This is a genomic window from Pseudomonas sp. REST10 (assembly GCF_029542605.1).
Taxonomy (GTDB): domain Bacteria; phylum Pseudomonadota; class Gammaproteobacteria; order Pseudomonadales; family Pseudomonadaceae; genus Aquipseudomonas; species Aquipseudomonas khazarica.
In genome coordinates this window covers 556,518-609,186 of sequence record NZ_CP035677.1, presented here as the reverse complement: position 1 = coordinate 609,186, position 52,669 = coordinate 556,518, and the positions used below count along the sequence as shown (strand labels likewise).

The 52,669-nt window shown below is 61.5% G+C and carries 59 protein-coding genes, 1 other RNA gene and 3 pseudogenes (1 of these 63 running past the window's edge); 25 read left to right on the top strand and 38 right to left on the bottom strand.

Annotated features, from left to right (window positions below; translation table 11 throughout):
• Nucleotides 1-277: 277 nt before the first annotated feature.
• On the bottom strand, nt 278-1,636 hold the full coding sequence (locus EWH21_RS02925; protein ID WP_037056753.1) for a glutamine synthetase family protein: 1,359 nt from the start codon (nt 1,634-1,636) through the stop codon (nt 278-280).
• Nucleotides 1,637-2,430: 794 nt separating this feature from the next.
• On the opposite strand from EWH21_RS02925, the gene EWH21_RS02920 reads away from it, so the two are divergent.
• The 5 genes from EWH21_RS02920 (at nt 2,431) to aguA (ending at nt 8,038) form a co-directional block, all read left to right on the top strand.
• On the top strand, nt 2,431-3,810 hold the full coding sequence (locus EWH21_RS02920) for a glutamine synthetase family protein (RefSeq protein ID WP_047591612.1): 1,380 nt from the start codon (nt 2,431-2,433) through the stop codon (nt 3,808-3,810).
• A 174-nt stretch (nt 3,811-3,984) separates the two neighbouring features.
• Nucleotides 3,985-5,043: a polyamine ABC transporter substrate-binding protein gene (locus tag EWH21_RS02915; protein ID WP_277699751.1), complete on the top strand. Its 1,059-nt coding sequence runs from the start codon at nt 3,985-3,987 to the stop codon at nt 5,041-5,043.
• 63 nt (nt 5,044-5,106) lie between these two features.
• Nucleotides 5,107-5,748, top strand: a complete 642-nt coding sequence (locus tag EWH21_RS02910; protein WP_277699750.1) for a TetR/AcrR family transcriptional regulator — start codon at nt 5,107-5,109, stop codon at nt 5,746-5,748.
• Between the two features lie 221 nt (nt 5,749-5,969).
• Nucleotides 5,970-6,851 carry an N-carbamoylputrescine amidase gene (gene aguB, locus EWH21_RS02905; RefSeq protein WP_037056744.1) on the top strand — a complete coding sequence of 294 codons (882 nt, stop codon included), beginning with the start codon at nt 5,970-5,972 and terminating at the stop codon, nt 6,849-6,851.
• 80 nt (nt 6,852-6,931) lie between these two features.
• Nucleotides 6,932-8,038, top strand: a complete 1,107-nt coding sequence (aguA, locus tag EWH21_RS02900; RefSeq protein WP_277699749.1) for an agmatine deiminase — start codon at nt 6,932-6,934, stop codon at nt 8,036-8,038.
• Between the two features lie 137 nt (nt 8,039-8,175).
• Here the strand turns inward: aguA and EWH21_RS02895 are convergent, their stop codons facing one another.
• The 13 genes from EWH21_RS02895 to EWH21_RS02835 all read right to left on the bottom strand — a co-directional run bounded on the left by EWH21_RS02895 (nt 8,176) and on the right by EWH21_RS02835 (nt 19,123).
• Entirely contained in the window at nt 8,176-8,364 is a 189-nt protein-coding gene (locus tag EWH21_RS02895; RefSeq protein ID WP_277699748.1) for a DUF2892 domain-containing protein, read from the bottom strand.
• A gap of 14 nt (nt 8,365-8,378) precedes the next feature.
• Nucleotides 8,379-8,798, bottom strand: coding sequence for a DUF6691 family protein (locus EWH21_RS02890; RefSeq protein WP_277699747.1), 420 nt, complete (start codon nt 8,796-8,798; stop codon nt 8,379-8,381).
• Nucleotides 8,799-8,800: 2 nt separating this feature from the next.
• On the bottom strand, nt 8,801-9,235 hold the full coding sequence (locus EWH21_RS02885) for a YeeE/YedE family protein (RefSeq protein WP_152487620.1): 435 nt from the start codon (nt 9,233-9,235) through the stop codon (nt 8,801-8,803).
• The gene (locus tag EWH21_RS02880) at nt 9,232-9,546 is read right to left on the bottom strand and encodes a metalloregulator ArsR/SmtB family transcription factor (protein WP_037056733.1); all 315 of its coding nucleotides are present in this window, start codon (nt 9,544-9,546) and stop codon (nt 9,232-9,234) included. Before EWH21_RS02880 ends, EWH21_RS02885 begins: the two co-directional genes overlap by 4 nt.
• A 140-nt stretch (nt 9,547-9,686) precedes the next feature.
• Entirely contained in the window at nt 9,687-10,076 is a 390-nt protein-coding gene (gcvH, locus tag EWH21_RS02875) for a glycine cleavage system protein GcvH (RefSeq protein WP_047588890.1), read from the bottom strand.
• Between the two features lie 94 nt (nt 10,077-10,170).
• Nucleotides 10,171-11,253, bottom strand: coding sequence for a glycine cleavage system aminomethyltransferase GcvT (gene gcvT / locus EWH21_RS02870; protein ID WP_047588888.1), 1,083 nt, complete (start codon nt 11,251-11,253; stop codon nt 10,171-10,173).
• A gap of 229 nt (nt 11,254-11,482) precedes the next feature.
• Nucleotides 11,483-13,099, bottom strand: a complete 1,617-nt coding sequence (locus EWH21_RS02865; protein ID WP_037056729.1) for an iron ABC transporter permease — start codon at nt 13,097-13,099, stop codon at nt 11,483-11,485.
• Between the two features lie 173 nt (nt 13,100-13,272).
• Complete coding sequence (locus EWH21_RS02860; protein ID WP_037056727.1) at nt 13,273-14,274, bottom strand: extracellular solute-binding protein; 1,002 nt, start codon at nt 14,272-14,274, stop codon at nt 13,273-13,275.
• Nucleotides 14,275-14,369: 95 nt separating this feature from the next.
• Nucleotides 14,370-14,681, bottom strand: a complete 312-nt coding sequence (locus EWH21_RS02855; RefSeq protein ID WP_277699744.1) for a YceK/YidQ family lipoprotein — start codon at nt 14,679-14,681, stop codon at nt 14,370-14,372.
• 34 nt (nt 14,682-14,715) lie between these two features.
• On the bottom strand, nt 14,716-15,933 hold the full coding sequence (locus EWH21_RS02850) for a 2-octaprenyl-3-methyl-6-methoxy-1,4-benzoquinol hydroxylase (protein WP_277699743.1): 1,218 nt from the start codon (nt 15,931-15,933) through the stop codon (nt 14,716-14,718).
• A 93-nt stretch (nt 15,934-16,026) separates the two neighbouring features.
• Complete coding sequence (ubiH, locus tag EWH21_RS02845; protein WP_037056721.1) at nt 16,027-17,211, bottom strand: 2-octaprenyl-6-methoxyphenyl hydroxylase; 1,185 nt, start codon at nt 17,209-17,211, stop codon at nt 16,027-16,029.
• A 4-nt stretch (nt 17,212-17,215) separates the two neighbouring features.
• On the bottom strand, nt 17,216-18,550 hold the full coding sequence (pepP, locus tag EWH21_RS02840) for a Xaa-Pro aminopeptidase (protein WP_037056719.1): 1,335 nt from the start codon (nt 18,548-18,550) through the stop codon (nt 17,216-17,218).
• A gap of 18 nt (nt 18,551-18,568) precedes the next feature.
• Nucleotides 18,569-19,123 carry a YecA family protein gene (locus tag EWH21_RS02835; RefSeq protein ID WP_277699742.1) on the bottom strand — a complete coding sequence of 185 codons (555 nt, stop codon included), beginning with the start codon at nt 19,121-19,123 and terminating at the stop codon, nt 18,569-18,571.
• A 194-nt stretch (nt 19,124-19,317) separates the two neighbouring features.
• Between EWH21_RS02835 and EWH21_RS02830 the strand changes: the two genes are divergently transcribed.
• The 9 genes from EWH21_RS02830 (at nt 19,318) to EWH21_RS02790 (ending at nt 28,422) form a co-directional block, all read left to right on the top strand.
• Nucleotides 19,318-19,527, top strand: coding sequence for a TIGR02449 family protein (locus EWH21_RS02830; RefSeq protein ID WP_003458652.1), 210 nt, complete (start codon nt 19,318-19,320; stop codon nt 19,525-19,527).
• The gene (locus EWH21_RS02825; protein ID WP_037056715.1) at nt 19,524-19,829 is read left to right on the top strand and encodes a cell division protein ZapA; all 306 of its coding nucleotides are present in this window, start codon (nt 19,524-19,526) and stop codon (nt 19,827-19,829) included. Before EWH21_RS02830 ends, EWH21_RS02825 begins: the two co-directional genes overlap by 4 nt.
• A 66-nt stretch (nt 19,830-19,895) precedes the next feature.
• Nucleotides 19,896-20,074, top strand: a non-coding RNA gene (ssrS, locus tag EWH21_RS02820) — 6S RNA.
• Between the two features lie 49 nt (nt 20,075-20,123).
• The gene (locus tag EWH21_RS02815; RefSeq protein ID WP_277699740.1) at nt 20,124-20,720 is read left to right on the top strand and encodes a 5-formyltetrahydrofolate cyclo-ligase; all 597 of its coding nucleotides are present in this window, start codon (nt 20,124-20,126) and stop codon (nt 20,718-20,720) included.
• 379 nt (nt 20,721-21,099) lie between these two features.
• Nucleotides 21,100-21,549 carry an EVE domain-containing protein gene (locus tag EWH21_RS02810; RefSeq protein ID WP_277699739.1) on the top strand — a complete coding sequence of 150 codons (450 nt, stop codon included), beginning with the start codon at nt 21,100-21,102 and terminating at the stop codon, nt 21,547-21,549.
• Nucleotides 21,550-21,599: 50 nt separating this feature from the next.
• On the top strand, nt 21,600-23,438 hold the full coding sequence (locus EWH21_RS02805) for a diguanylate cyclase (protein WP_277699738.1): 1,839 nt from the start codon (nt 21,600-21,602) through the stop codon (nt 23,436-23,438).
• Nucleotides 23,439-23,528: 90 nt separating this feature from the next.
• Nucleotides 23,529-24,596, top strand: a complete 1,068-nt coding sequence (locus EWH21_RS02800) for an HlyD family efflux transporter periplasmic adaptor subunit (protein WP_134677844.1) — start codon at nt 23,529-23,531, stop codon at nt 24,594-24,596.
• On the top strand, nt 24,593-27,298 hold the full coding sequence (rbbA, locus tag EWH21_RS02795) for a ribosome-associated ATPase/putative transporter RbbA (protein ID WP_277699737.1): 2,706 nt from the start codon (nt 24,593-24,595) through the stop codon (nt 27,296-27,298). The genes EWH21_RS02800 and rbbA overlap by 4 nt, the downstream gene beginning before the upstream one ends.
• The gene (locus EWH21_RS02790) at nt 27,298-28,422 is read left to right on the top strand and encodes an ABC transporter permease (protein WP_277699736.1); all 1,125 of its coding nucleotides are present in this window, start codon (nt 27,298-27,300) and stop codon (nt 28,420-28,422) included. Before rbbA ends, EWH21_RS02790 begins: the two co-directional genes overlap by 1 nt.
• Before the next feature lie 89 nt (nt 28,423-28,511).
• Here EWH21_RS02790 and EWH21_RS02785 read toward each other — a convergent pair whose 3' ends face one another.
• Nucleotides 28,512-28,916, bottom strand: coding sequence for a flagellar basal body-associated protein FliL (locus tag EWH21_RS02785; protein ID WP_047588861.1), 405 nt, complete (start codon nt 28,914-28,916; stop codon nt 28,512-28,514).
• A 155-nt stretch (nt 28,917-29,071) separates the two neighbouring features.
• On the opposite strand from EWH21_RS02785, the gene EWH21_RS02780 reads away from it, so the two are divergent.
• Together EWH21_RS02780 and EWH21_RS02775 are read left to right on the top strand one after the other, a co-directional pair.
• Nucleotides 29,072-30,052 (top strand): NADPH:quinone oxidoreductase family protein, encoded by a 981-nt coding sequence (locus EWH21_RS02780; RefSeq protein WP_037056704.1) that lies wholly within the window; start codon nt 29,072-29,074, stop codon nt 30,050-30,052.
• A gap of 35 nt (nt 30,053-30,087) precedes the next feature.
• Complete coding sequence (locus EWH21_RS02775; RefSeq protein ID WP_277699735.1) at nt 30,088-30,318, top strand: hypothetical protein; 231 nt, start codon at nt 30,088-30,090, stop codon at nt 30,316-30,318.
• 59 nt (nt 30,319-30,377) lie between these two features.
• Here EWH21_RS02775 and EWH21_RS02770 read toward each other — a convergent pair whose 3' ends face one another.
• The 14 genes and pseudogenes from EWH21_RS02770 to EWH21_RS02705 form a co-directional block, all read right to left on the bottom strand.
• Nucleotides 30,378-30,818, bottom strand: coding sequence for a hypothetical protein (locus EWH21_RS02770; protein WP_277699734.1), 441 nt, complete (start codon nt 30,816-30,818; stop codon nt 30,378-30,380).
• 191 nt (nt 30,819-31,009) lie between these two features.
• Nucleotides 31,010-31,465: a hypothetical protein gene (locus EWH21_RS02765; protein WP_277699733.1), complete on the bottom strand. Its 456-nt coding sequence runs from the start codon at nt 31,463-31,465 to the stop codon at nt 31,010-31,012.
• Nucleotides 31,466-31,731: 266 nt separating this feature from the next.
• Nucleotides 31,732-31,854: pseudogene (locus EWH21_RS02760) on the bottom strand (transposase); the annotation flags it as partial.
• 84 nt (nt 31,855-31,938) lie between these two features.
• Nucleotides 31,939-32,493 (bottom strand): hypothetical protein, encoded by a 555-nt coding sequence (locus tag EWH21_RS02755; protein WP_277699732.1) that lies wholly within the window; start codon nt 32,491-32,493, stop codon nt 31,939-31,941.
• Between the two features lie 62 nt (nt 32,494-32,555).
• Nucleotides 32,556-33,257, bottom strand: a complete 702-nt coding sequence (locus EWH21_RS02750; RefSeq protein ID WP_277699731.1) for a transposase — start codon at nt 33,255-33,257, stop codon at nt 32,556-32,558.
• A gap of 283 nt (nt 33,258-33,540) precedes the next feature.
• Nucleotides 33,541-33,894: a hypothetical protein gene (locus EWH21_RS02745; protein WP_134677850.1), complete on the bottom strand. Its 354-nt coding sequence runs from the start codon at nt 33,892-33,894 to the stop codon at nt 33,541-33,543.
• Between the two features lie 383 nt (nt 33,895-34,277).
• Nucleotides 34,278-34,613 (bottom strand): annotated as a pseudogene (locus EWH21_RS02740) (transposase); the annotation flags it as partial.
• A 200-nt stretch (nt 34,614-34,813) separates the two neighbouring features.
• Entirely contained in the window at nt 34,814-35,191 is a 378-nt protein-coding gene (locus EWH21_RS02735; protein WP_277699730.1) for a hypothetical protein, read from the bottom strand.
• Between the two features lie 302 nt (nt 35,192-35,493).
• Nucleotides 35,494-35,949: a hypothetical protein gene (locus EWH21_RS02730; RefSeq protein WP_277699729.1), complete on the bottom strand. Its 456-nt coding sequence runs from the start codon at nt 35,947-35,949 to the stop codon at nt 35,494-35,496.
• Between the two features lie 51 nt (nt 35,950-36,000).
• Nucleotides 36,001-36,702 carry a transposase gene (locus EWH21_RS02725; RefSeq protein ID WP_277699728.1) on the bottom strand — a complete coding sequence of 234 codons (702 nt, stop codon included), beginning with the start codon at nt 36,700-36,702 and terminating at the stop codon, nt 36,001-36,003.
• A 126-nt stretch (nt 36,703-36,828) separates the two neighbouring features.
• The gene (locus tag EWH21_RS02720) at nt 36,829-37,224 is read right to left on the bottom strand and encodes a hypothetical protein (protein ID WP_277699727.1); all 396 of its coding nucleotides are present in this window, start codon (nt 37,222-37,224) and stop codon (nt 36,829-36,831) included.
• Nucleotides 37,225-37,558: 334 nt separating this feature from the next.
• Nucleotides 37,559-37,912, bottom strand: a complete 354-nt coding sequence (gene imm2 / locus EWH21_RS02715) for an Imm2 family immunity protein (protein ID WP_277699726.1) — start codon at nt 37,910-37,912, stop codon at nt 37,559-37,561.
• A gap of 190 nt (nt 37,913-38,102) precedes the next feature.
• A complete protein-coding gene (locus EWH21_RS02710; protein WP_277699725.1) occupies nt 38,103-38,537 on the bottom strand; it encodes a hypothetical protein in 435 nt (144 codons plus the stop codon).
• Nucleotides 38,537-38,869 carry a hypothetical protein gene (locus EWH21_RS02705; protein WP_277699724.1) on the bottom strand — a complete coding sequence of 111 codons (333 nt, stop codon included), beginning with the start codon at nt 38,867-38,869 and terminating at the stop codon, nt 38,537-38,539. Before EWH21_RS02705 ends, EWH21_RS02710 begins: the two co-directional genes overlap by 1 nt.
• Nucleotides 38,870-39,136: 267 nt before the next feature.
• Here EWH21_RS02705 and EWH21_RS02700 point away from each other — a divergent pair, with 267 nt between their 5' ends.
• The gene (locus EWH21_RS02700) at nt 39,137-39,310 is read left to right on the top strand and encodes a hypothetical protein (protein ID WP_206596464.1); all 174 of its coding nucleotides are present in this window, start codon (nt 39,137-39,139) and stop codon (nt 39,308-39,310) included.
• Here the strand turns inward: EWH21_RS02700 and EWH21_RS02695 are convergent.
• From EWH21_RS02695 to EWH21_RS02680, 4 genes are all read right to left on the bottom strand, one after another.
• Nucleotides 39,307-40,020 (bottom strand): hypothetical protein, encoded by a 714-nt coding sequence (locus EWH21_RS02695; RefSeq protein ID WP_277699723.1) that lies wholly within the window; start codon nt 40,018-40,020, stop codon nt 39,307-39,309. The genes EWH21_RS02700 and EWH21_RS02695 overlap by 4 nt on opposite strands.
• 268 nt (nt 40,021-40,288) lie before the next feature.
• Nucleotides 40,289-40,720: a hypothetical protein gene (locus tag EWH21_RS02690; protein ID WP_277699722.1), complete on the bottom strand. Its 432-nt coding sequence runs from the start codon at nt 40,718-40,720 to the stop codon at nt 40,289-40,291.
• A 170-nt stretch (nt 40,721-40,890) separates the two neighbouring features.
• On the bottom strand, nt 40,891-41,706 hold the full coding sequence (locus EWH21_RS02685) for an Imm49 family immunity protein (RefSeq protein WP_152487605.1): 816 nt from the start codon (nt 41,704-41,706) through the stop codon (nt 40,891-40,893).
• Nucleotides 41,707-41,860: 154 nt separating this feature from the next.
• The gene (locus EWH21_RS02680) at nt 41,861-42,217 is read right to left on the bottom strand and encodes a hypothetical protein (protein ID WP_277699721.1); all 357 of its coding nucleotides are present in this window, start codon (nt 42,215-42,217) and stop codon (nt 41,861-41,863) included.
• A gap of 96 nt (nt 42,218-42,313) precedes the next feature.
• Here EWH21_RS02680 and EWH21_RS02675 point away from each other — a divergent pair.
• Nucleotides 42,314-42,499 (top strand): annotated as a pseudogene (locus tag EWH21_RS02675) (zinc-binding dehydrogenase); the annotation flags it as partial.
• A 47-nt stretch (nt 42,500-42,546) separates the two neighbouring features.
• Here EWH21_RS02675 and EWH21_RS02670 read toward each other — a convergent pair.
• The 5 genes from EWH21_RS02670 to EWH21_RS02650 all read right to left on the bottom strand — a co-directional run bounded on the left by EWH21_RS02670 (nt 42,547) and on the right by EWH21_RS02650 (nt 47,779).
• The gene (locus EWH21_RS02670) at nt 42,547-43,515 is read right to left on the bottom strand and encodes a CDP-6-deoxy-delta-3,4-glucoseen reductase (RefSeq protein ID WP_175254494.1); all 969 of its coding nucleotides are present in this window, start codon (nt 43,513-43,515) and stop codon (nt 42,547-42,549) included.
• Nucleotides 43,515-44,981 carry a 4-hydroxy-3-polyprenylbenzoate decarboxylase gene (gene ubiD / locus EWH21_RS02665; RefSeq protein ID WP_277699720.1) on the bottom strand — a complete coding sequence of 489 codons (1,467 nt, stop codon included), beginning with the start codon at nt 44,979-44,981 and terminating at the stop codon, nt 43,515-43,517. Before ubiD ends, EWH21_RS02670 begins: the two co-directional genes overlap by 1 nt.
• A gap of 132 nt (nt 44,982-45,113) precedes the next feature.
• On the bottom strand, nt 45,114-46,373 hold the full coding sequence (gene rho / locus EWH21_RS02660; RefSeq protein ID WP_037052884.1) for a transcription termination factor Rho: 1,260 nt from the start codon (nt 46,371-46,373) through the stop codon (nt 45,114-45,116).
• Nucleotides 46,374-46,638: 265 nt separating this feature from the next.
• On the bottom strand, nt 46,639-46,965 hold the full coding sequence (gene trxA / locus EWH21_RS02655; protein ID WP_047588854.1) for a thioredoxin TrxA: 327 nt from the start codon (nt 46,963-46,965) through the stop codon (nt 46,639-46,641).
• A gap of 109 nt (nt 46,966-47,074) precedes the next feature.
• Nucleotides 47,075-47,779 carry a FadR/GntR family transcriptional regulator gene (locus EWH21_RS02650; RefSeq protein ID WP_037052880.1) on the bottom strand — a complete coding sequence of 235 codons (705 nt, stop codon included), beginning with the start codon at nt 47,777-47,779 and terminating at the stop codon, nt 47,075-47,077.
• A gap of 287 nt (nt 47,780-48,066) precedes the next feature.
• On the opposite strand from EWH21_RS02650, the gene EWH21_RS02645 reads away from it, so the two are divergent.
• From EWH21_RS02645 to ppx, 7 genes are all read left to right on the top strand, one after another.
• The gene (locus EWH21_RS02645) at nt 48,067-48,852 is read left to right on the top strand and encodes a transporter substrate-binding domain-containing protein (protein WP_037052876.1); all 786 of its coding nucleotides are present in this window, start codon (nt 48,067-48,069) and stop codon (nt 48,850-48,852) included.
• A 19-nt stretch (nt 48,853-48,871) separates the two neighbouring features.
• Complete coding sequence (locus tag EWH21_RS02640) at nt 48,872-49,537, top strand: amino acid ABC transporter permease (protein ID WP_175254497.1); 666 nt, start codon at nt 48,872-48,874, stop codon at nt 49,535-49,537.
• Nucleotides 49,534-50,184, top strand: a complete 651-nt coding sequence (locus EWH21_RS02635) for an amino acid ABC transporter permease (RefSeq protein WP_277700589.1) — start codon at nt 49,534-49,536, stop codon at nt 50,182-50,184. The genes EWH21_RS02640 and EWH21_RS02635 overlap by 4 nt, the downstream gene beginning before the upstream one ends.
• Nucleotides 50,171-50,902, top strand: coding sequence for an amino acid ABC transporter ATP-binding protein (locus EWH21_RS02630; RefSeq protein WP_037052868.1), 732 nt, complete (start codon nt 50,171-50,173; stop codon nt 50,900-50,902). Before EWH21_RS02635 ends, EWH21_RS02630 begins: the two co-directional genes overlap by 14 nt.
• Nucleotides 50,899-51,402 carry an ureidoglycolate lyase gene (locus EWH21_RS02625; RefSeq protein ID WP_277699719.1) on the top strand — a complete coding sequence of 168 codons (504 nt, stop codon included), beginning with the start codon at nt 50,899-50,901 and terminating at the stop codon, nt 51,400-51,402. Before EWH21_RS02630 ends, EWH21_RS02625 begins: the two co-directional genes overlap by 4 nt.
• A gap of 348 nt (nt 51,403-51,750) precedes the next feature.
• Nucleotides 51,751-52,251 (top strand): hypothetical protein, encoded by a 501-nt coding sequence (locus tag EWH21_RS02620; protein WP_134677875.1) that lies wholly within the window; start codon nt 51,751-51,753, stop codon nt 52,249-52,251.
• 111 nt (nt 52,252-52,362) lie between these two features.
• Nucleotides 52,363-52,669, top strand: partial view of an exopolyphosphatase gene (gene ppx / locus EWH21_RS02615; protein ID WP_037052866.1) — the 5' end (the start) only. It continues 1,196 nt past the right edge of the window; only the first 307 of its 1,503 coding nucleotides appear in the window; the start codon lies at nt 52,363-52,365; its stop codon lies beyond the right edge, outside the window.

The following is a 52,669-nucleotide window of genomic DNA, read 5'->3' as shown; positions in this document are numbered from 1 at the left end:
TCTTGTGCCCCTCGCTGTCCCACAGGTGCACGCCACGGGCCTCGGTGATGATGCGCGGGCCGTTCTCGGCCAGCTGCTTGTAGTCACTGAACGGCGCCAGATGGTGGGCCTGGCTCAGGGCCTGCCACTGAGCGGTCTTGGGGTTCTTGGCTTGCTGGTTCATCACAACACCTTCTTTGTGCGGGCCGCTCGGGCGGCCCGCGGAAATCCGTTGAATCGTGGCAGGCGCCGTCGCGAACGGGACGCCTGCCACCGAGCCATCAGCGGCTCTGCATCGTCACACCGACAGCAACAGGAACTCGCGCTCCCAGGAACTGATCACGCGCTTGAAGTTCTCGTGCTCGGCACGCTTGACCGCGACGTAGCCACGGATGAACTTCTCGCCGAGGAACTTCTCGGCGTCCTTGCACGATTCCATACGCTCCAGCGCGCTCTCGATGGTCACCGGCAGGCGCAGGTTGCGACGCTCGTAACCACGGCCCTTGACCGGCGCCCCGGGCTTCACGCCGCCGACCATGCCCATGTAGCCGCACAGCAGGGTCGCCGCCAGCACCAGGTAGGGGTTGGCATCGGCGCCGGCCAGGCGGTTTTCCACGCGACGGTTCTGCGGACTGGCTTCCGGTACGCGCAGGCCCACGGTGCGGTTCTCCTCGCCCCACTCCACGTTCACCGGCGCCGAGGTATCGGGCAGGAAGCGGCGGAACGAGTTGACGTTCGGCGCGAACAGCGGCAGCAGCTCCGGGATGTACTTCTGCAGGCCACCGATGTGGTGCAGGAACAGCTCGCTCATCGTCCCGTCTTCATTGGAGAAGATGTTCTTGCCGGTCTTGATGTCGACCACGCTCTGGTGGATGTGCATGGCGCTGCCCGGCTCGTCGGTGATCGGCTTGGCCATGAAGGTCGCCGCCACGTCGTGCTTGAGCGCGGCCTCGCGCATGGTGCGCTTGAACACCAGGATCTGGTCGGCCAGGTGCAGGGCGTCGCCGTGACGGAAGTTGATCTCCATCTGCGCCGGCCCTTCCTCGTGGATCAGGGTGTCCAGATCCAGGCCCTGCAGCTCGCACCAGTCGTACATGTCTTCGAACAGCGGATCGAACTCGTTCGCCGCGTCGATGGAGAAGCTCTGACGGCCGGTTTCCGGGCGGCCGGAACGGCCGACAGGGGCCTCCAGCGGGAAGTCCGGGTCACTGCTGCGCTTGGTCAGGTAGAACTCCATCTCCGGTGCGACGATGGGCTTCCAGCCTTTGCCTTCGTACATCTGCAACACCTTCTTGAGGATGTTGCGCGGCGACAGCTCGATGGGGTTGCCCTGCTTGTCGAAGGTGTCGTGGATCACCATGGCGGTGGGCTCGATGGCCCAGGGCACGACGAACACGGCGTTCGGGTCGGGACGGCAGAACATGTCGATGTCCGCCTCGTCCAGCAGGTCGTAGTAGATGTCGTCCTCGACGTAGTCGCCGGTCACGGTCTGCAGCAGCACGCTCTCGGGGAGGCGCATGCCCTTCTCGTCGAGGAACTTGTTGGTCGGCGAGATCTTGCCGCGGGCAATGCCGGTCAGGTCACTGATCAGGCATTCGACTTCGGTGATTTTGCGTTCTTTCAGCCAGCTCGTGAGCTGGTCTAGCTTGGTACTCATAGAGACCTCAGGGTTGTAGAACCAACTAGGGTTATAGTCGGTTCAGCGTTGCCCCGCCCTCCCCCTGCAAGCCTCACCAAAGGCCTGGAGGAGCGCGAGATATTCGTGTGGATGCTACTAGGGGTGCAGCACCTCCGGCACCTGACTTTTAGCTCCATCGAAAGAAAATGGCGCGCTTCTGCGTTGCTGCAGCGAGGCGTCTATCTCGCGGCAAAGCGCGGGACGCCTCGAACCCGGGACGCCCTCGTGCGTTGCAGGACGCGGGCCAAGGCGCAGGCACTGCAGCGATACGGCGCTGCGTGCGCTATCGTGCTGGGTAATGAGCGAGCGGAAAGCCTGACGAGACAGGCCGAGCGGCGCGAAAGCCGCCGAAGAGAACGTACGCTGCCGCGCTGCCGCAGCAAGCGCGCCACCCTGCGTGGGGCGAAGACGTCCCCTGGCGTGAAGGGGAGTGCTGGTAGCGTGACCGATGCCGGTCCTGACACAAGCGCTGACGCCGATAGTCGGCAGGCGAAACATGAGACACCCGTATTATTGCTGTTATGGGTTTGAACCGAGCTTAGCCTTGTTCATTTTTTTACACAATAGCTCTGTAAAAAATTGAACACACCCCACTGAGCACCTTGGTAGATCAGCGTTTGGACCACCCATAACGGCCCTGAAACGCCCCAAAAATGGCCGTCACGCCCCACAAGAGGGCATGAATGGCCCTGCTTGACAGTAATGTGCGTTTCGGATTGACTCACACCCATGCAGTTGCATGATTGATATTTTTAACAAAAAGGTGTTGCATCATGTCGGTACCCCCGCGTGCCGTTCAGCTTAACGAAGCGAACGCGTTCCTTAAGGAACATCCTGAGGTCCAGTTCGTCGACCTTCTTATTGCAGATATGAACGGTGTGGTGCGTGGCAAGCGCATCGACCGTAACGCCCTTCACAAGGTGTACGAGAAAGGCATCAACCTGCCCGCCTCGCTCTTCGCGCTCGACATCAATGGCTCCACCGTCGAAAGCACCGGCCTCGGCCTGGATATCGGCGACGCCGACCGTATCTGCTTCCCCATCCCCAATACCCTGTGCAACGAACCCTGGCAGAAGCGCCCCACCGCGCAGCTGCTGATGACCATGCACGAGCTGGACGGCACGCCTTTCTTCGCCGATCCACGCGAGGTATTGCGCCAGGTGGTACAGAAGTTCGACGAACTGGGCCTGCGTATCTGCGCAGCCTTCGAACTGGAGTTCTACCTGATCGACCAGGAGAACGTGAACGGCCGCCCGCAGCCACCGCGCTCACCGATCTCCGGCAAGCGCCCGCACTCCACCCAGGTCTACCTGATCGACGACCTCGACGAATACGTCGACTGCCTGCAGGACATGCTCGAAGCCGCCAAGGAACAGGACATCCCGGCCGACGCAATCGTCAAGGAGAGCGCGCCCGCGCAGTTCGAGGTCAACCTGCATCACGTCGAAGACGCCATCAAGGCGTGCGACTACGCGCTGCTGCTCAAGCGCCTGATCAAGAACATCGCCTACGACCATGAGATGGACTCCACCTTCATGGCCAAGCCCTATCCGGGCCAGGCGGGCAACGGCCTGCATGTGCACATCTCGCTGCTGGACAAGAAGACCGGCAAGAACATCTTCGCGGCCGACGATCCCCTGCAGAACACCTCGCTGCGCCATGCCGTCGGCGGCATCCTCGACACCATGGCCGCGTCGATGGCCTTCCTCTGCCCCAACGTCAACTCCTACCGCCGCTTCGGGGCGCAGTTCTACGTGCCCAACGCACCGAGCTGGGCGCTGGACAACCGCACCGTGGCGGTACGCGTACCGACCGGCAGCGCGGACGCCGTGCGCATCGAGCACCGTGTCGCGGGCGCCGACGCCAACCCCTACCTGATGCTGGCCTCGATCCTCGCCGGTATTCACCACGGCCTGACCAACCAGATCGAGCCGGGCGAACCGATCGAGGGCAACTCCTACGAACAGCTCGAGCCCAGCCTGCCGAACAACCTGCGCGATGCCCTGCGCGAGCTGGACGACAGCGAGGTACTGAACAAGTACATCGATCCCAAGTACATCGACATCTTCGTCGCGTGCAAGGAAGCCGAGCTGCAAGAGTTCGAAACCACCATTTCCGACCTCGAGTACAACTGGTATCTGCACACCGTGTAACACCCCGGAAAGCCGGCCGTAGAGCCGGCTTCTTTTTGCCTGCACACTGCCTGCTCCGGTGCGCTGCGCCGGAGCCAGCAGCGGTTCGCCGCACGGCGACTCCGCTGACATGAATCAACCTCCGACGGCCACGGCCGCCGGATACTGTTGCCTTCATCCATCAGGGAGCTTCTCATGCAACGCGCTTTTGCCGCCGTCCTGCTAGGCCTGATCTCCGGCCTGAGCCAGGCCGCCGACAGCATCCGTGTCTACAACTGGAACGATTACATCGCGCCGCAGGTGCTGGAAAACTTCACCCGCGACACCGGTATCGAGGTGGAGTACCACACCTTCGCCAGCGCCGAGGAACTGAACGCCGCGCTGGAAAGCGGCCAGGCCATCGACATCGCCGTGCCCTCGCACAACGAACTGCCGACGCTGATCGCCAACGGCCGCATTCGCCCGCTGGACTTCAACCTGCTCCCTAACCGCTCGCACCTGGACAAGCAGCTGCTCAGCAAGCTGGCCGCGGTCGACCCGCAGAATCAGCACGCCGTGCCCTACCTGTGGGGCGCCGTGGGCCTGGCGATCAACACACCGCAGGCCGAGGCCGCCTACGGCAGACCGCTGCCGGAGAGCTGGAGCCTGCTGTTCGACCCCGAGAAGAGCGCGCGCCTGGCCAGCTGTGGCATCAGCGTGCTGGACGCGGCGGACGAGACCCTGTCGCTGCTGCTCAACTACCAGGGCCGCAGCCTGGCCCGTAGCGCACCGAGCCGCATCGAGCGCGCCGGCGACCTGCTCCAGTCACTGCGCCCGAACCTGCGCTACGTCGACAGCGAGCGCTACATCGACGACCTCAGCAACGGCAGGCTGTGCCTGGCCGTGGCCTGGGTCGGCGATGCGCTCGCTGCGGCGCAGGCCGGCCAGCCGGTGCGCTTCCTGGTACCGCAGGAGGGCTCGGTGCTGTTCGTCGACAACCTGGTCATCCCCAGCAGCGCCAGCCGTCCGGAGCTGGCCCATCGCTTCATCGACTACCTGATGCAGCCGCAGGTCATCGCCCAGGTCACCGCCGAAACGCTCTACCCCAACGGCAACGCCGACTCGGCGCAGTTCATCGATGCCGCCCTGCTCGCCCAGCCCGGCCTCTACCCGGACCAGGACACCAAACGGCGCCTGTATCCGCTGGAAGTCCTCTCGGACAAGCATGCCCAGGTGCGCGACCAGATCTGGCAGCGCTTCCGCGACGGTACCTGAATACGCTTGCCTCGCTGGCGCCGGCTGACGTCCAATAGCACCTCGCCCACCGAGGAGCCCGTCATGTCGCGCCCCGCCAGCACCCGCAAGCCACGCGCCAGCAGCCAGGCCCGCATCGCCGGCATCCTCGCCTCGGCCCGCGAGCTGCTGGCCGCACACGGCATGGCCAACCTGTCGATCTACACGGTGGCCGAGCACGCCGGGATCCCGCCGTCCTCGGTCTACCACTTCTTCGCCAGCGTGCCGGCGCTGCTCGAGGGCCTGACCGCCGACGTGCACGCCGCCTTCCGCGCCTGCCTGCAGGAGCCGGTCGAGCACGCCAGCCTGCGCAGCTGGCATGACCTGTCGCACATCATCGAGCGACGCATGCTGGCCATCTATGCCCGCGATGCAGCGGCCCGCCAGCTGATCCTGGCCCAGCACGGCCTGGCGGAGGTGACCCAGGCGGATCACCAGCACGACATCGAGCTGGGGCGCCTGATGCAGGCTCTGTTCGAGCGCCACTTCCCCCTGCCGCAATTGCCGACGGATATCGATGTGTTCGCCCTGGCCATGGAGCTTGGCGACCGTGTCTACGCCCGCTCGGTACAGCTGCACGGCGAAATCACGCCGCGCCTGGCCGCGGAAGGCATGCGCGTGTTCGATGCCTACCTGGGCCTCTATCTGCCGGCCGCCCTGCCGAAACGCACGACCCCGCTCGCCTGACCCGAAGCCTTGCCGCTGCTGCCTGCCCAAGCGGCGGCCCGCTGCTGCACGCCCAACAAAAATCGATATGAATCGAGAAATATTGACCAGCGGGCACTCAACTCTCTTCTAATGCCGATATTTATCGGATATAAATCGACCATCACGCCATGGTCGATCTCCTCCAGCCATGGCACTCCGCAGAAGACTGACCGGCCATGCCGGCTCACAAGAGGTGCTTCATGTCCCGTATCGTCACCGTTGCCGCGACCCAGATGGCCTGCTCCTGGGATACCCGCGCGAACATCGCCAACGCCGAGAAGCTGGTGCGCCAGGCAGCGGCCCAGGGTGCGCAGATCATCCTGATCCAGGAGCTTTTCGAGACCCCCTACTTCTGCCAGAAGCCCAACGCCGACTACACCCAGCTGGCCACCACGGTCGAGGAGAACCCGGCCATCGCGCACTTTCGCAAGGTCGCCGCCGAGCTGAAGGTGGTCCTGCCGATCAGCTTCTTCGAGCGCGCCGGGCGGGCCCGCTTCAACAGCATCGCGATCATCGATGCCGATGGCAGCAACCTCGGGATTTATCGGAAAAGCCATATCCCGGACGGCCCCGGCTATCACGAGAAGTACTACTTCAACCCCGGCGACAGCGGCTTCAAGGTCTGGGACACCGCCTACGCCCGGATTGGGGTTGGCATCTGCTGGGACCAGTGGTTCCCCGAATGCGCACGCAGCATGGCGCTGATGGGCGCGGAGATTCTCTTCTACCCCACCGCCATCGGCAGCGAGCCGCATGACCCGAACATCAGCTCGCGCGACCACTGGCAGCGCGTTCAGCAGGGCCATGCCGGCGCCAACCTGATGCCGCTGGTCGCCAGCAACCGCATCGGCCGCGAGGAGCAGGACGGCTACGACATCACCTTCTACGGCAGCTCGTTCATCGCCAACCCGTACGGCGAGAAGGTCGAGGAACTGGACCGCAGCGAAGAAGGCGTCCTGGTGCACAGCTTCGATCTGGACGAACTGGAGAAGATACGCACGGCCTGGGGTGTGTTCCGCGACCGCCGGCCGAACCTATACTGGCCACTTTCCACGCTCGACGGCGCAAGCCTCTGCGAATAAGCCCAACGATGTCGTGCCCCGTTCGCAACCCGGGGCGCGACGACAGATACCCCGGATCGCCTCCGGGCTACAGGTGAAATATGACGACCCTGAGCAGCACTCCTCGCGCCGATGGCTTCCGCATGCCGGCGGAATGGGAACCCCACAGCCAGACCTGGATGGTCTGGCCCGAGCGCCCGGACAACTGGCGCAACGGCGGCAAGCCGGCGCAGGCCGCCTTCAGCGCCGTGGCCAAGGCCATCGCCCAGTTCGAGCCGGTGACCGTCTGCGTCAGCGCGGCGCAGTACGAAAATGCCCGTGCGCGCCTGGACGACGAGCGTATCCGCCTGGTGGAGATCACCACCGACGACGCCTGGGTGCGCGACACCGGGCCGACCTTCGTGACCAATACCAGCGGCGAAGTACGCGGCGTGGACTGGACCTTCAACGCCTGGGGTGGCTTCGATGGCGGCCTGTACTGGCCATGGCAGCGTGACGACCAGGTGGCGCGCAAGATCCTCGAGATCGAGGGCAGCAAGCGCTACCGCACCGAGGGCTTCGTGCTCGAAGGCGGCTCCATCCATGTCGATGGCGAAGGCACCCTGATCACCACCGAAGAATGCCTGCTGAACAGGAACCGCAACCCTCACCTGTCACGCGAGGAGATCGAGCGCGTGCTCCACGAGCACCTGGCCATCGATACGGTGATCTGGTTGCCGGACGGACTGTACAACGACGAGACCGATGGCCACGTCGACAACTTCTGCTGCTATGTGCGCCCCGGCGAGGTGCTGCTGGCCTGGACCGACGACGCCAACGACCCCAACTACCCGCGCTGCCAGGCCGCCATGCGCGTGCTTGAAAGCGCCCGCGACGCCAAGGGCCGCCAGCTGACCGTGCACAAGATGCCCATTCCCGGCCCGATCCACGCCACTGCCGAAGAGTGCGCAGGCGTCGACATGGCCGACGGCAGCCAGGAGCGCGATCCATCGATCCGCCTGGCCGGCTCCTACGTCAACTTCCTCATCGTCAACGGCGGCATCGTCGCGCCGAGCTTCGCTGACGCCAAGGACGAGGAAGCCCGCGCCATCCTCCAGCGTGTATTCCCCGAGCATCGCGTGGTCATGGTGCCAGGCCGCGAAATCCTGCTCGGTGGCGGCAACATTCACTGCATCACGCAGCAGCAGCCGGCGCCGCAAGGGCGCTGAGTCGTGCGGGGTGGGTGCAACCCGCCCCTGTGCCGACCGCTTTCTCTCGCGCCCAACCTGTCAACGCCCGGCACATGCCGGGCGTTTTCGCGTTCCCGCACGCGCAAGGAAGCGTGGCTGCGCCCGTGCCATGCACTTCATTCGATCTTGCAGGTGTTGATACCCAGCAGCGGATAGACCGGGCAGAACCGCAGGACGCCGGTCGCCAGCGGCACCACGCCGATCCAGCCCCACAGGCCGACGACGCCGGTCAGGCTGAGTGCGATGAGCATCAGGCCTACGGCGATGCGCAGGCTACGGTCGAGCGTTCCAACATTGGCTTTCATCGGGGTTCTCCAGGTCAGCGCCCGCGCCGGCCCTCCAGCGCGGAAAAGATCAGCATGCCGGCGAGCATCGCGACGACGAACAACGGCGCCTGCCAGTGCCCGCTCAGCAGGATGGCCATAGCGGGCCCGGGGCAGATGCCGGCGATGCCCCAGCCGATACCGAACAGCAGGCTGCCGCCGATCAGGCGGGCGTCCAGATCGCGCCGGGTCGGCAGTTGCATCGCGCCGCCGAGCAACGCCCGCGTGCGCCGCCGCGCCAGGTTCAGCGGCAGCGCGGCGACACCGATGGCGCCTGCCATCACCAGCGCCAGCGAGGGGTCCCAGTGACCGCCAAGATCGAGAAAGGCCAGCACCTTGGCCGGATCGGCCATGCCGGCCAGCAGCAGCCCGATGCCGAACAGCAGACCACAGACGAACGCAATCACACGGCGCATGCTCAGCCCCCCAGCAGATGACGCAGAACGAACACGGTGGCGAACCCGCTGGCCATGAAGCACAGCGTCGCCACCAGCGAGCGCGGTGACAGCCGGGAGATGCCGCAGACGCCGTGGCCGCTGGTGCAGCCCGAGCCATAGCGCGTGCCGATGCCGACCAGCAGCCCGGCAACGATCAGGCCCAGGCTGCCCACCTCGAAGTGGACCGCCGGCAGTGCGCGGAACAGCCCCCAGAGCAAGGGCGCCAGCAGCAGGCCGACGACAAAGGCGGCCTTCTCGCCACGGCCTTCCGCGTTGCGCTGCAGCAGGCTGCCGAGCAGACCGCTGATGCCGGCGACGCGACCGTTGGCCAGGGCGAAGATCGCCGCCGCCAGGCCGATCAACGCGCCACCGGCCAGGGCGCTCCATGGCGTGAAACTGACCCAGTCGATGCTCATGACGGCCCCTCGCAGAACAGGCGGTACAGCGTTTCGATCACCGCCAGCGCCGCCGGGCTGCTGATGCGGTAGAAGATCTGCTTGCCGTCGCGCCGGGTCTCCACCAGCCCCTCGCGACGCAGTACGGCGAGCTGCTGCGACAGGGTGGGCTGCTGGATGCCGAGCAGCGCCTCCAGCTCGCTGACATGGCGCTCGCCCTGCGACAGCTGGCACAGCAGCAGCAGGCGGTCGGGGTTGGCCAGCGCCTTGAGTAGCTGTCCGGCGGCATCGGCATTGGCCCGCAGCTGCTGGATATCGATGGGTTCGTTCACGGCCTATACTCAAGCAAAATACAATATGTATTTTTATATATTGTATTTTGCAAAAGTGTAAGCCCGGACGACCAACGGTCATCGCTTGCCGCAGGCAACAAAAAACCCGCCGAAGCGGGTTTTCTGTCTAGGGACGCGAATCAGGCATCGGCGTCGGCGGCCGCCTGATAGGCCGACGCATCGAGCAGCTTGTCCAGCTCGCTGGCATCGCTCGGCTTGAGCTTGAAGAACCAGCTGCCGTACGGGTCGCTGTTGACGCTTTCCGGGCTGTCGGCCAGGGCATCGTTGATGGCGATCACTTCGCCGCCAACCGGAGCGTAGATGTCGGAGGCGGCCTTGACCGACTCCACCACACCCGCTTCCTGGCCGGCGTTCAGTTGCTTGCCCACTTCCGGCAGCTCGATGAACACCACGTCGCCGAGGGCTTCCTGGGCGTGGTCGGAAATGCCCACGGTCACACTGCCGTCAGCCTCCAGGCGCGCCCACTCGTGGCTGGCGGCATAACGCAGATCGGCGGGGATATTGCTCATGTTCGATTCCTCGTAGACGGTGACGGCAAGTGGGCCGTCAGGACAATTTAGCAGGCCGTGGCGAGAGGGACAGCCAACGCCGCGACCTGATGATTCAGATAAGGGTTTTGCCGTTGCGCACGAAGCCGGGGCGGACCACTCGCACCGGGTACCACTTGCCACGGATTTCCACCTCGGCACGATCCCCCGTGGCCGCCGGCACCCGCGCCAGGGCGATGGACTTGTTCAGCGTAGGCGAGAAGCTGCCGCTGGTGATCTCGCCCTCGCCCAGCCCTTCGACGCGCACCACCTGGTGGGCACGCAGCACGCCACGCTCTTCCAGCACCAGGCCGACCAGCTTGCTCGGGCAGCCAGCAGCCTGCTGCGCCTCGAGCGCGGCGCGGCCAATGAAGTCGCGCCCGGCAGGCTCCCAGGCAATGGTCCAGGCCATGTTCGCGGCCAGTGGCGAGACGTCTTCGTCCATGTCCTGGCCGTAGAGGTTCATGCCCGCCTCGAGACGCAGGGTATCGCGGGCACCGAGGCCGATGGGCGAGATACCGGCACCGACCAGCTCGTTGAGGAAGGACACCACCTCAGTCACCGGCAGGACGATCTCCAGCCCGTCCTCGCCGGTATAGCCGGTGCGGGCGATGAACCAGTCGCCCTCAGGAAGGCCCTGGAAGGGCTTGAGCTCATGGATCAGCGCGGCCCGCGCCTGGGTCACCAGATCGGCAACGCGCGCACGCGCCTTGGGGCCCTGGATCGCGAGCATGGCCAGGTCGCGTCGCTCGCGCAGCTCGACGGCGAAATCAGCTGCCTGGGCATGCATCCAGGCCAGATCCTTGTCGCGGGTTCCGGCGTTGACCACCAGCCGGTAGCCGTCAGCGGTGAGATAGACGATCAGGTCGTCGATCACCCCGCCGCGCTCGTTGAGCATGGCGCTGTACAGCGCCTTGCCGGTGCTCTGCAGGCGGGCGACATCGTTGGCCAGCAGGCGCTGCAGATAGGCCTGGGCCTGAGCACCGGAGACATCCACGACACACATGTGCGAGACGTCGAACACGCCGCAGTCGCGACGCACCTGATGATGTTCCTCCACCTGCGACCCGTAGTGCAGCGGCATGTCCCAGCCGCCGAAATCCACCATCTTGGCACCCAGTGCCAGGTGCAGGTCATAGAGAGGGGTACGCTGTCCCATGGGTGTCTCCTTCCGGGCTTGGCGAAGCGATCCAGACGCCGAGACGCTGCTGGCGTTGCCAATGCTGCATTGCACCGGCCGCCGCGCGTGCGCTTTTCGACACGTCTGCCGGGTTACCCGGTTCGCGAATGGCGCGCATTGTAGCCGCAAGGTGCGCGGGGGTCATCTGACCAAAGGTCGCGCAGGTGCCCCACCGCCGTGCAACGCCCCGGCAGAGCCCTCGGCAGGCTCAGCCGAAGCTGCGCGCCGAGCGGCGAATCAGCAGGATGACCGGCAACAGGCCGACCAGCACCAGGGTCAGCGCCGGCAGCGCGGCACGCGCCCACTCCCCCTCGCTGGTCATCTCGAACACCCGCACGGCGAGCGTGTCCCAGCCAAAGGGACGCATCAGCAGGGTCGCCGGCATCTCCTTGAGCACGTCGACGAACACCAGCAGCGCGGCGGACAGGGTGCCCGGCAGCAACAGCGGCAGATAGACCTTGAAGAACAGGCCCAGGCCGCCGACGCCGAGGCTACGCGACGCCTCCGGCAACGACGGGCGGATACGCGCCAGGCTGGTCTCCAGCGGGCCGAACGCCACCGCCAGGAAGCGGATCAGGTAGGCCACCAGCAGGGCCGCCAGACTGCCCAGCAGCAAGGGCTTGCCGGCACCACCTAGGGCCGTCGACAAGGGGATCACCATCTCGCGGTCGAGGAAGCTGAACGCCAGCATGATCGCCACCGCCAGCACCGAGCCCGGCAGGGCATAACCCAGGTTGCCCAGCGCGACGCCGACGCGCACCGCGCGGTTGGGTGCCTGGCGCCGGGCGAAGGCCAGCAGCATGGCCACGCTGACCGTGATCAGCGCTGCCAGGCCGCCCAGGTAGAGGGTGTGCAGGATCAGCCCGGCATAGCGCTCGTCCAGGTCGAAACGCCCGCGCTGCCAGAACCAGGTCAGCAGCTGCAGCAGCGGAATGACGAAGGCACAGGCGAACACCAGGCCGCACCAGGCGCTGGCCGCGAAGGCTTTCCAGCCATGCAGCTGGTACAGGGCCTTGCCCCTTGGCCGCTCGTTGGCCGGGCGCGCCGCACCGCGAGCACGACGTTCGCCATAGAGCACCAGGGCGACCGCGAGCAGCAGCAGACTGGCCAGCTGGGTCGCGCTGGTCAGGCTGTAGAAGCTGTACCAGGTCTTGTAGATCGCCGTGGTGAAGGTGTCGAAGTTGAACACCGACACGGCGCCGAAATCGGCCAGGGTCTCCATGATCGCCAGGGCCAGGCCGGCCCCGATGGCCGGTCGCGCCATGGGCAGGGCCACGCGCCAGAAGGCCTGCCAGGGGCTCTGCCCGAGCACGCGCGCCGCTTCCATCAGGCCCTTGCCCTGGGCCAGGAAGGCCCCGCGGGCGAGCAGGTAGACGTAGGGATAGAACACCAGCACCAAGACGATGATCACGCCACCGGTGGAGCGCACGCGCGGCAGGCGCAAGCCGCTGCCGAACCACTCGCGCAACAGCGTCTGCACCGGGCCGGCGAAGTCCAGCAGGCCGACGAAGACGAACGCCAGGACATAGGCAGGGATGGCGAAGGGCAACATCAGCGCCCAGTCCAGCCAGCGCCGCCCGGGGAACTCGCAGAGGCTGGTGAGCCAGGCGAGGCTGACCCCCAGCAGCGTCACGCCCACAGCCACGCCGATCACCAGGGTCAGCGTGTTGCCGATCAGCCGAGCCATCTGCGTCTGCCACAGGTGTGCCCAGATCTGCGGGTCCACCTCGTGCCAGCTCAACAGCAGCACCGACAAAGGCATCAGCACCAGAGCGGCTACGGCAAGGACGATGGGGTACCAGCGACGCTGGACAGGATGCGGCACGCGGATTCCTCGGCGACGGAAAGGACGACGCCCCGGCAAGGCGGGGCGTCGCAGTATAACGGCAGCGGTCAGATCGTCGAACGTCTGCCTCGACGATCAAGGCGCAGGGTGGCTCAGGCTCTGGCGCTCCACCACGGTGGATGAAGAGGCGTCATCCCCCTGCGCAATCCCCCTTACTGCCAGCCGGCGCGGTCCATCAGCATGGTCGCTTCGGCCTGGCGCTTGCCGGCAACTTCGGTGGCAACGCTGTCGGCCTTGAACGTGCCCCAGGACGCCACCTCGGCAGACGGCTCGACCGCCGGGTTGGCCGGATACTCCTGGTTGACGCCGGCGAAGATGCCCTGCGCTTCCGGGGTGGTCATCCACTCCAGCAGCTTCCTGGCCTGCTCGGCATGCGGGGCATGCTGGGTGACGCCGGCACCGGCCAGGTTGACGTGCACGCCACGGTCATCCTGGTTCGGCCAGAAGGGTTTGACCTTGAGGTCCGGCTGCTGCTTGTGCAGGCGGCCGTAGTAGTAGGTGTTGGTGATGCCCACGTCGCACTGGCCGGCGTCGATGGCCTGCAGCAGCGCGGTGTCATCCGGGAACACGTCCGTGGCCAGGTTGTTGACCCAGCCCTTGATGATCTCCTCGGTCTTCTCGGCGCCATGGGCCTCGATCAGCGTGGCGGTCAGCGACTGGTTGTAGACCTTCTTGCTGGTACGCAGGCACAGGCGGCCTTCCCAGTTCTTCTCCGCCAGCGCTTCGTAGGTGGACAGTTCCTCCGGCTTGACCCGCTCGGTGGAGTAGAAGATGGTCCGCGCGCGCAGCGACAGGCCGGTCCAGCTGTCGGTGCTGGAGCGATACTGGGCCGGGATGTTGGCGTCGATCACGGCGGACTTGGTCGGCTGCAGCACGCCTTCCTGCTCGGCCTGCCAGAGGTTGCCGGCATCGACGGTGATCAGCATGTCGGCCGGGGTATTGGCCCCTTCGGCCTTGAGGCGGGCGATCAGCGGCGCTTCCTTGTCGGTGATGAACTTCACCTGCACACCCGTCTTGGCGGTGTAGGCGTCGAATACCGGCTTGATCAGTTCGTCGATGCGCGACGAATAGACCACGACTTCATCGGCGGCCTGGACGGCAGTAGCCAGGGTGCTGAGGGTGAATGCGGCGAGAAGCGCGTTGCGAGCCTTCATGGGACCAGCCTCTTATGGGTAAGCAAAAGTGGCTGAATAGTAGTGAATGTTATTTGCCTTCTCAACGAAACCTTCCCTTACGCAAGGGTCAGTTGTTACAAAGCATTTTCAGGCTCGCGGGCGGCCCGCAGATCGGCAGGCAGGAGCAAGGTATCGATCAGCGCATCGAGCGGTAGCGAGACGACCGCCAGCACGGGACAGACGACGCTGAACCAGCAAACCACCGTCCCGGGATTACCGCTGCCGCTGGGGCCAGGGCGCATCCCCAGCAGGTAGAGATCGCCGTTGACGCTCTTGTAGGTCTCCACCGGCAGGGCGCCGTTCTCGCCCTCGCGGCCCGTCAGGGTGCCGCAGCCGCCTGCGACAGCGAGCAACGATATCCACACGCCACGCAGCAGGTGCTTCATGCACGTTCCTCGTTCATCCATGAAAGGGGTGGGCTCAGGCCCTGGCCAGCTCCGGCAGGTCACCGGAAAGCCCCAGCGCCTGGCGCACGAACAGCGCCTTGGCCTCGGCCTGGCCGTCGACCAGGTCGAGGCCCATGTTGCGCAGCAGACGCAGCGGCAGGGGGTCAGCCTGGAACAGGCGCTGGAAGCCTTCCATCGCGGCCATCATCGCCAGGTTGTGCGGCATGCGGCGGCGTTCGAAACGGCTCAGCACGCGCTCCTCGCTCAGGTTCTCGCCACGTGCGGCGGCATGCTGCAGCACTTCGGCGAGCACGGCGGCATCGAGAAAACCCAGGTTGACGCCCTGCCCCGCCAGCGGATGGATGGTGTGCGCGGCGTCGCCGATCAGCGCCAGCCCCGGCTCCACATAGCGCTTGGCGTGACGCTGACGCAGCGGGATGCACAGACGGCGGTCGGCATGCAGCAGCGTGCCGAGACGCGACTCGAACGCCTTGCCCAGCTCACGGCAGAAAGCCTCGTCGTCCAGCGCCATCAGGCGCTCGGCCTCGGCCGGCACGGTGGACCAGACGATCGAGCACCAGTGCTCGCCAGCCGGCCCGGCCAACGGCAGGAAGGCCAGCGGCCCATCGTCGGTGAAGCGCTGCCAGGCCGTGGCCTGGTGCGGGCGCTCGCAACGCACGCTGGTGACGATCGCGTGGTGCAGGTAATCCCATTCGCGCGTGGCACAGCCGGCCAGGCGGCGCACGGCGGAATTGGCGCCATCGGCCGCGACGAGCAACGGCGCACGCAGCTGGCGGCCATCGGTGAGGGTCAGCAGCCAGTCGTCACCACTGCGACGCAGCTGTTCCAGGCGCGCGCCGGGCAACAGGCCGATCTGGCTGTCGTGCAGGCGCTCGAGCAGGGCGTCCTGCACCACGCGGTTCTCGACGATATGCCCCAGGGTCTCGGCATGCACGCTGGCCGCAGCGAAATGGATGCTGCCGGTGCCCGAGCCATCCCATACGCGCATCTCGCCGTAGGGGCAGGCCCGTCGGGCGGCGATGCTGTCCCAGGCGCCCAGGCGCTGCAGGATGCGCTGGCTGGCCATGGACAGGGCACTGACCCGTGGCTCGAACGGCGCCTGTGCGACGAAGGGCGGCACGCTGAGCGGGCTGCCATCGACGATCAGGATGTCCAGCCCACTGTGCTCCAGCGCCAGGGCCAGCGTACTGCCCACCATGCCGGCGCCGACGATGATCAAATCCGCGCGCATATCATTCCTTAAACCCAGGGGTGCGTGCTGCGCACCGCTCGGAATCCATGGTGCGCACGGCCTGGGCGGCCCCGCGACACCCTACGAATCGACTCACAGACTGCGGGTTCCCAGACCCATGGCCTGCCGCGCGAACCAGCGCTTGGCCGGCGGCAGCAGGTCGAGGCCGAGCAGCCCCAGGTTGCGCCCGGCGCTGAGCAGCGGCTGGGCATTGCTGAACAGGCGCGTCACCTGGTCGGAGAAACCGACAGTCAGTTGCTGGTCGAGCTGCTGCCGTTGCTGGTAGCGCTGCAGCGTGGCGAAGTCGCCCAGCGGCCCCTCGCTGCCGATCAGCACCTCGGCCAGCGCCAGGGTATCGCGCAGCGACAGGTTGTAGCCCTGGCCCGCGATGGGGTGCAGGCTGTGCGCCGCATTGCCCAGCACCACCAGGTGCGGCCGCACCTGCTCCTGCGCCTCGACCAGGCTCAATGGATAGAGATGCCGGGCGCCGACCTGTTGCAGGGCGCCCAGGCGATAGCCGAAGGCCTGCTGCAACTCGCCGAGGAAGCTCGCCGCGCTGATCGCCAGCAGGCGTTCGGCATCTGCGCTCGCACGCGTCCAGACCAGCGCGCAGCGGTTGTCGCTCAGCGGCAGCAGGGCCATCGGGCCGTCATCGGTGAAGCGTTCGAAGGCCTGCCCGCGATGCGCCTCCAGCGGGCTGACATTGGCGATCAGCGCACTCTGCCCATAGGGTTTGACGTTGACGCCGATGCCGAGCTGCTCACGCAGGGCGGAGCGACCGCCATCGGCGAGAATGGCCAGGTCGCACTCGAGGCTGGCGCCGTCACTCAGCGTCAGACGATAGCCATCGTCCAGGCGCTGCATCGCGCTGACCTCCGCCGGGCAGCGCCATTCGACGACATCGGCATCCAGCGCCTGCCACAGGCAATGGCCGATCCAGGCGTTTTCCACCACATAGCCCAACGCCGGCACGCCCTCCTCGATCGCCTGCAGGCGCGTGGCACCGAAACGGCCACGGTCGGAAACGTGGATCTGCTGAATCGGCTCGGCCCGCTGGGCGATGCCCTGCCACAGGCCGAGGCGCTCGTAGATCAGCCGGCTGCCGTAGGACAGCGCGGTGGAGCGTGCGTCATAGCTGGGCTGGTAGTCGCTGCCCGGAGCGAAGGGCTCGATCAGCGCAATGCGCCAGCCACGCTGCCGCGCACTGTCCTGCAGGGCCAGCGCCAGGCTGGCACCGACCAGGCCACCGCCGATGATCGCCACATGCACACGTGACATGGGCTCAGGCCGCCTCGCTGCGCGCGGCCGCCATCAGTGCCTCGATCTCGGCGACGCTCTTGGGCACCCCGCCAGTGAGAATCTCGCAGCCCTTGCGGGTCACCACCACGTCGTCCTCGATGCGCACGCCGATGCCGCGCCATTTCCTGGCGACCGCCTCGTTGTCGGTGGCGATGTAGATGCCCGGCTCGACGGTCATCGCCATGCCGGGTTCGAGCACGCGCCATTCCCCGCCGACCTTGTAGTCGCCGACATCATGCACGTCCATGCCCAGCCAGTGGCCGGCCCGGTGCATGTAGAAGGGTTTGTAGGCTTCGCTGGCGATCAGCTCGTCGACATCGCCGCTGAGCAGGCCCAGTTCAACCAGGCCGGCAGTGATCACGCGAACGGTGGCTTCGTGCGCCTCGTTCCAGTGCTTGCCCGGAGCGATGTGCTTGAAGGCTTCCTCGTTGGCCGCCAGCACCAGCTCGTAGATGGCCTTCTGCTCGGGCGAGAAGGTGCCGCTGACCGGGAAGGTGCGGGTGATGTCGCTGGCGTAGCAGTCGATCTCGCAGCCGGCGTCGATCAGCACCAGGTCGCCATCCCTGAGCGCCGCGTCGTTTTCGCGGTAGTGCAGGATGCAGGCATTCTTGCCCGCCGCGACGATGCTGCCATAGGCCGGCATCTTCGCCCCGCCCTTGCGGAACTCGTAATCCAGCTCGGCTTCCAGGTGATACTCGTGGAGGCCGGCGCGGCTGGCCTGCATCGCGCGGATGTGCGCACGCGCACTGATCTCGGCAGCCTCTTTCATCACCTTCACCTCGGCAGCCGACTTGTACAGGCGCATGTCGTGCAGCAGGTGGTCGAGGGCGACGAACTCGTTCGGCGGCGTGGCCCCCTGACGGGCCTTGGCGCGGATGTGGTTGATCCACTCCATCAGGCGCTGGTCGAACTCCTGATTGCAGCCGATGGCGTAGTAGACGCGCTCGCGCCCCTCGATCAGCCCCGGAAGAATGTCGTCGATATCGCCGATGGGGAACGCATCGTCGGCCCCATAGCTGGCGATGGCGCCATCCTGGCCAGCGCGCAGGCCGTCCCACAGCTCGCGCTCGGGATCGCGCTCACGGCAGAACAGCACGTACTCGCCGTGCTCGCGACCGGGAATCAGCGCCATCACCGCTTCCGGCTCGGGGAAACCGGTGAGGTACTGGAAGTCGCTGTCCTGGCGGTAGGTGTGCTCGACATCGCGGTTGCGGATGTACACCGGCGCGGCCGGCAAGATGGCGATGCTGTTGGGTTCCATCTGCGCCATCAGCGCCTTGCGCCGACGGGCGTATTCGGACTTGGGGATGCTGGTCAAGACGGGCTCCGGGAAAGATCAGTGCAGGGAGGGTTTGGCGGCAGGCGCCGCGGGCTTCACGCACTCGGTGAACAACAGCAGGGGCGCGACGCGCAGGTACTCCATCACTTCCATGTAATCGCTCTCGCCATCCTCGGATTCCTTCAGGCCACCCTGGACCTGGGCGATGGCGGACAGATCCTGCAGCACTTCCATGGCCTCGGCGCTCAGCGCGCCGTCGCGGGCGGTCAGGCCGAAGCCACCGAGGAAGCCCTGGCACCACTGGCCCAGGGCAACCGCACGTTGCGCCAGGGGTGTTTCGTCATCCGGCAGCAGCAGCACCAGGCTGATGTCCTCGCTGCACAGCTCGCCCTTGACCATCTCCTGCAGACCGATCAGCGCCTGGCGCACGTTGTCCTGCGGCTCACCGCCGAGCAGGTCGGTGGCGTCGAGCAGCCAGGCATCCGGCTCGAAGCCGGCACCGGCGCAACTGCGGCCGAGCAGCAGGCCATGCAGTTCAGCGGGCGAGACGGAGTGCCCTGCGCTGCTCAGCAGAGCGGCGAAGGCGGCGTAGGGAGAACTTGGAATCGACATAGATAGCTAGGCGCCAGACGGCGCAATCTCTAGAATGGAGGCCTCGTATCCTAGCACCGGCAGACGCGGCAAGACCATCGAAGTCCGCCGGGGTGTCGATGACGTCGTACGCATCACGCCACTGCCATCTGGGTTTGACCCCTACCCGGGTCCAGCCTATATAGTCCAGCCATTCCCTCCCATAGCGAGAGCCCATGGAAGACGCCGATCTGCACGCATTGACCGCCAAGCTGGAGCTGCTGATCCAGCGTGTCGAGCAGCTCAAGGCTCACAACCGACTCCTGCTGGCGAATGAACAGGCCTGGCGCGAGGAACGCGCCCATCTGATCGAAAAGAACGAAATGGCCCGGCACAAGGTCGAATCGATGATTTCGCGCCTCAAAGCCCTGGAGCAGGACTCATGACCCAGTCGAACACCGTGACCGTCCACATTCTGGACAAAGAATATTGCATCGCCTGCCCCCAGGACGAACGCGCCAACCTGGAAAGCGCCGCGCGCTACCTGGATGGCAAGATGCGCGAGATCCGCACCAGCGGCAAGGTGATCGGCGCCGACCGCGTGGCGGTGATGGCGGCCCTGAACATCACCCATGACCTGCTGCACAAGCAGCAGCGCCTGGATCAGGACGCCAGCTCCACGCGCCAGCAGGTGCGCGACCTGCTCGATCGCGTCGACCGCGCCCTGACCGACGACTCGGCTTCCTGAGCCGAACATGCCTGCCAGTTCGTCGCAGGCCGCCCCTCCACCTGTCTATTCGGGTATACTGGCCGCCACTTCCTGGGGTGTGCGCCAGTCGGGGATGTCCCTGAGCCGATACGCACAACCACGGGGGTTGCATGTTGGGGCAGGTGTGCATGTCCGCCTGACGGAAAGCCTTAACGCCTCCTGCAACCTCCACCTTGAACTTTCGGGTTCAAGGGCTAAACCGACAGCGGCACGCTGGGAAGTCACCTCCCCCTCCGGTAGCCGCCGCTACCCACCCTGCTTCATCCTCTGCCCATGACTCCTACCGCCCCACTCAGCCGCCCGCAACTGCGCCGTGTGCTGCGCCAGCGTCGTCGTGCGCTCACCCGCAGCCAGCAACGCAGCGCCGCGCGCAACCTGTACCGCCAACTGGCGCAGAGCCCGCAGTTTCGCCGCGCCCGGCACATCGCCCTGTACCTGCCCAACGACGGCGAGATCGACCCTCGTCCGCTGCTGGCAGCCGCGCAGAAACGCGGCAAGCGCACCTACCTGCCGGTGCTCAGCGCCTGGCCGCGCACCAAGATGGTGTTCCAGCGCGTCACCCGGCACGAGAAACTGGCGGGCAATCGCTTCCGCATCCTCGAACCCAGCCCGCGCCCCAAACGTCAGCGCAAGCTCTGGGCACTGGACCTGGTGCTGCTGCCGCTGGTGGGGTTCGACGACCGCGGTGGTCGCCTGGGCATGGGCGGTGGTTTCTACGACCGCAGCCTGGCCTACCTGCGCATGCGCAAAAATTGGCACAAGCCGACGCTATTGGGACTGGCGCATGAATGTCAGCGGGTGGACGAACTGGCGATGGCCAGCTGGGATGTGCCCTTGCAGGCGACGGTGACGGACAGGCGCTGGTACTGACGAGCGGGTGGCACCGCGATCCTTGCGGCGCTGACGCTGCGAGCCCGCGAATCAGGGCTGCTGCGTGACCTTGATGGAAACGTCGCTCTGGCGCTCCCAAAGGCTCTGGGTGTAACCCGTGGTAACCACGCCCAGACTGAAAAGTACTACGAGAACCCACAAAAGATCTGGCTTGCGTTTCATCTATTGCCTCCCCCTTCAAGGCAACTGCGCGCGTTGGTCGCGCGTTATTGTTGTGTGCAATACGACGTCGCCAAGCGTTAAGCCGGGCATTTTCCGCCAGGGCCGAGCGCGGTGCAATTTCTGGCGCCAACCGGCTGTCGGAGAGTTCCACTCAAACGAGCGTCCGCTAACGGACAGACCTGCAGGAGCAAAGTTCATGCCTTATTGGTTGATGAAGTCCGAACCCGACGAATTGTCGATCCATGACCTGCAACGCCTGGGCAAGACGCGCTGGGATGGCGTGCGCAATTACCAGGCGCGCAACTTCCTGCGCGCGATGCGTCCGGGCGATCAGTTCTTCTTCTATCACTCCAGTTGTCCGCAGCCGGGCATCGCCGGCATTGGCCGCATCGACGGCGAGGTCTACCCGGACCCGACCGCGCTGGACCCGCAGAGCCACTACCATGACCCCAAGGCCAGCCCGGAGAAGAACCCCTGGAGCGCGCTGAATGTGGCCTTCGTCGAAGCCTTCGCCGAGGTGCTGCCACTGCAGCACCTGAAGAACAACCCGCTGCTGGCCGAACTGGCCCTGGTGCAGCGCGGCAGCCGGCTCTCGGTGATGCCCGTCGGCGAAAAAGAATGGACGGCGATCCTGGCCATGCGTTGAGCCAGCACCGGCACTGTGCTATCACCCAATGAGAGCTTTGGGAGTTATCCATGCCGGCATCCTCCGCCTGGCCAGCGCGACTCGCGCTGGCCTTCCTGTTACTGGTGCTGAGCGGCGCCAGCGTGCTGCTGTGGCGGCAGATCGAAGGCGTCCAGCAGCAACGCCTGGACGAACGCGTCGGCTACCAGGCGCGCAGCCTCGCGCGTCAGCTGGAAGGCACCCTGCACCTGGAAGTGGCCAGCCTCGAGCGCATCGCCCGCTTGTGGAACAGCCTGGGGCGCCTGCCCCGCGCCAGCTGGGACGATGAAGTCGAGCGGGCACTGCGCGGTTTTCCCGCCTACCAGTCGATCCAGTGGGTGGGCGACGACCTGCGCATGCGCTGGCTGTTCCCGGTGGCCGGCAACGAGGCCGCGCTGAACTTTCGCCTGCTTCCCAGTCACCCCAACTACCCGCTGGCCATGGAGGCACGCGACACCGGCGAGCAGCGTTTCTCCAACAGCTTCGACCTGGTTCAGGGCGGCCGTGGCTTCGTGCTCTACACACCGCTCTATCGGCAGCAGGATGGTCAGCGCGTCTTCGACGGCTTCCTCCAGGGCGTATTTCGCGTCGAACCGCTGATGGTGCAACTGCTGACGCAGATCGATCGCGACGCCTTCAACCTCGAACTGCTGGAGAACGGCCAGGTCCTGTTCCGCCACGGCGACACGACGGGCGACGACCCACACAGCCTGCAACTGGGCCTCAGCCTGCTCAACAACCAGGCTTTCAGCCTGCGCCTGAGCCCCACGGCGCGCCTGCTCGAGCAACTCGACTCGCCACTGCCCGGCGTGGTGCTCGGCGCCAGCCTGGCGATCAGCCTGCTGCTGGTCGCCGCGCTGGCCCTGGCCCTGGAGAACAGCCGCCGCGCCCATGCCCTGCAACTCGCCAACCGACGCTACAAAGTGGAAGCCGAGCGCCGCGAGGAGACCGAGCAACGCCTGCGCGAAAACCGCGAGCGCCTGCAACTGGTGCTCGACCTGACCGACTCCAGCCATGACGGCCTGTTCATCTTCGACAGCAGCAGCCGCGAGTTGCTGCACATGAATCAGGCGACCTACGCCACGCTGGGCTATCGCCCCGAACAGTTCGCCGAACTGCTGCGCGAGGACCCGGAAAAGCTCCTGCCGGGCTTCCACCGCTGGCTGCAGCAGGTACGCGAGGCACAACGCGACAACCTCTCACGGATCTTCCAGCGCGAGCTGATCCGTCGCGACGGCAGCCGCCAGCCCGCCGAGATCAACACGCAGCTGGTGGAGCTGCATGGGCGCGAGTACCTGATTGCCGTGTCCCGCGACAACAGCGAGCGCCTGCAACTGGAGGACCGCCTGCAACGCCTGTCGCAACAGGACGGTCTGACCGGTCTCTACAACCGGCGCTACTTCGACCAGCGCCTGCAGGCCGAGCTGCGCCGGCTACGACGGGCCGGTGCGCCACTGACCCTGCTGCTGCTGGATATCGACCACTTCAAGGCCTACAACGACGCCCTCGGCCACCTGGCCGGCGACGATGCGCTGCGCAAGGTCAGCGCCGTACTGCAGGACAGCCTGCAGCGCGAGGGTGACGCGGCCTGCCGCTATGGCGGCGAGGAGTTCGCCATCATCCTGGCCGGCACCGGGCTCGAAGGCGGCGAGCACGTTGCCGCACGCATTCACGCCGGCATCGCCGCGCTGGAGCTTTCTCACCCCGCCAGCCCGCTGGAACGCCTGAGCCTGAGCATCGGCCTCGCCGTGCTCGATCCGGTTCGTGACGAACAGCCCGGCGAGCTGATCGCCCGCTGCGACCAGGCGCTGTACAGTGCCAAGCACGAGGGCCGCAATCGCACCTGCCTGTGGGGCGCCGCCCTCGCTTGACCTGCATCAAACCACGCAACAGGCTGAGCGCAGACAATGAAAGTCTGCTAATCATGGTCCCGAGCAAGGGCCCGCAGAAAGGACGCTGAGATGAACAACGCGCGACGTCGCCTCCCCTACCTGATCGTTTTCGGCCTGGCCGCAGTGGCCGCCATCGCCTGGTGGCAACTGCGCCCGAGCGGCCTGCCGGAGGGCTTCGCCAGCGGCAACGGGCGCATCGAGGCCACCGAGGTGGACGTGGCGACCAAACTGGCCGGACGCATCGCCAGTATCGATGTCGACGAAGGCGACTTCGTTGAGCCCGGGCAGGTCCTGGCGCGCATGGACACCCAGGTCCTTGAGGCCCAGCTGGCCCAGGCCCGTGCGCAGTTGCGCCAGGCGGAGAATGGCCAGGTGACGGCTGCCAGCCAGATCAGCCTGCGGGAAAGCGAGAAGCGCACCGCCGAGGCGGTGGTGCGCCAGCGCCAGGCCGAGCTGGATGCCGCACGCAAGCGTCACGCACGCAGCGCCACGCTGGTCAAGCGCAATGCCCTGGCCCAGCAGCAGCTGGACGATGACCTGGCGCGCCTGCAGAGCGCCGAAGCCGCCCTGGCCGCAGCCCGCGCCCAGGTCAGCTCGGCAGAAGCCGGCATCGCCGCCGCCCAGTCGCAGGCCATCGAGGCGCAATCGGCCACCGAAGCCGCCCAGGCCAGCGTCGAACGCCTGCAGGTGGACATCGACGACAGCCAGCTCAAGGCGCCGCGCGCCGGCCGCGTCCAGTACCGTGTGACCCAGCCGGGAGAAGTGCTCGGCGCGGGCGGCAAGCTGCTCAACCTGGTGGACCTCACCGACGTCTACATGACCTTCTTCCTGCCCGAACGCCAGGCCGGCCGCGTTGCCCTCGGCAGTGAGGTGCGCCTGGTGATCGATGCCGCACCGCAGTACGTGATCCCGGCCAAGGTCAGCTATGTCGCCAGCGTCGCCCAGTTCACGCCGAAGACCGTGGAAACCGCCAGCGAACGCGAGAAGCTGATGTTCCGGGTCAAGGCCCGTATCGACCCCGAGCTGCTGAGCAAGCACCTGCAGCAGGTGAAGACCGGCGTCCCCGGCATGGCCTACCTGCGCCTCGACCCCGAGGCCGAATGGCCTGAGCACCTGGCGATCAAGGTTCCGCAATGAACGCGCCGGTCGCGCGCCTGGCTGGCGTCGGCCTGCGCTACGGCGAAACCCACGCCCTGCAGCAGATCGACCTGAGCCTGCCGGCACAGCGCATGGTCGGCCTGATCGGCCCGGACGGCGTCGGCAAGTCCAGCCTGCTGGCGCTGATCGCCGGTGCCCGCAAGCTCCAGGACGGCCAGGTCGAGGTCCTCGGCGGCGACATGGCCGAGGCTCGGCATCGGCGCAACGTCTGCCCGCACATCGCCTACATGCCGCAGGGCCTGGGCAAGAACCTCTATCCCACCCTGTCGGTGTTCGAGAACCTCGATTTCTTCGGCCGCCTGTTCGGCCAGGACGCCGCCGAACGCGAACAGCGTATCGACGACCTGCTGCGCAGCACCGGCATGGCCGCGTTCCGCGAACGCCCGGCCGGCAAGCTGTCCGGCGGCATGAAGCAGAAGCTCGGGCTGTGCTGCGCGCTGATCCATGATCCCGACCTGCTGATCCTCGACGAGCCGACCACCGGCGTCGATCCCCTGTCACGCAACCAGTTCTGGGAGCTGATCGAGCGCATCCGCACACAGCGCCCGCAGATGAGCGTGCTGGTGGCCACCGCCTACATGGAAGAAGCCGAGCGCTTCGACCACCTGGTGGCGATGGACGACGGCCGCGTGCTGGCCGAAGGCAGCCCCGCCGAACTGCGCGAACGCACCGCTTGCGCCAGCCTGGAGCAGGCCTTCATCGCCCTGCTCCCGGAAGAGCGGCGGCGCGGCCACCAGCAGGTGCTTATCCCTCCGCTGCAGGGCAGCAGCGAGATCGCCATCGAGGCCAAGGGCCTGACCATGCGCTTCGGCGACTTCGTTGCCGTCGACCAGGTGTCGTTCCGCATTCGCCGTGGCGAGATCTTCGGCTTCCTCGGCTCCAACGGCTGCGGCAAGAGCACCACCATGAAGATGCTCACCGGCCTGCTGCCGGCCAGCGAGGGCGAGGCACTGCTGTTCGGCCAGGCGGTCGACCCGCGTGACATGGCCACGCGCAAGCGGGTCGGCTACATGTCCCAGGCGTTCTCCCTGTATGGCGAGCTGACAGTGCGGCAGAACCTGGTGCTGCACGCCCAGCTGTTCCACGTACCCAGCGCCGAGATCGGCCCACGGGTGGCGCAGATGGCCGAGCGCTTCGACCTCGGCGAGGTCATGGACATGCTCCCCGAGCGCCTGCCGCTGGGCATCCGCCAGCGCCTCTCGCTGGCCGTCGCGGTAATCCACAAGCCGGAGATCCTGATCCTCGATGAACCGACCTCGGGCGTCGACCCGGTCGCCCGCGACGGCTTCTGGCAACTGATGCTCGACCTGTCGCGCCAGGACGGCGTGACCATCTTCATCTCCACCCACTTCATGAACGAGGCGCAGCGCTGCGACCGCATCTCGCTGATGCACGCCGGCAAGGTGCTCGACAGCGACACGCCGCAGGGGCTGATAGACAAGCGCGGGCTGGACAGCCTCGAAGCCACCTTCATCGCCTACCTGCAGGAAGCCGTCGGCGAGCAGCCACTCAGCGAGGCACCGCCGTTGCAACAGAAGCCCGCGCCGCAGCGCCAGCGCTTCAGCCTGCGCCGCCTGTTCAGCTATGCCCGGCGCGAGGCGCTGGAGCTGCGCCGCGACCCGATCCGGGGCGGCATGGCGCTGCTGGGCACCGTGCTGCTGCTGTTCATCATCGGCTACGGCATCAGCCTCGACGTGGAAGACCTGTCCTTCGCCGTGCTCGACCGCGACCAGACCACCACCAGCCAGGAGTATCACCTCAACCTCTCCGGCTCGCGCTACTTCCTGGAGAAGGCGCCCCTGCGCGACTACGACGAACTGGAGCGACGCCTGCGCGACGGCGACATCAGCCTGGCAGTGGAGATACCGCAGAACTTCGGCCGCGACCTCAAGCGCGGCGCCAGTCCGCAGATCGGCATGTGGATCGACGGCGCCATGCCGACCCGTGCCGAAACCATCAAGGGCTACGTCACCGGCCTGCACCAGCACTACCTGGCCGAGCTGGCCCGGCGCTCACCTCAGCCACAAGCCAGCAGCGCAGCCGAACTGGAAGTGCGCTACCGCTACAACCCGGACGTGGAGAGCCTCAAGGCCATGGTGCCGGCGGTGATCCCGCTGCTGCTGATGCTGATCCCGGCGATGCTCACGGCACTCGGCGTGGTGCGCGAGAAGGAGCTGGGCTCGATCATCAACCTCTACGTCACCCCGGTCACGCGCCTGGAATTCCTGCTCGGCAAGCAGTTGCCCTACATCGCCCTGGGGCTGTTCAACTTCATCCTGCTGGTGCTGCTGGCGGTCACCGTGTTCGACGTGCCGCTCAAGGGCAACCCGCTGACCCTGCTGGCCGGCGCCCTGCTCTACCTGGCCTGCGCCACCGGCCTCGGCCTGCTCATGTCGACCTTCACCAAGAGCCAGATCGCCGCCGTATTCGGCACCGCCATCGCCACCCTGCTGCCCGCCATCCAGTTCTCCGGGCTGATCTACCCGGTGGCTTCGCTGGAGGGCTTCGGCGCGCTGGTCGGCCAGCTCTACCCGACATCGCAGTTCCTGGTGATCAGCCGTGGCCTGTTCTCCAAGGCGCTGGAGCTACGCGACCTGGCCGGCTATTTCCTCGCCCTGGCACTGACCGTGCCGCTGTTGACCCTGCTCAGCGCCAGCCTGCTGCGCAAACAGGAGGTCTGATGGAACGCCTGGCCAATATCCTGCACCTCGGCATCAAGGAACTGCGCAGCCTGCAGCACGACCTGGCGCTGGTGATCCTGATCCTCTGGGCCTTCAGCATGGGCGTCTATTCGGCCGCCACCAGCCTGCCGGAAAGCCTGCACAACGCCGCCATCGCCGTGGTCGACGAGGACCAGTCGCAACTCTCCGAAAGGCTGATCCAGGCCTTCCAGCAGCCCTACTTCCGCACGCCGGAGCGCATCGACCTGAGCCAGATGGATCGCGGCATGGACTCCGGCCGCTACACCTTCACCCTGAATATTCCGCCGAACTTCCAGCGTGACGTACTGGCCGGCCGCAGCCCGGCGATCCAGCTCAACGTCGATGCCACCCAGGTGAGCATGGCCTTCACCGGCGCCAGCTACATCCAGAACATCGGCACCAGCGAAGTCGCCGAGTTCGTCCGCCGCTACCGGGGTGACCTGCAGCAGCCCGCCGATCTGGTATTGCGCGTGCAGTTCAACCCGAACCTGACCCGCGCCTGGTTCGGCTCGGTAATGGAGGTGATCAACCAGATCACCATGCTCTCGATCATTCTCACCGGCGCCGCCCTGATCCGCGAACGCGAACACGGCACCGTCGAACACCTGCTGGTGATGCCGGTGACGCCGCTGGAAATCATGCTGGCCAAGGTCTGGTCGATGGGCCTGGTGGTGCTGACGGCAGCGGCGCTGTCGCTGCTGCTGGTGGTACAGGGCTGGTTGCAGGTGCCGATCGAAGGCTCCATCGCGTTGTTCCTGCTGGGCGCGGCCCTGCACCTGTTCGCCACCACCTCGATGGGCATCTTCTTCGGCACCGTGGCACGCTCGATGCCACAGCTGGGCCTGCTGATCATCCTGGTGCTGCTGCCGCTGCAGATTCTCTCCGGCGGCACCACACCACGCGAGAGCATGCCCGAGCTGGTACAGCAGATCATGCTGGTGGCGCCGACCACCCACTTCGTCGCCCTGGCCCAGGCCATCCTCTATCGCGGCGCGGGGCTGGCCACCGTCTGGCCGAACCTGCTGGCCATCGTCGGCATCGGCACGCTGTTCTTCCTCGCCGCGCTGAGCCGCTTTCGCAAGACCCTGGCGCAGATGGCGTAGCCCGGATGCAATCCGGGGATGTCGCATGAGGGGCCGCCGGATTGCATCCGTGCTAGGCCGCTGAAACCGAACGCGCCAGGGATTCGCCGCTACTGAATGATCAGATTGTTGAACAGCAGGTCCTCGACCACGGGCTTGCCTTCTTCTGCGTTGATCGCGTCCTGCACCTGCTTGAGCGCCTGCTGGCGCAGGTTCTCGCGGCCATCGGGAGCATTGATGGTCTCGCTGGTCTGAGCCGAGAACAGCAGTACCAGCTGATGACGGATCAGCGGCTCGTGGTGCTTGACCTGCTCCTCGGCCTCCGTGCCGGTCACGCGCAAGGCGACGTCCGCCTTGAAGAACTTCAGGCGGTTGCCCTGGTCGGCCAGGTTGCCGATCAGGGCAGGCGTCAGGCTGTGGTAGATCGTCGTCGGCACCTCTTCCTTCTTCTCCGAAGACGCCAGGGCAGGCAGGCAGATCGACAGGCTCAGCAACAGGGCGGTCAACAGTTTCACGTTCGGCACTCCATCGGGGATTTGCCTAGCATAGCCATCCACACGCCAGCACCCAAGCCCGGCGCTTATGCCGGGCTATCAGGCACGGGCATGCTCGTTGACCCACGGCAGGCGCTTCCTACACTGCATGGCACCCTGCAAGAGGAACGCATCTGATGAAAGCCCTGCTGTGCAAAGCCTTCGGCCCTGCCGACACCCTGGTACTGGAAGACCTGCCAAGCCCCGAACCGAAAAAGAACGAGGTGCTGATCGAGGTCCAGGCCGCCGGGGTCAACTTCCCCGACACGCTGATCATCGAAGGCAAGTACCAGTTCAAGCCGCCTTTCCCCTTCGCGCCAGGCGGCGAAGTGGCCGGTGTGGTCAAGGCAGTAGGCGAGAAGGTCAGCCACCTGCGCAGCGGTGACCGGGTAATGGCCCTGACCGGTTGGGGCGGCTTCGCCGAAGAGGTCGCCGTGCCGGCCTACAACGTGCTGCCGGTGCCGAAGAGCATGGACCTGACCACCGCAGCGGCCTTCGGCATGACCTACGGCACCTCGATGCACGCCCTCAAGCAGCGCGCCAACCTGCAAGCCGGGGAAACCCTGCTGGTGCTTGGCGCCTCCGGCGGCGTCGGCCTGGCAGCAGTGGAAATCGGCAAGGCCATGGGTGCGAAAGTGATCGCCGCTGCGAGCAGCGCCGAGAAACTGGAAGTGGCGCGCAAGGCCGGCGCCGACGAACTGATCAACTACAGCGAGCAGAGCCTGAAGGACGAGGTGAAGAAACTCACCGGCGGCCAGGGCGTGGATGTGATCTACGACCCGGTGGGCGGCACGCTGTTCGAGGAAGCCTTCCGCAGCATCGCCTGGAACGGCCGCTTCCTGGTGGTGGGCTTCGCCGCTGGCGGCGGCATCCCGGCCCTCCCGGCCAACCTGCCGCTGCTCAAGGGTGCCGCCCTGGTCGGCGTGTTCTGGGGCTCATTCGCCCAGCGCCAACCGCAGGACAACGCCGACAACTTCCAGCAACTGTTCGCCTGGCACGCCGAGGGCAAACTCAAACCACTGGTGTCGCAGACCTTCCCGCTGGCGCGCGGCGGCGAAGCGATCGATGCGCTCGGCCAGCGTAAGGCGGTGGGCAAGGTGGTGGTGGAGGTACGGTAGGAGGCGTCGCGCGCACCGGACATGGTTGCGCGCAGGTGTCCAAGGTCGCTCTAGCGGCGGCCTTGGTGGACAGACATCAGGCAATGGTCAGAGGGCTTGGGTCTGAAGGCATCGTTGAGTTCGCACAGATCAGTTGTAATGCTGCGCTGGCAATGCTGCTCAACGGTAAACAACACTTACCGGTGATGGCCGGGCCGCACCACATGATGCAGGTAGTTCGGCAATACAATCCACCCACCCATGGCATAACGATCTCCGTCCATTGAGACCTTCAGCTTAACCAATCAGGCGAAAAATAAATCTGCTCGCTTTTCCCGCCTTTTGCTTAATGTTCCAACCTTGGAATCTCCACATAGACAGCCTCAATTATCGCAGCATTGCCAAGCTCATCAGCATTAGGTGCATAAAATCTAACCGCCCCTCCTTTTATACTTATGCCAGTATTATCATCCTCACAATCAAACGCAACACCTTGATCGGATAGAAATAATTCTGCCTCCCCCAGACCAACACCTAAAAACTGTTTTTCAGAGAAATAGAATTCTGCTGCCGGATAATAAAGCTGAATCCCACACGCATTATCATCAGCGTCATACCAAACTTTAGCTATAGATCCACCAAAAGCATCAGTTGAATTATCAGAAAATTCAGTCCTCGGAAAAACCCGACATTCCACTCCTATTGCGCGTCTTACGTCGCCCCTATTGCGGACACCAAAAAAGATGTCAACCCCATCGGAGTCACTATATTTAAACAACACCTTCACATCTCCTTAATAAACTGCTTAGAGACTATAGAGACTAAAAGGGGACAGATTTATTTATGACGCAGCACCGTCAGCCTAAAAATAAATCTGCCCCCTTTTCCCATGCCGGCATCTTCAAGCTATCCGCTTGATCTGCGTAGATATTTTGTGGGGATTCCTCAGAATCCCCACCCTTTCCTGTCAGTTCAAGTTCAAGAAAAAACAAGACGCCTTAACCCGTCACAAAACTTGTTCAACTCAGACAATTCAACAACAGCTTCAAACCCAAAATATACATTTGACGAAGCCTCGTCAGGCTTGCCGCAATTAAATAAAATATTTATCGTGAAATACCCATCCAGCATATCAACCACTTCACCATCCAAAGCCTTTATTTGTATATCGCCTTCCAATGGCACAAAAGATGGAGCCTCACCCCCACCCGCCATCAGCATCTGCACATGGTCATAAAAATATATAAGCAATCTTTCTATATCACCACGAAACAACCTGCACACGAAGTTACCGGATAACAACCCAGAAAACCTACTAACCAAGACACAGGTAATATTGAAATCAAATTTTCCCTCTCCCTCACGCACATTAACTGGCGCAAATATTAAGCTCCCGACCTCTGTTTTAAGAATAATATCTAAAGAACTGTTCATTTAAAAAAGAAAATCCTCCCACCCCTGATTACGCGCCATACTCTTTACTTCTTGCTTTGAACGGAAAAGGGGACAACGGAAAAGGGGACAGATTTATTTGTGACGCAGCACCGTCAGCCTAAAAATAAATCTGTCCCCTTTTCCCTGTGCCCTAGTACTAACAATTGCGCCAAAACCATTGGTTCGAATAAAAGTTCAAGAAAAAGGGGACAGATTTATTTATGACGCAGCACCGTCAGCCTAAAAATAAACCTATCCCCTTTCCCCTTCAGATCAGAGATGTAACGCTGACAGTCTTGTTCAGCAGCAAACACCACCTGCCGGTTATGCCCTCGCTGCACCACATGATGTGGGTAGTTCGGCAATACTATTCGCCCCATCCTTGGCATAACGATCTCCTTCCATTGAGACCTGCAGCTTAGTCGATCAGGTGAAAAATAAATCTGTCCCCTTTCCCCTCTTTGCATGGCTAATCATTTGCTATGTTTTCTTGCTATCAAGATCGCTCGATCAACCATGTCGACAGTGATATACGGTACAAATCCGAGCCTATCTCCCTCAGCAAAGCTCTGCTTGTAACCTTCTAATCGTTCAACATCCCCAGCTATCGCCAAGGCAGCTAGATGCCTGAGTGGCATTGCACCTTTGACATCAGTTGGCAACCCCCTATATGCCGTTAGCCCATCTTCCAGGCTTTGAGACAGAGCCCATGATATAGCTTCACCAGCAAGTTGCAGTACATCCTCAGCAGAAAGACTAGCCAGTTTCTTAGGAGGCCCATTACTAATAATAATCGGAGAATAATCTCTACCTTCCCCATAAATAAACCCGACAGCCTCGGAGAACTCTCTTGATGAAATGGAAGGAGCAAGCGAGAGCCTAAAATGGTCTGCTCGCTTACCTATAAATGGAATAACCTGGACTTGAATATCATCAACAATAATTATGCAAAAGCAGTCCCCCACTTCATCCTTCTTACAAATCCAGCCTTGCCCCTCCATAATCGAAACCAGCTCGCTTTCTTTCATCATTTAGCACCAGGAAAGTTAATTATTTCTATAGGAACACCATTGAGAAAAAGGGGACAGATTTATTTTTCGGGCTGTCGCTTAGGTCTGCCCTGACCTCGTAGCTCAACCCGCTGCCCTTGGATTCTTTCTATTTCATCCACGAAACGAGCACTCCCGGTTAGCTGCCCCCTCTGTAGTGCTGCACGAATCAGATCAATCTCGCTCGATGGTACGGCTTGACGCATGAACTCCATGTACCGGATACGACGCTTTTCAGACGTGTTGCCGAGAGCAATGAAGCAGGGGTCTATATCTAACCAATCGCTGTCCGCCTGATCTGTTACCCGCATCCGATGGCTCGACCAAGGATAATCAACCGCTTCGGCAACCTTGCGGGCTCGAACCGGGTTCAGTTCGATATAGCGACAGCAGGCAAGCAAGTAGGCGTCTGACTCGACGACGCTGGACTTGTAGCGACTCTCCCAGAGAGTGCCGGTGCGCCCCTCCAGACGATTTCGATAGCGCGTAGCTCGCGCCGCCAGCGCCTTCATCAACTGCCCCAGCCCGGCAACAGCTTCACCGGGCGCCAGCAGCAGGTGGACATGATTGGTCATCAGGCAATAGGCGTAAACCTTGACCCCGAAGACGTCTTTCAGCTCACGCAGATCAGAAATGTAACGCCGATAGTCTTGTTCAGCAGCAAACACCACCTGCCGGTTATGCCCTCGCTGCACCACATGATGTGGGTAGTTCGGCAATACTATTCGCCCCATCCTTGGCATAACGATCTCCTTCCATTGAGACCTGCAGCTTAGTCGATCAGGTGAAAAATAAATCTGTCCCCTTTTTCCGAACCTATGGATGGCACGCCGACATTTGTTGAGCCGCGTAGGAGAGGTGCGCCTGTAATGTGGGAAGTGGCCCCCGCAGGCCGCTTGCGGAGGCCGTAAACGCAAAAAATAAGTGATTTGACCGTTTTTTGATCAAATCGCCTTTTTCAAAATCGGGAATGACCGAAGGCGACCCAAAATAACGCCCTAGTTCAGACCTTCCCTTGATTCACCATTACTCTCCAACGATGTCGTCCGTCTCCTCATAATCTTCCGGCTTACTGTAGTCATACTCAATATTAAATTTCCCATCAGGATAAAGCGTAAAAATCAGCCCCCAAATGCGCTGCCCATTTTTTTGGAGAACATCATCCCTAATCAGGATCGCCGCCTTGCCACTATCAATACAGCTATTTGGCCAAGCCAATGCCTTTTTATCAACGTTGCCGAAGCTTTCAAGCCAATAGACTGTTGATGCCATCCGGTGATAAATCTGACAACTACAGAAGGCTTTATCCCATGAGCGCCCCCCAATAAAATCAATAATCCCTCTAGCCAATTCATTATAGGCATCTTCAACTGTATTCATGCCTCACCTCATTGAATAAATGTAAACTGCTTTAACTCACCATCCATCATGGCATACACCTTGAATTCACTCGGCCTAACCCCATTACCTGGCGGGTATTTCACCTCGAAAAAAGGGGACAGATTTATTTATGACGCAGCACCGTCAGCCTAAAAATAAATCTGTCCCAAAAATAAATCTGCCCCCTTTTCCCCAGGTTAACTAACGTGCCCCGCTCAGTAAGACTTGGAACAGGGCCTATCGCTTTTGGACCATCTAAATTTCCAGCTTAGATAAAGCTATACCCTCTGAAGCCCCAACCACGCCATCAGTGATGGACAAGTTACCCTCAGACTCCAAAACGCTAAAGCCACAATCCCCAAAATCGACAAAAGGGGACAGATTTATTTTCCGGGGTTACGCCTCGGCCTGCCCTGACCTCGTAGCTCAACCCGCTGCCCTTGGATTCTTTCTATCTCATCCACGAAACGAGCACTGCCGGTTAGCTGCCCCCTCTGCAGTGCTGCACGAATCAAATCAATCTCACTTGATGGAACGGCTTGTCGCATGAACTCCATGTAACGGATACGACGCCTCTCAGGCGTGTCGCCAAGTGCGACGAAGCAAGGGTCCATGTCCAGCCAATCGCTGTCCGACTGATCCGTTACCCGCGTCCGATAGCTCGACCAAGGATAATCAACCGCCTCGGCAACCATACGGGCTCGAACCGGGTTCAGCTCGGCGGAAAATAAATCTGTCCCCTTTTTCCCGGTCCCCTTTTTCCCGACCCCATTGATCCGCCGAAAATAAATCTGTCCCCTTTTCCCGGTCCCCTTTTCCCCAATTCACCAGGTTCGACACTGGAGAAACTCTGCCAGAGCAGGTTGCTTTGAGTCTTGACGCCAGGCCGGCTAATGGGTGTCCCCTTTTTCTCCTTAACTTACAGCTTGATAAAATCGAAAACCTGACCAAACAGCCGCTCAACATCCGGTGTCGCTTCAAGATACGCAAGCGCTTTGTCCGGCGTTAAAGGCATGTCATAAGGCTCAAATCCCCGACGAACAGCAATACCATATAAAGCATACTCGTCATCCTCCGTATGCTCCCAATGGGGGACATAGCCAATCACCTGATAGATTTTAAAAATCTCGTCATGAAAATCCATTAAGTCATACAAAAACACAGGGGCGTTATCTAGCGATAATGCCTGAGCGCACCACACATTAAGCTCATCCCTGCTTATAGCCCCACAAAAAAGACAGGTGATGACGAAGGCCATCAACTCATCGCCGAAACATCCAGTATCACTCAGACTCACATCCCACCTCCCATGGCTTCGCCACCGATGTGCCCCGTCTTTGAATGAATCAGTTCAGGGACTAACTGCATTCGTCCACTATCCTGATGGTGATGCCACGTATCGAAAAAGGGGACTATCGAAAAAGGGGACAGATTTATTTATGACGCAGCACCGTCAGCCTAAAAATAAATCTGTCCCCTTTTCCTAGAAATAAATCTGCCCCCTTTTCCCATGCCGGCATCTTCAAGCTATCCGCTTGATCTGCGTAGATATTTTGTGGGGACTCCTCAGAATCCGCACCCTTTTCTGCCAGTTCAAGCTCAAGAAAAAACAAGGCGCCTTAACCCGTCGCAAAACTTGTTCAACTCAGACAACTCAACAACAGCTTCAAACCCAAAATATACATTTGACGAAGCCTCGTCAGGCTTGCCGCAATTAAATAAAATATTTATCGTGAAATACCCATCCAGCATATCAACCACATCACCATCCAAAGCCTTTATTTGTATATCGCCTTCCAATGGCACAAAAGATGGAGTTTCACCCCCACCCGCCATCAGCATCTGCACATGATCATAAAAATATATAAGTAATCTTTCTATATCACCACGAAACAACCTGCACACGAAGTTACCGGATAACACCCCAGAAAACCTACCAACCAAGACACAGGTAATATTGAAATCAAACTTTCCATCTCCCTCACGCACATTAACTGGCGCAAATATTAAGCTCCCGGCCTCTGTTTTAAGAATAATATCTAAAGAACTGTTCATTTAAAAAGGAAAATCCTCCCACCCCTAGAAAAAGAGAAAAAGGGGACAGATTTATTTTTCGGGCTGTCGCTTAGGTCTGCCCTGACCTCGTAGCTCAACCCGCTGCCCTTGGATTCTTTCTATTTCATCCACGAAACGAGCGCTCCCGGTTAGCTGCCCCCTCTGTAGTGCTGCACGGATCAGATCAATCTCGCTCGATGGTACGGCTTGGCGCATGAACTCCATGTACCGGATACGACGCTTTTCAGACGTGTTGCCGAGAGCAATGAAGCAGGGGTCTATATCTAACCAATCGCTGTCCGCCTGATCCGTTACCCGCATCCGATGGCTCGACCAGGGATAATCAACCGCTTCGGCAACCATGTGGGCTCGAACCGGGTTCAGTTCGATATAGCGACAGCAGGCAAGCAAGTAGGCGTCTGACTCGACGACGCTGGACTTGTAGCGACTCTCCCAGAGAGTGCCGGTGCGCCCCTCCAGACGATTTCGATAGCGCGTAGCTCGCGCCGCCAGCGCCTTCATCAACTGCCCCAGCCCGGCAACAGCTTCACCGGGCGCCAGCAGCAGGTGGACATGATTGGTCATCAGGCAATAGGCGTAAACCTTGACCCCGAAGACATCTTTCAGCTCACGCAGATCAGAAATGTAACGCTGATAGTCTTGTTCAGCAGCAAACACCACCTGCCGGTTATGCCCTCGCTGCACTACATGATGTGGGTAGTTCGGCAACACAATACGCCCCATCCTTGGCATAACGATCTCCTTCCATTGAGACCTGCAGCTTAGTCGATCAGGTGAAAAATAAATCTGTCCCCTTTTTCGTCAAAATAAATCTGTCCCCTTTTTCGGAGCACTTACTGTTCCTTTTGGACCAAAGAATTAGGCCATCAAATTCCGAGGCACACAGCCTTTTTCAAAGAACCCTCTAAAAATATCAACAACAGTCTCAAAATCAGTACAAACCGCTGAGGCATCAACAGCATCCCCTAGAACATCAACTGCCTTACCTGCATCTCCACTTCCGAGATAGGATCGAACAGTGTAATCCTCACCATCATCTTCACCTAAAGTCATCGCGAACATTCCATGATCCGCAACAACTTGCAAACTCAACAACTCAAATCCGCTGAGGTTCGCAGCCTCTAAAGTAACAGAGCCAGACACCTCACACACTTCCCTCAAGTGAGATTCAACATTACTCCAAGAGGGATCGTTAGTTCTCCCTCCTTGGCACTCCGCTCCGAACCCAACGACCCATGACAGAGAAAGCTTCATCATCTAATCCCTCTCTCTCAAAGCGCGCATCCCAGGCTGCCAATATAAAGTCTTACCGGTTGCAACTTCTTTAACTGTGAGAGAAGTGAGCCCGGACTTCTCTGCCATTGCAGCTATGTCTCCTCGGAAAAAGGGGACAGATTTATTTATGACGCAGCACCGTCAACCTAAAAATAAATCTGTCCCCTTTTCCCGTTAGGAATGTCACCAGAATAACGCTGCCAGTCTGGATGATACGGATCAGCCTTCATCTCATCCGGACAAAAAAGGGGACAGATTTATTTATGACACAGCACCGTCAGCCTAAAAATAAATCTGTCCCCTTTTCATCTAATTAATAAAGACCCAACACCCTGAGATCTTTTTTTAGCTCTGCGGCCTCGTCAGAGGGCAAATCATTCAAAACAGAAGATAGCTCGATCTCCTTTAGCAATCCGCGGATCATGTCAAGGTGATATTTCTTGACTTTCTCTGAAGACCTACCTGCCGAAAGAATAAGCGCTAAAATCTCCAACATTAATTTTTCAACAGGCAAGTCAAAGGAATTCTCAAGCTCACTGTAGGCATAGCCTACTTCGCTTTCTCCCTCAGCCCATGGGCTTTGGTGGCTGAGTTTGGCTCTGCAATAGCTGTAATAGCTGCCCAGAAACCAAGCCCGGATTTCACCATAAGTCACTCGATCTTCCATTACGGCGTCTTCCTCGGCGGGCGGAGCATAACGCCCTGATTATCAAGAATATTAACTGTGATATTGGGATATTTCGCCTTAAATTGCTCCGCCACGTTTAGACAGCTTGCGGAAAAAGGGGCTAGGTCGGTCTCTGGATCAACTTTATTCCCGCCCGTCGCATCTGGACTTGCTACCTCTTTTGGACCATTCAAACTCTAGCCAAAATATACTCCTCCACCTCTAAGATAGAGTAAAAATCCTTCTTGGCGTCGAAGTATATGTGACCATCATCGTACACAACTCGGCCACCTAAAGTCATACCTATGGCATAGGCAACAACCACAGAGAGGAAAACACTTTTCTCCGATCTAGTAAGTATCTGAGCCACAATAGGCAAATCATGCTCTGAGTCCTCCCTCAACTCCTCGGGCACCTCTGAAAAGCTTATCCAACAGAATAAATCTTGCTCATGATCCTGTACAAGAATCAGCCCCTTGCTCAAATCAAGTCCGCCAGCAAGGTTAACACCAATAGTTATTCTCTCTACCCTCTCAAAGAACTTAGAAAGAAGTGAGAGCATACCCCCCAGCAGCTCACTGAAAGTAGGGATTTCTCTAACAGGAACAAACAGACCAGTTGACATTACTGCCACCCTTTATGCTGAGCAACCCGCCCGGCAGAAATATTCATCCAGCCATCTTGCGTTTTTATATAAATATTACTCACAACCCCTTCACCAACAACATTGGAGACAGGAGACCCAGGTTTAAAATGATCCAGCATCTTATTCATGGAAACGCCTGTTCTGGAGGCATCTATATATATATCCCCTCTATACCCAGCTTTCGCCATATCCTTAGCCCCGCTAACTATATTTCTTCTTACTGCGTTTATACTCGCACCCTCTACGACTTTAAGTTGAACAGGTACGCCATCCAACCAACCATCAATACCAGCAAACTTAGATGAGTCCACCCCCTTAAATCCACCCCTTAAAGGAGACTATCTCAGACGCCTGCTTGAATTCGTGATCAGTTAAAGATCTTCTAATAACAGAGCCCTGTTTCCCCGTCGGCAACGCTAACGGCGGATTTACTTTGACAATTTCTTTTGGACCGCCTTCGACAACACCAGAGTCCGTTTTGGGCACATGCAGCTTCCCGTCAACGGCACTCGCAATACGATCAACAACTTTACCGCCAACACGCTGCAACACAAGGGAAAAAGGGGACAGATTTATTTATGACGCAGCACCGTCAGCCTAAAAATAAATCTGTCCCCTTTTCCGATCCGGAGCCCGATGCCGAGGTGATCCGCCGGCTGGGGGCCTTTGCCGAGGGCAGGCTCGGCATCGAGGCCATTCTGGAGGCGTTCAGGGGCAGGATCGTGGACGGGCGGTTACTGCCCTTCAACTAAACCAGCCCCAAGACAGGCTTGATACGCTCGTTCATTTCCACAAAGGCCTCATAGGTCAGACCCGGGTCATCGTTGAGAACCAAATAGACCCCATCCACCAGTCGTGCCGCCACATTAACCTTACCTTGCAGTCGTGAAACGACTTCATCAGGACCATAACCCAGGGCACGCTGACAAAGCTCCGCATCCCAAAACTGCGCCGGATATAGAGTGTAAATATTGTTGCGCCCATCAACATCCATAGCTGGATCTTCACGCAGCCGATTGTAAACAGGATTGTCGTCATTTAACCCTCCCTGGTAATACAGCCCGTACAAATCATAAGCAACCAGAGCCTTGTATCCTTTAAACGCTTCAATCACCTTCGGAAGGCACTCATTCAAAACCTGAACATAATCAATAGCCTTATTTGAAACTTTAAATCCAAAGCGCAAATGCTCGTCATAGGAAGCCCGATCTTCATATATATATCGCTCACCACGATACGCGTAGTCTCCAACAAGCCGGAGACCTTTGACGGGAAGCCTAGCTGTATATGTAGCAACTAACCCATCGCCGCAGCTCGGCGCAGTAGGAAGATCAATGCCTGCAAAGCCTAAAGGGGCGCCAATCTTAGACATCCTATCCATGACATCCACATGGCGCTGATCTATAGTAAGAGCACCATCTGGTCGAGCATAAATCCACAACTCAATATCTGCCGCACTCATGGAATTCTTGTCCTAGCACTAACAATTTCGCCAAAACCATTGGTTCGAATAAAAGCTTTCAAGAAAAAGGGGACAGATTTATTTATGACGCAGCACCGTCAACCTAAAAATAAATCTGCCCCCTTTTTCGTCCCCTTTTCCAAGCACAGCCCCCCAAAATAAATCTGTCCCCTTTCCCCCTCTTTTTCCCTCTTTTTCCCTTTTCTGCAATTTTTATTCACGATAACGACCGGCTAATGAGCGCTCCTATTAATCTATTACTCTTGATTCAATTTTTCCCGCTAAGATTATCTCTCCACGGCGCAAGCAAGCCTTCCTGAAGAACTCGGTCAACGACACCATCCTCAATGCTACCAACATAAGTAGCATCCAACTGAAACTCAAAGGAGAGACTTCCTTTTTTAGACAAGTCTCTAACAGCACCAATCAGCTCCTCTACTTCCTCTAGACTCTTCGAGTCCACATCAAGAGGAAGTATGTTCGGCGGCAAAGCTGAATAAATTTCTAGCATCCCACCTACCACCTCCAAACCATTCTCGTCTATCTCATCAATCAGGCTTGGCGGTGCAATGCTCCATACCCTAGACGCAGCAAGCTCATTCACAAGCTGCTGCACATCAAACTTAGTTAACCGATCCAAATCCTGCGCCACGTAGAAGATTAACTTCTGCTTCGCATGATCTAGCGGCACGGTATGCATTACTCAGTTCCTTTCTTCGGAGGGTATGCTGGAAGTGCTGATCCAGGGCTACCTGGGTTATATCTAAATCCTCCTGGCATGTAGTAAAAAGGGGACAGATTTATTTATGACGCAGCACCGACAGTCTAAAAATAAACCTGTCCCCTTTTCCTCGCCCCCCTTTTCCGCACCTATCCTTTCGAGAGCAAGTGTTTAATCTTAGAAAACAAACCCTGCGGCGGTGGCGGACTCCACCCTGGCCGCAGAAAGTCGTACTCCACATCGTAAAAGTCCAGTGGTTCAATAGGAAGTAGATCCATGGGTATCAATGGATTTTCAATTTGAACTTCGATCCCTCGGCACCAGCAAAGCTTGGCATGAATCATGGCGAAACCTGCCAAGAACTGGCCTTCCAGTTCGTGTACCGACTTGATCTTGGCCTGGTTCTCTATCAGAGCTTGTAAGCCTTCTTTGTCTTGTTTGAGCAGTAAAGAAAAGAAGTCTTGCCCGGCCTGCGCTAGCGCTTTGTTACGGTTGCCGCCGTTTCTGGCCACAAGGGCTATGGTTTCGCGCAGAGCCTCATCGTCGCGGCGCAGTGCCAATTGGAATTGGTAGAACGTAAAATGTGGCGTCTTCAACTGGTCTTTGTGCTTGAGTTCGGCATGGGCCAACCAATTGTAGATTTCTGGGCTATCGCTAAGCAGGCCGTATAAAAATGGTTCATAACCAGCAAAGGCATCACCGCTAGATTCAACCTCCTGCTGGGCAGCCATCAAGAGCTTGCAATAAACATAGAAATTCTGCTTCATACGACGCAAGTCGTTATCGATGAAATAACACTTCAGACCACGATCTTCCGAAAGTGAAGTCATATGCCGAAGAGCCGACCCTCTTTTGAGCTTGTGGTAATCCCTCACGTATTCAACAACCCATTCTGCAGTGAGTTCTTCCCACACTGCAGCCGCACGAATCAGCCGTTCCTCACGTGTTTCCTTATTTTCCTTCATGGTTTAACCTTCACAATAACCATGCCATTACTATTCACACCTGAAACAACGGTAGTGTGAAAAAAGGAAAAAGGGTACAGATTTATTTATGACGCAGCACCGTCATCCTAAAAATAAATCTACCCCCTTTCCCTTAGCATTAATCAGAAAATCTTTACTCTTCATCCCAAAAATCTCCGGGAGGCGCATACTCCCCTTCTCGCAAGACAGCGCACCAACCGTAACTTTTATAAAACATTTCAAGGTCAAGAATCTTGTATACGCCTTCACCAACTTTCCGCAACGTAATCAAACCGTTAGCAAAGTGCGTATATCGACCGCCCGCCCCTGCAATAGCTCTTAACTCAAGTTCTCTACGATCCCAGGCTGACACCAGTCCCGATGACTCAGGAACAGTATCCGAAAACGAAATCTCAAAGTCTGTTGAAATTTTGCAAAAGCAGGGGATTCGCTCCTGCATGAGTAATTCATCCGTGATCATATTGTTAGGAAAATCAATATTCAATTTCACTTAAATACACTCCAAGGAACGACAACCTCACCAGTGTAAAAGTGACAGATTTATTTATTGCCTCACAATATCAGCCGAAAATAAATCTGTTCCTTTTTCCCCCAGCGCCAACCGCAGGATAACGCCGACAACTTCCAGCAACTGTTCGCCTGCCACACCGAAGACAAACTCAAACTATTGGTATCACAGACCTTCCCGCTAGCGCAGGGTGGCGAAGCGATCGATGCGCTCGGCCAGCGTAAAGCCGTGGGCAAGGTGATGGTCGAAGTGCGGCAGGGGTGAACTATGCCACCCCCTGAAAAAGTCGCCCTATTGGCGGCTTTTTCAGTTCAGCCACGCGGTGCGTAGGCGAACACATCGGCGCGCATCTGGTGCGCGTCCATCCCGGCGTCGACCAGCGCATCGAGCGTGGCGTAGACCATGGCCGGGGAGCCGCTGGCGTAGACGTGCAGCGCCTTGAGGTCGGGGAAGTCTTCGCGCACCGCTTCGTGCAACAGACCACAACGACCCTGCCAGCCACATTGGTCGCTGACCACCTGATGCAGGTGCAGATTGGCCAGTTGCTGCCACTCGGCCCAATGCGGCAGCTGATAGAAGTCGTCGGGACGACGTGCGCCCCAGTACAGGTGCACCGGGTGGGCGAAGCCGCTGGCGCGGCAGTGTTCGATCAGGCTGTGCATCTGGCCCATGCCGGTGCCGGCGGCGATCAGCACCAGCGGTCCTGCCGGCAGTTCGGCCAGGTGGGTATCGCCATAGGGCATCTGCACGCGGGCAAAGCCGTGTTCGCGCAGGTGCTCGAGCAGCAGGCGGGTGCTGTCTTCACGCGCCAGGATGTGCAGTTCCAGCTCGCGACCGGAATGCGGTGCCGACGCCAGGGAGAAAGCGGCCATCTCGCCGTCCGGGCGCTGCAGCAGCAGGTATTGCCCGGCGTGATAGCGCGGCACCTTGCCGGCGGGCGTGCGCAGGCGCACGCGATAGACGTCGCCGCCCACATCGAGGCACTCGATCATCTGGCAATTCAGCTCACGCACCGGCAGCTCGCCCGGCGCCAGCACGCCATCCCAGTGCAGCACGCAATCTTCCAGCGGCTCGGCCAGGCAGGTGAACAGCTCGCCATGGTCCAGCTCGACACCGGACTGCAGCACCCGCCCTTCGACCAGCAGCGCCGCACAGATATGGCAGTTGCCGTTGCGGCAGCTTTGCGGGCACTCGTAGCCCAGGCGCCGGGCGCCGTCGAGGATGCGCTCGCCCGGCTGCAGGGCCAGGGTGACGCCGGAAGGTTGCAGGGTCACATTCATCAATCGATTCCCAGCTCGCTCCACAACGCATCGACCCGCGCCACTACCGCAGGGTCCTTCTCGATGGCACGACCCCATTCGCGCGTGGTCTCGCCCGGCCACTTGTGGGTGGCGTCCAGGCCCATCTTCGAACCCAGGCCGGAGATCGGCGAGGCGAAGTCGAGGTAGTCGATCGGCGTGTTGTCGATCATCACCGTGTCGCGCTTGGGGTCCATGCGCGTGGTAATCGCCCAGATCACGTCGTTCCAGTCCCGTGCGTTGATGTCGTCGTCGGTGACGATAACGAACTTGGTGTACATGAACTGTCGCAGGAACGACCAGACACCAAGCATTACGCGCTTGGCATGGCCCGGGTACTGCTTCTTCATGGTCACCACCGCCATGCGGTAGGAACAGCCTTCGGGCGGCAGGTAGAAGTCGGTGATCTCCGGGAACTGCTTCTGCAGGATCGGCACGAACACCTCGTTCAGCGCCACGCCGAGAATCGCTGGCTCATCGGGCGGGCGGCCGGTGTAAGTGCTGTGATAGATCGGCTCGCGGCGGCGGGTGATGCGCTCGACGGTGAACACCGGGAAGGTGTCGACCTCGTTGTAGTAGCCGGTGTGATCGCCGTAGGGCCCCTCCGGCGCGGTTTCGCCCGGATGGATCACGCCCTCCAGCACGATCTCGGCACTGGCCGGCACCTGCAGCTCGCTGCCGACGGCCTTGATCAGCTCGGTGCGATGGCCACGCAGCAGCCCGGCGAAGGCGTACTCGGAAAGGGTATCGGGCACCGGGGTGACCGCGCCGAGGATGGTCGCCGGGTCAGCACCCAGCGCCACGCAGACCGGGTACGGTTTGTCAGGGTGCTTCTGGCACCATTCGCGGTAGTCCAGCGCACCGCCACGGTGGCTGAGCCAGCGCATGATCACCTTGTTGCGGCCGATCACCTGCTGGCGGTAGATGCCGAGGTTCTGCCGCTCCTTGTTCGGGCCCTTGGTGATGGTCAGGCCCCAGGTGATCAGCGGCGCCACGTCGCCCGGCCAGCAGTGCTGGATCGGCAGCTTGCCCAGGTCGACGTCGTCACCCTCCTCGATCACCTCATGGCAGGGTGCGTCCTTGACCACCTTGGGCGCCATGGAGATGACCTTCTTGAAGATCGGCAGCTTGCTCCAGGCATCCTTGAGGCCTTTCGGCGGCTCGGGCTCCTTGAGGAAGGCCAGCAGCTTGCCAATCTCGCGCAGCTCGGACACATCCTCGGCGCCCATGCCCAGCGCCACGCGCTTGGGCGTGCCGAACAGGTTGCCGAGCACCGGCACGTCGAAGCCTGTGGGCTTTTCGAACAGCAGCGCCGGGCCACCCTTGCGCAGGGTGCGGTCGCAGATTTCGGTCATTTCCAGAACGGGGGATACCGGGATCTGGATGCGCTTGAGTTCGCCGCGCTTTTCCAGTTCACGGATGAAGTCGCGCAGGTCGCGATACTGCATGCAGGAGCCTCGTGTCGGGCTGGCTTGGGTCAGCCGTAAAGTTTAGCGCCGAAGTCGGGCTTTCAGAAGGCTTGAAAGCCTCCAGATACGACAAGGCCGGGTTTCCCCGGCCTCGTGGCACAGCGCAAGGTCTTACTTGCGCTTCATCGACAGGAAGAACTCGTCGTTGGTCTTCGTCGCTTTCAGCTTGTCGATGAGGAACTCGATGGCGGCGATCTCGTCCATCGGGTGCAGCAGCTTGCGCAGAATCCACATGCGCGACAGCTCTTCCTCGCCGGTCAGCAACTCTTCACGACGGGTGCCCGACTTGTTGATGTTGATCGCCGGGAAGGTGCGCTTCTCGGCCACGCGACGGTCGAGGATCAGCTCCATGTTGCCGGTGCCCTTGAATTCCTCGTAGATCACTTCGTCCATCTTCGAGCCGGTCTCGATCAGCGCGGTGGCGAGGATGGTCAGCGAGCCGCCTTCCTCGATGTTGCGCGCGGCACCGAAGAAGCGCTTCGGCTTCTCCAGGGCATGGGCGTCGACACCACCGGTCAGCACCTTGCCGGAGCTCGGGATCACGGTGTTGTAGGCACGTGCCAGACGGGTAATGGAGTCGAGCAGGATGACCACATCCTTCTTGTGCTCCACCAGGCGCTTGGCCTTCTCGATGACCATCTCGGCAACCTGCACGTGGCGGGTCGGCGGCTCGTCGAAGGTGGAGGCGACCACTTCGCCGCGCACGGTGCGCTGCATCTCGGTCACTTCTTCCGGACGCTCGTCGATCAGCAGGACGATCAGGTGCACTTCCGGGTTGTTGCGCGTGATGTTCGACGCGATGTTCTGCAGCATGATGGTCTTGCCCGCTTTCGGCGGGGCGACGATCAGGCCACGCTGGCCCTTGCCGATCGGCGCGCAGAGGTCGATCACACGGCCGGTGATGTCCTCGGTGGAGCCGTTGCCGGCCTCCATGGTCAGGCGCTTATTGGGGAACAGCGGCGTCAGGTTCTCGAAGAGAATCTTGCTCTTGGCGTTCTCCGGGCGGTCGAAGTTGATGCTGTCGACCTTGAGCAGGGCGAAGTAACGCTCGCCTTCTTTCGGCGGGCGGATCTTGCCGACGATGGTGTCACCGGTACGCAGGTTGAAGCGGCGGATCTGGCTGGGCGAGACGTAGATGTCGTCCGGGCCGGCCAGGTAGGAGGAGTCCGCGCTGCGCAGGAAGCCGAAACCGTCCTGGAGGATCTCCAGCACGCCGTCACCGGAAATTTCCTCGCCGCTTTTGGCATGCTTCTTCAGCAGGGCGAAGATGATGTCCTGTTTGCGCGAACGGGCCATGTTTTCCAGGCCCATCTGTTCGGCCATGTCCAGCAGTTCGGCAATCGGCTTTTGCTTGAGTTCGGTCAGATTCATAGGAATGACGTGATCATCGAGAGGAGAAGAAAGCTGTTAGCTTGAGAGGCCGCGCCGCAGAGAAGGCGACAGGATCGCGAACGAGTTCGTATAGGAATGAATCGGCGACGGCGTGCAGAGGGCTGCATAGAAAATGCAGCGAGGCCGAATTTAACACCACGAAAATACAGCGTCTACCCCAAAAAATGCAAAACCCCGCAAAAAGCGGGGTCTTCATCAGGCAGCGTGGGGTGGATGACGCTGATTTCATCCACCACCCTGCGACTCAGATGTTGCTGTCGAGGAACGCAGCCAGTTGCGACTTGGACAGGGCGCCAACCTTGGTCGCCTCGACGTTGCCGTTCTTGAACAGCATCAGGGTCGGGATACCGCGTACGCCGTACTTCGGCGGGGTTTCCTGATTCTCGTCGATGTTGAGTTTGCACACCTTGAGTTTGCCCTGGTATTCCTTGGCGATCTCGTCCAGCACCGGTGCAATCATCTTGCACGGGCCGCACCACTCAGCCCAGTAGTCGACCAGAACCGGACCCTCAGCCTGGATGACGTCCTGGTCGAAGCTGGAGTCGCTGACGTTGGTGATGAATTCGCTCATGAGAGTCTCCGTATATTCGGAAGCAAAAAGTGGCGACATCATAGCCCGGCTTGAGTGTCACCGAAAGGCGCTGGCGATTGAGCCTTTCAATACCCCTGTGGGGTACGCCTCAATCACCCAGGGTGGTGAAGGCGATGCCGGTGCGCAGCGCTGCGGCGCGAATGTGCTGCTGCATGGCCTTCTGCGCCGGCCCCGCAGCATGCCGGGCCAGGGCCTTGAGGATCTTGCGGTGTTCCTGCCAGGTTTCCATGGCCCGCTCGGGACGGATGAACGGCAGTTTCTGGCTTTCCAGGAAGATGTCCGCGCTGGAGGTCACCAGGGCGAACATCGCCTGGTTGCCACTGGCGGCGAGAATGCGTCGGTGGAACTCGAAATCCAGCCGCGTCGCCTGCTCGAAGTCCCCAGCGCGCAACGCCTGGCGCATCTGCTCGACGTTGTCCTCAAGGATGTCCAGCTCTTCGGCGGTCATCACGCCGGCCGCCAGCCCGCAGGCGAAACCCTCCAGGGCGAAGCGCAGCTGGAAGGTGTCGGCCGCCGACACCTGCGCGGCAAAGGGCCAGACGAAACCGCCCGCAGCCTCGACCTTCGGCGCCTCCTGGACGAACACGCCCTTGCCGGCCTGCACGCTGACCAGCCCCAGGGCGCTGAGCGACGACAGGGCCTCGCGCAACGAGGCGCGGCTGACGCCGAGGCGCTCGGCCAGGTCGCGCTGCGACGGCAACGCATCGCCGGGGCGATAGCCCTCCTCCTCGATCAGGCGACGAATCGCCTGCAGAGCGTACTCGGGTACCGCGCGAGGAGCAGAAGCATTCATGGCTGTTCGGGCCGGTCAGTCCAGTGGAGCCGCCTTTGTAAGGCCAGAGACCCACTTCAGGCAAGCGACGCCCCCTTGTGGAACAGGCCTGCGAAGGAACGCACCGAGATGGCACAGGATTGCATCTGACCAATCGGTCAGCTACCGCAACTGTTCAGACCAGTAAGACCTTATCAACACTCGCCTGAGGCGATACAAGCCGCTATTTCATTGATTCTGGCACAACCGATGCACTGCACGATCCCGTGCAAAACCCATCCGTTTTCATCCTTTCACTGGAGCACGACATGCGCAGAATCCATCGCAACCTGCTGGCCACCCTGTTCGCCGCCCTGACCCTCGGCGCCACCAGCGCCCACGCCGACGCACTCCAGGACATCGGCGCCGCCGGCACACTGAAAGTCGCAGTGCCGCAGGACTTCCCGCCATTCGGCTCGGTCGGCCCGGACCTGCAGCCGCGCGGCCTGGACATCGACACCGCACAGCTGCTGGCCGACAAGCTGGCGGTGAAACTCGAGCTGACCCCGGTCAACAGCACCAACCGCATTCCCTTCCTCACCACCGGCAAGGTCGATCTGGTGATTTCCAGCCTGGGCAAGAACGCCGAGCGCGAGGCCGTGATCGACTTCTCCTCGCCCTACGCGCCCTTCTACCTCGGCGTGTTCGGCCCGGAAGACGCCAGCATCGCCAGCCTCGATGACCTCGACGGCAAGACCATCAGCGTCACCCGTGGCTCGATCGAGGACATCGAGCTGAGCAACGTCGCCCCGAAAGGCGCCACCATCAAGCGCTTCGAGGACAACAACTCGACCATCGCCGCCTACCTGTCGGGTCAGGTCGACCTGATCGCCAGCGGCAACGTGGTGATGGTGGCCATCTCCGAGAAGAACCCCAAGCGCGTGCCGAGCATGAAGCTCAAGCTCAAGGACTCGCCGGTGTACGTCGGGGTGAACAAGAACCAGGCCGCGCTGCTGGACAAGGTCAACGCCATCATCGCCGCCGCCAAGGCCGACGGCAGCCTCGACGCGATCAGCCAGAAGTGGCTGAAGCAACCGCTGCCGGCTGACCTCTGAGCCGCGCGGGAGCCGAGCCATGGCGTACCAGTTCGACTTCGCCGCCGTCCTGCAGCACAGCGACCTGCTGCTGCAGGGCGCGGCCTTCACCCTCGGCCTGACCGCGATCGGCACCCTGTTGGGTGTCGGCCTCGGTATCGTCGGGGCCATACTGCGCGCCTGGCGCATCCGCCCGTTCGAGCGCATCTTCGGCGTCTATGTGGAGCTGATCCGCAACACGCCATTCATCGTCCAGCTGTTCTTTATCTTCTTCGGCCTGCCTTCGCTCGGCGTGCGCCTGAGCGAGTGGGAGGCCGCCGTGCTGGCGATGGTGATCAACCTCGGCGCCTATTCCACGGAGATCATCCGTGCCGGCATCCAGGCCATCCCGGCCGGGCAGCTGGAAGCCGCCGCCGCACTGGCCATGAGCCGCTTCGAGACCTTCCGCCATGTGGTGCTGCGCCCGGCGCTGGGCAAGGTGTGGCCGGCGCTGTCGAGCCAGATCATCATCGTCATGCTGGGTTCGGCGGTGTGTTCGCAGATTTCCACCGAGGAGCTGTCGTTCGCCGCCAACTTCATCCAGTCGCGCAACTTCCGCGCCTTCGAGACCTACCTGCTGACCACCGCGCTGTACCTGCTCATGGCCATCCTGATCCGCCAGCTGCTGGCCTGGGTCGGCCGTCGCTTCATCATGGGAGCCCGCTGATGGACTTCACCCTCTGGGACATCCTGCGCAACCTGCTCACCGGCCTGCAATGGACGCTGCTGCTGTCGCTGGTGGCCTTCGTCTGCGGCGGCATCGCCGGCCTGCTGGTCCTGCTGGCACGCCTGTCGCCCCTGTCTGCGCCACGCATCCTGGCCCGTGGCTACATCGAGCTGTTTCAGGGCACGCCGCTGTTGATGCAGCTGTTCCTGGTGTTCTTCGGCATCGCCTTGCTCGGCATCGACGTATCGCCCTGGCTGGCAGCCGCCACGGCCCAGACCCTGTTCACCAGCGCCTTCCTCGCCGAGATCTGGCGCGGCTGCGTCGAATCGATCGGCCGAGGTCAGTGGGAGGCCGCCGAGAGCCTGGCCATGAGTCGCCTGGAAACCCTGCGCCACGTGGTCCTGCCGCAGGCACTGCGCATTGCCGTGGCGCCCACCGTCGGCTTCTCGGTGCAGGTGGTCAAGGGCACTGCGGTGACTTCGATCATCGGTTTCACCGAGCTGACCAAGACCGGCAGCATGCTGGCCAACGCCACGTTCGAGCCCTTCATGGTCTACGGCTTCGTCGCCCTCGGTTACTTCCTGCTCTGCTACCCGCTGTCCCTCGCTGCATACCGCCTGGAAAGGAGGCTCAATGTCACTGCTTAACGTCACCGCGCTGCACAAGTACTACGGCGACAACCATGTACTCAAGGGCATCGACCTCAGGGTGGAGGAAGGCGAAGTGGTCGCCATCATCGGCCGCAGCGGCTCGGGCAAGAGCACCTTCCTGCGCACCCTGAACGGCCTGGAGTCGATCAACGACGGCGTGATCGAAGTGGACGGCGAGTACATCGACGCCGCCCGCGCCGACCTGCGCAGCCTGCGGCAGAAAGTCGGCATGGTGTTCCAGCAGTTCAACCTGTTCCCGCACCTGACCGTCGGCGAGAACGTCATGCTCGCACCGCAGGTGGTGAAGAAGACCTCGCGCGCCGACGCAGAGGCCGTCGCCCGGCAGATGCTCGAACGGGTCGGCCTGGCCGAGAAGTTCGACGCCTACCCCGAGCGTCTCTCCGGCGGCCAGCAGCAGCGCGTGGCCATCGCCCGCGCACTGGCCATGTCGCCCAAGGTGCTGCTGTGCGACGAGATCACCTCGGCGCTCGACCCCGAGCTGGTCAACGAGGTGCTGGCGGTGGTCAAGCAACTGGCCAGCGAAGGCATGACCCTGATCATGGTCACCCACGAGATGCGCTTCGCCCGCGAAGTGGGCGACAAGCTGGTGTTCATGCACCAGGGCAAGGTGCACGAGATCGGCGACCCCAAGGCACTGTTCGCCGCGCCGCACACCGAGGAACTGCGCAACTTCATCGGCTCGGTGAACCTGTGAACGCCATGCCGCCCCTGCCGCTGCACATCGAGCCGCTGACCCGCGAGGCCTTCGCCCCGTTCGGCGAGGTGATCGAGACCGCCGGTGCCCGCTCCTTTCCGATCAACGCCGGGACCACCACCCGCTATCACGACCTGGCCCGGGTGGAACTGGCCGGCGAGGCGCCGCGCACCCTGGTCAACCTGTTCGAGGGTCAGGCCTGGCATGCGCCCATCGAGATTCGCATGCTCGAACGACACCCCCTGGGCAGCCAGGCGTTCTACCCGGTGGACGGCGGACGCATGCTGATCGTCGTCGCCCCGCCTGGCGAACTGGACGAGTCGCGCATCCGTGCCTTCGTCAGCGCAGCGGATCAAGGCATCAACTACGCCCGTGGCACCTGGCACCACCCGCTGCTGAGCCTGCAACGCCCCGCTCGCTTCCTCGTGGTGGATCGCGGCGGCAATGGCCACAACTGCGAAGAGCGGATGCTCGAACAACCGCTGCAAGCCCTGCTCTGAGCCATTGGGCGCATCGCACGGCAGCACGTGCGCGGGCACAGGTGCTGCGCCCTGGATACTCCGGGGCGTAAGGCACCTGTGATTTCGTGACCGGGGTTCCAGGTCAAGCCACTCCGTCGCAATCCCCGCTGGAGGACCTTGCCGTCGCGGCGGATTTGCCACAGGCTAGCGCTCGGACGCAGCCCTCCGGCGAGCCGCGACAGGCTTGCCTCGTGCCTGCGCACAGGGTCTGCTGAGCAGCAGGAAGCAACATGACGGCTCAGGGCGGCTTGCCGCACGACTCAGCCGCGCCATCCCAACAAGGAGCATCAGATGGTTTCTCTCCGTACAGTCCCGGCCGTGATCGGCATGCTGCTGTTGAGCACCGGCGCTTGCGCCGAGACAGGCAGCGAAGGCAGCACTATCAAGGAGTCGGCCAAGGCGGCGGTGTCCTCGGCGATATCGGCCGGGAAGAACCTGCTGGGCGGCATCACCGAAGGCGTGATCGATGGCCGCGAGTCAGCCCAGGGCGCCGATGGCGCACAGGTCATCTCCAACCACGAGCAGATGGCGGACATCGTCCAGGTCGACGTGCTGAAAACGCAGCCGGACGGCGACAACCTGCGCGTCACGCTCGGCCTGAAGAATACTTCCGCCACGCAACTGCGCCTGATCAATCTGACGCAGACCGGCGCGCTCCTGGCGATCGACGCCGATGGCTACGCCAACCCGCTGCTGCCAGGGCTGCAGAATCCGGACGAAATCACCGTTCCGGCGAACGCAGGCGTACGCCAGGTCTTCATCTTCGCCGGGCCGATGGACAGCGGCGTGTCGGTGCGGCTCTGGGGCCAGGACTACCCCGTTCACTGATCCGCCAGCCGGCATGAGCAGCGGATCGGCCATTCTGCGACATCCGTATGCGTTGGCTCATCCGCTCAGTCGTGGCAGGATGGCGCGGAAATCGAACGAGATGCCGCCATCATGCCCCAAGCCCCTGCCGAGAGTTTCCCCCTGATCGCCGCCATCGACCTGGGCTCGAACAGTTTCCATATGGTGCTGGCCAAGGCCGACAATCACGAGATCCGCATCCTCGAGCGGCTCGGCGACAAGGTACAGCTGGCGGCAGGCCTGGACGACGAACGCCAGCTCAGTGAAGAAGCCATGCAGCGCGGCCTCGACTGCCTGCGCCGCTTCGCCCAGTTCACCACCAGCCTGCCGGAAGGCGCGGTGCGCGTGGTCGGCACCAATGCCCTGCGTGAAGCACGCAACCGGGCGGTGTTCATCCGCC

Coding starts and splice junctions, on each gene's coding strand:
- trxA (WP_047588854.1), bottom strand. CDS start 46,965: ATGAGCGAATTCATCACCAACGTCAGCGACTCCAGCTTCGACCAGGAC.
- EWH21_RS02850 (WP_277699743.1), bottom strand. CDS start 15,933: ATGCGCGCGGATTTGATCATCGTCGGCGCCGGCATGGTGGGCAGTACG.
- EWH21_RS02745 (WP_134677850.1), bottom strand. CDS start 33,894: ATGAATACAGTTGAAGATGCCTATAATGAATTGGCTAGAGGGATTATT.
- EWH21_RS02800 (WP_134677844.1), top strand. CDS start 23,529: ATGAACAACGCGCGACGTCGCCTCCCCTACCTGATCGTTTTCGGCCTG.
- EWH21_RS02830 (WP_003458652.1), top strand. CDS start 19,318: ATGGAAGACGCCGATCTGCACGCATTGACCGCCAAGCTGGAGCTGCTG.
- aguB (WP_037056744.1), top strand. CDS start 5,970: ATGTCCCGTATCGTCACCGTTGCCGCGACCCAGATGGCCTGCTCCTGG.
- EWH21_RS02645 (WP_037052876.1), top strand. CDS start 48,067: ATGCGCAGAATCCATCGCAACCTGCTGGCCACCCTGTTCGCCGCCCTG.
- imm2 (WP_277699726.1), bottom strand. CDS start 37,912: ATGGAAGATCGAGTGACTTATGGTGAAATCCGGGCTTGGTTTCTGGGC.
- gcvT (WP_047588888.1), bottom strand. CDS start 11,253: ATGGGACAGCGTACCCCTCTCTATGACCTGCACCTGGCACTGGGTGCC.
- EWH21_RS02685 (WP_152487605.1), bottom strand. CDS start 41,706: ATGAAGGAAAATAAGGAAACACGTGAGGAACGGCTGATTCGTGCGGCT.
- ubiD (WP_277699720.1), bottom strand. CDS start 44,981: ATGCAGTATCGCGACCTGCGCGACTTCATCCGTGAACTGGAAAAGCGC.
- EWH21_RS02855 (WP_277699744.1), bottom strand. CDS start 14,681: ATGAAGCACCTGCTGCGTGGCGTGTGGATATCGTTGCTCGCTGTCGCA.
- EWH21_RS02725 (WP_277699728.1), bottom strand. CDS start 36,702: ATGCCAAGGATGGGGCGTATTGTGTTGCCGAACTACCCACATCATGTA.
- EWH21_RS02925 (WP_037056753.1), bottom strand. CDS start 1,636: ATGAGTACCAAGCTAGACCAGCTCACGAGCTGGCTGAAAGAACGCAAA.
- gcvH (WP_047588890.1), bottom strand. CDS start 10,076: ATGAGCAATATCCCCGCCGATCTGCGTTATGCCGCCAGCCACGAGTGG.
- rho (WP_037052884.1), bottom strand. CDS start 46,373: ATGAATCTGACCGAACTCAAGCAAAAGCCGATTGCCGAACTGCTGGAC.
- ubiH (WP_037056721.1), bottom strand. CDS start 17,211: ATGTCACGTGTGCATGTGGCGATCATCGGCGGTGGCCTGGTCGGTGCC.
- EWH21_RS02700 (WP_206596464.1), top strand. CDS start 39,137: ATGACGCAGCACCGTCAGCCTAAAAATAAATCTGTCCCCTTTTCCGAT.
- EWH21_RS02910 (WP_277699750.1), top strand. CDS start 5,107: ATGTCGCGCCCCGCCAGCACCCGCAAGCCACGCGCCAGCAGCCAGGCC.
- EWH21_RS02835 (WP_277699742.1), bottom strand. CDS start 19,123: ATGTCGATTCCAAGTTCTCCCTACGCCGCCTTCGCCGCTCTGCTGAGC.
- EWH21_RS02710 (WP_277699725.1), bottom strand. CDS start 38,537: ATGTCAACTGGTCTGTTTGTTCCTGTTAGAGAAATCCCTACTTTCAGT.
- EWH21_RS02695 (WP_277699723.1), bottom strand. CDS start 40,020: ATGAGTGCGGCAGATATTGAGTTGTGGATTTATGCTCGACCAGATGGT.
- rbbA (WP_277699737.1), top strand. CDS start 24,593: ATGAACGCGCCGGTCGCGCGCCTGGCTGGCGTCGGCCTGCGCTACGGC.
- EWH21_RS02730 (WP_277699729.1), bottom strand. CDS start 35,949: ATGAACAGTTCTTTAGATATTATTCTTAAAACAGAGGCCGGGAGCTTA.
- EWH21_RS02805 (WP_277699738.1), top strand. CDS start 21,600: ATGCCGGCATCCTCCGCCTGGCCAGCGCGACTCGCGCTGGCCTTCCTG.
- EWH21_RS02720 (WP_277699727.1), bottom strand. CDS start 37,224: ATGAAGCTTTCTCTGTCATGGGTCGTTGGGTTCGGAGCGGAGTGCCAA.
- EWH21_RS02630 (WP_037052868.1), top strand. CDS start 50,171: ATGTCACTGCTTAACGTCACCGCGCTGCACAAGTACTACGGCGACAAC.
- EWH21_RS02650 (WP_037052880.1), bottom strand. CDS start 47,779: ATGAATGCTTCTGCTCCTCGCGCGGTACCCGAGTACGCTCTGCAGGCG.
- EWH21_RS02810 (WP_277699739.1), top strand. CDS start 21,100: ATGCCTTATTGGTTGATGAAGTCCGAACCCGACGAATTGTCGATCCAT.
- EWH21_RS02915 (WP_277699751.1), top strand. CDS start 3,985: ATGCAACGCGCTTTTGCCGCCGTCCTGCTAGGCCTGATCTCCGGCCTG.
- EWH21_RS02620 (WP_134677875.1), top strand. CDS start 51,751: ATGCTGCTGTTGAGCACCGGCGCTTGCGCCGAGACAGGCAGCGAAGGC.
- EWH21_RS02670 (WP_175254494.1), bottom strand. CDS start 43,515: ATGAATGTGACCCTGCAACCTTCCGGCGTCACCCTGGCCCTGCAGCCG.
- EWH21_RS02790 (WP_277699736.1), top strand. CDS start 27,298: ATGGAACGCCTGGCCAATATCCTGCACCTCGGCATCAAGGAACTGCGC.
- EWH21_RS02895 (WP_277699748.1), bottom strand. CDS start 8,364: ATGAAAGCCAATGTTGGAACGCTCGACCGTAGCCTGCGCATCGCCGTA.
- EWH21_RS02890 (WP_277699747.1), bottom strand. CDS start 8,798: ATGCGCCGTGTGATTGCGTTCGTCTGTGGTCTGCTGTTCGGCATCGGG.
- EWH21_RS02920 (WP_047591612.1), top strand. CDS start 2,431: ATGTCGGTACCCCCGCGTGCCGTTCAGCTTAACGAAGCGAACGCGTTC.
- EWH21_RS02750 (WP_277699731.1), bottom strand. CDS start 33,257: ATGCCAAGGATGGGGCGAATAGTATTGCCGAACTACCCACATCATGTG.
- EWH21_RS02690 (WP_277699722.1), bottom strand. CDS start 40,720: ATGCATACCGTGCCGCTAGATCATGCGAAGCAGAAGTTAATCTTCTAC.
- EWH21_RS02780 (WP_037056704.1), top strand. CDS start 29,072: ATGAAAGCCCTGCTGTGCAAAGCCTTCGGCCCTGCCGACACCCTGGTA.
- EWH21_RS02815 (WP_277699740.1), top strand. CDS start 20,124: ATGACTCCTACCGCCCCACTCAGCCGCCCGCAACTGCGCCGTGTGCTG.
- EWH21_RS02640 (WP_175254497.1), top strand. CDS start 48,872: ATGGCGTACCAGTTCGACTTCGCCGCCGTCCTGCAGCACAGCGACCTG.
- EWH21_RS02885 (WP_152487620.1), bottom strand. CDS start 9,235: ATGAGCATCGACTGGGTCAGTTTCACGCCATGGAGCGCCCTGGCCGGT.
- EWH21_RS02755 (WP_277699732.1), bottom strand. CDS start 32,493: ATGAAAGAAAGCGAGCTGGTTTCGATTATGGAGGGGCAAGGCTGGATT.
- EWH21_RS02765 (WP_277699733.1), bottom strand. CDS start 31,465: ATGAACAGTTCTTTAGATATTATTCTTAAAACAGAGGTCGGGAGCTTA.
- EWH21_RS02825 (WP_037056715.1), top strand. CDS start 19,524: ATGACCCAGTCGAACACCGTGACCGTCCACATTCTGGACAAAGAATAT.
- aguA (WP_277699749.1), top strand. CDS start 6,932: ATGACGACCCTGAGCAGCACTCCTCGCGCCGATGGCTTCCGCATGCCG.
- EWH21_RS02860 (WP_037056727.1), bottom strand. CDS start 14,274: ATGAAGGCTCGCAACGCGCTTCTCGCCGCATTCACCCTCAGCACCCTG.